Below are 57,671 nucleotides of genomic sequence, written 5' to 3'. Positions count from 1 at the left end.
GTTAAGAAAAAAAGAAATCGTAACAAATTTATTTTCATCGCTATTATTGCTCTTTCAGCTGCAGGATTTTTAGGATTTAAATATTTTACTCCTAAAAAAGAAGCTGTTTGTTTAGGCACAGATACTAAAATCTATGATACTTACAAAGATGCCGTTGTACTTATAAAGCATAAATATGGCTATTTTGCTAAAATTAATGGAAAAGAAATCCCTCTTAATGTTGAAGATGCTAAGGAAGAAACCATTTACGGAACAGGTTTTTTTGTAGATACAGAAGGAGACATGATTACCAATAGACATGTTTTACAGCCATGGAATTCAACTGAAGAAGAAAGTGAAAAAGTAAATACTAATATTCGAAATCTGCGAATGAAAATTGCTTCTATCCTTACTACCGATGTTTCTGAAGATGACTATGAAAGCTTTATTAGCAACAATTGGTCACATGCTTCAGTCTCTTATGATGAAGGTGAAGGAGACGGAGAATATGAAGAATCAGGCCAAGAAACTACTGAATCAGCAGGTGAAGAATTTGTTAGTTCTAATGAAACAGAAACAGATTCATCGCAAGTATCAACTGATATCGCAGCATCTATTCCTGTAAAAGAATATGTTTCTGCAGAAAACATTGAAGTATATGTAAAAACGGTAGACATTCAAGTTGCACTTCATAATTCTGATAGCGAATGGATTAATTGTGAAATGAAAAAAGTTTCAGACGACATCAATATTGATTTAGGTATTTTGCAAGTAGCCGATCATAAAACTCCTAAAACCGTTACCAATATTATAAGCCTTGATAATATTGTTGACAATGATACTTCTCTTGCTCCAGGGCAAAAAGCGATAATGGTGGGCTATCCAATGGGAATAGATTTGGCACAGACCAATTCTGGTATAAAAGTGCAACTTTACAATGGTCAAATAAGTAAAGAATCTGATGGCAACAAAATTCAATACAGTATAACCTCTACACATGGTGCTAGTGGTTCGCCTGTTTTTAACGAATGTGGACAACTGATTGCAGTTAATTTCAGTGGATTCGACCAAGTTCAGGGTTTCAACTTTGGAATTGTGGCTAAACATATTCAAGCACTCTAATTTGAAAAAATCCCGAAAAAAACGCTTAAATCTAATCAGGTTTTCACTTTTCCAACCAAACAAAAAATCGACTTAATTAATTATGAATAAATTTTTTAGTATCTGTGCACTACTGTTCTGCGGTGCCGCTTTTTCACAGATTCCAACTCTGGATGTCGAAAATCAGAAAAAAAATTCGGTAATCTTACAGGAGGTAAAAATTGAAACCAAAATTTTAGGAAATCTTGCTTCCACTACAGCTACTTATACATTTTACAATCCTGGCGACAGAATTTTAGAAGGAAATTTTACCCTTCCGTTGCCAGAAGGAGTAAGCGTAAGTGGTTATGCTTTGGACATTAATGGAAGCTTAAGAGATGCCGTTCCTGTTCCAAAAGAACGAGCTAAAGAAGTATTTGAAAGTATTGAAAAAAGAAATGCAGATCCAGGTATTATTGAAAAAGTAGCTGGAAACAATTTCAGAACTAGAATTTATCCAATTACAGCTAGAGGCAGCCGATTTATTAAAATTACGTACAATCAAGAATTGAAAAATTCGGCTACTGATTATCAGTACTTTTTAAGTTTTGCCAATGCTATTAACATTCCAAAATTTAATCTGAAAGTAGTAGTTAATGAAAGTTTAGCCACTCCTAAAATCACGGAAAATCCAGACGGAAGTTTTACTTTTCAGAAAAAAGGAAACCAATGGATTGCTGAGATTAATAAAGTAAATTTTACGCCAAATGAAAGTCTTAAAATAGCTATTCCAAAAGTAAACGAATCGTCGAATGTGATGCTTCAAAAAGCTTCTGACGATAAATCTTATTTTGCGGCAAGTGTTTCGATGAATTTCCCTGTAAAGGAAAAAACAAAATCTCAAAAAGTTGCCATTATTTGGGATAATTCATTTAGCGGATCAAAGAGAGAGCGTCAAAAAGAACTGGACTTTCTTAATGCTTATTTTTCAGACAACAAGAATGTTGCAGTCTCTTTTGTTCTTCTAAATAATACGCTAGAAAAAACAGAAGAATTTACTGTTTCTGGAGGAAACTGGAATGCCTTAAAAGACAGAATTCTTAATCTGAAATATGATGGTGGAACTGACTTCGGCGCTTTAAAAGAGATTTCATCAATAGACGAATATCTTTTGTTTTCTGACGGAATTTCAAATTTTGGAGATTTAACTTTAAAATTCAAAAAACCGGTTAACACTATAACAAGCACCCCAACTTCTGATTTTAATCTGCTGAAACTTTTAGCATCACAATCTGGAGGAAATTTTATTAATCTTAACGAGTTAGATACGCAATCTGCTCTAAAAACATATAAAAGGCTTCCGATTCTGTTTTTAGGCTTTAAAGAAACAAATACGCTTCAAGAGTTATTTCCAAATGTTGGAACCGCCGTAAACGAACCTGTGAATATATTCGGAATTTCATCTTCGAACTTGAGTAAACTTACTGCTGTTTTTTCAGTCGGAGACAAGAAATTTGAAGTGCCTGTAGATTTTAGTAACGCTGTACAAGTAGATAATTGGCCTCTTGCACAGTTTTGGGCGCAACGAAAAATTAATGATCTTGAACTTAATTCAACTCAAAACAGTGATGAAATTAGAAATCTGAGCGAACAGTTTGGGGTTGTAAGTAAGAACACCAGTCTTATCGTATTGGAAGATGTTAATGATTATGTGCGTTTTGGCATTACTCCTCCACAGGAATTATTACCAGAATACAACAGAATCGTTTCTCAAAACAAAAAACAAATTTTAGAAAAAAGAAGAAATCTTCTATCTAAAGCTTTTGATAAAACACGTGAACTGACAACTTGGTGGAACAGTGAATTTAAGCCTACAGAAAAAAAACAATATCCTACAATTTCTAAGCAGTCACAAAAATTGTCATCAGCAGAGGAAAGTGTTGTTAGCGATAATGCTTTATATTCTGCAGAAAGTAGAGCAAGCGATAAAAAAACAGCTACAGGTAAAATAACTTTGGTAGAGGTTGAAAGCACTCAAGAGTACATGAAAGATTTTCAATCTTTACAATCGCCGGAATTGATTTACCAGAAATATCTTGAAAATCGTCTAAAATATGAGAAACAGGTAACCTATTATTTTGATGTTTCTAAGCTCCTATTCAAAAAAGGTGACAAAGCTCTTTCTCTAAAGGTTTTAAGTACATTAGCAGAACTTGATTTAGAAAATGAAGAATTGTACAAAACGATATCTTATCTGTTGAAACAGAGAGGCAATTATGAAAAAGAATTATGGATTACTCAAAAGATTCTAGAATGGAGACCATTTGACCCTCAAAGCCACAGAGATTATGCATTGGCTTTGGTAGACAATAAAAAACCTCAAGAAGCTCTTAATATCTATAAAGGCATGCTTTATCAGGAATATACCGATGAGATTTCTATTAGAGATAATGGTATCGAAGAGATTTTGATTATGGAAATCAATAATATTTTGAGTCAAAACAAAAATGTTGATGCAAGTAAAGTAGATGATCGTCTAAAAGCAAACCTTCCAGTCGACATTCGTATTGTTATTAATTGGAATAAAGACAATACAGATATAGACCTTTGGGTTACAGATCCAAGAGGAGAAGATTGCTCTTACTCTCATAGATCTACAGAAATTGGAGGAAGATTAAGCAACGATTTCACTCAAGGTTTTGGTCCTGAGCAATTTTTACTTAAAAAAGCGATTAAAGGGAAATATAAAATTAAGACGAATTTCTTCGGCGAAAGACAGAACATTCTTTCTGGACCAACGACTGTAATGGCAGAAGTTTACCTTTATTATTCTGATGGCAGACAGGAACGTAAAATTGCTGTTTTCCAAAGTCAAAAAGAAAACAAACGCGAAAGTGACAGTAAAATTCTAATTGGAGAATTTGAATTTTAGAAATTACAAAGCTTACTAATATTCAAACCCGACAGATTTTAGAATCTGTCGGGTTTTTTATTTTTAAAACGAATATTTCTCCAATTTCTTTCCTTGAATATCCAAAACCTTTGTACTCTCTTTTGGAACATCGCCTTTTATAACTTCTTGAACAGATGGATTGGATGGATATTTTCCGCCTTTCATTTTTAGAAGATGAAATTTTCCTCCACTTTCAAATATCAAATCATAAAACTTTTCAGTTGCTGAAGAAGTTACATAAATCGGGAAATCCGTTACTGTGAAACGATTGATTACATTACCATCATTCTTTAAAATATAACCCGAGCATCCTCCGCTTCCGCAAAAATAAGGGTTGGCAAAACCAACTAAATATTCGTTTTTCTTATCATTATTTAAATCGAAAGCTTCATAATAAAAATAACGATCGTCTTTGGTCAGTGCAGGGATATCATTCTTTAATAAAACCAATAACTGTTTACGGATTAACTCTACGGCTTTATCTTCTTTTGGCGTAGCTTCACTTAAATTTGCTGTACCACCAAGTGTTTTAGATAACGTATCTTGAACAACTGTTTTTACAATATTTTTCGAATTATCTTTATTTTGACAAGAGCTTAATGCCAAAATACTCATTAGAATTAAAATCTTATTTTTCATAATCTGATATTTTAAATTCGTTATAATTTACACCAGTAATGCCGCTTTATTTTCAATATCATTTTGAGTCAGCAATGATTTTATATTGTTAAAAGTCACCAAAGCAATCTGAGTTAAAGCTTCGTTGGTAAAAAACGCCTGATGTGCTGTTACCAAAACATTTGGAAAACTCATTAAACGCTGAATTGCATCATCTTGAATAATATCTGCCGAAAGATCTCTAAAGAACAATTTTTCTTCCTGTTCGTAAACATCAATACCTAAATAACCTATTTTCCCTTCTTTCAAACCTTCAATAACAGATGACGTTTCTATTAATCCACCGCGACTGGTATTGATTATCATAACACTGTTTTTCATAAAAGAAATAGAAGTAGCATTGACAACATGTTTTGTTTGCTCATTCAGCGGACAATGAAGCGAAATAATATCACTAGATTTAAAAATCTCTTCCAAGCCGACAAAAGAAACACCGTCCTTTTTCATTTCTTCATTTTCTATAATATCATAAGCCAAGACTTTACAGCCAAAACCTGATGCTATCTTGGAGAATGCTTTTCCGATATTTCCAGTTCCAATAATTCCGATTGTTTTCCCGAATAAATCGAAACCTAATAATCCGTTTAAAGAGAAGTTCTGCTCTCGAACTCTATTATAAGCTTTATGTGTTTTTCTATTTAAAGTTAAAATCATTGCCATGGCATGTTCGGCAACTGCTTGCGGAGAATATGCGGGAACACGGCAAACTTTTATGTGGTGTTTTTTAGCTGCCTCCAAATCGACATTGTTAAATCCAGCGCAACGTAAGGCAATTATTTTTACTTTTTTTTCTGCTAATTGTTTAATAACGGTTTCATTTACAATATCATTTACAAAAACACAAACAATCTCGCACTCTTCAATTAAAGCTACAGTCTGAGGATTCAATTGTATTTCAAAGAAATTCAACTGAAAACCAAAATCTTCATTGTATTTATTGAAAAACGTTTTATCATATGGCTGAGTAGAGAAAAAGGCAATTTTTCTTGCATCTGGATTTGAGTTCATGATATTCTATTTTTTTATGTATTATTTTTAAAATTCCCTTTTGGCAGATAATACAGCCATCCAAAACCAATCAAAAATAAAATAAGCGAACCTATAAAAGCAGGAATTAAAATTTCTTTATTGTTATCTAATGCATTGTTTAAAGCAGCATACAATAACCAGATCTGAATGCTTACATTTAAGATTAAAACAAATATTAAAGTAGACAGAATAACATTCAACTTATTAGGATTTGCTTGATTTTGGCTTTTTCTAAATGTACTCATAATTTTTATTTTAAACTATTAACTTTCTTTATTTTCGAATGCTTTTACGAAAATTTTATCCCCTTTTAAAAGCACTTCTAACTGAGGCAACGCTCTCGGCGGAGGTCCAGCGATAACATCTCCCGTTAAAGCATCAAAAGAACCTTCGTGGCACGGACAATGAATTATTCCTGTTCCAGGTTTGTAATAAACGGCACAAGAAAGATGCGTACATTTTTGTTCGTAGGCTCGAAACATGCCGCTTTCTAAATGCACCAAAATATAAGGAATGGCACTTCCTTCAATCACAAAACCTCTTGTTCCGCCTAACGGAATATCTTTTACTTCACACACAAAATGTTCTCCGACAACTTCTTCGCCAGGCAACAAATACGCTTTTGCTGCGACCAAACCACTTCCTACCATTAAGCCTCCAGAAACTAGTGTAAGAAACTTGGCAAAATCACGACGGCTGACTTGTGTCGATTCCTGCTTTTTATATGGAAAATCTTTCTTCCAGTTTTCACTTAAATTATCTTCTTTAGACATGGATTTTAGATTTAGAATATTCGTAATTCGTTGCTTCCTTTTGGCATCATGATATTCACTTTTGTATTGACACGTTCTTTCCCGAAAACAAATGAATTTACAGGAGTGCTGTTTGGACGCATTTCTTCAATCTGAGCGCGAGTTCCATAAAACAGCGCGCCACTCGGGCAAACCGTTGCGCACATTGGCTTTTTACCAACGCTGGTTCTATCGTAACACATATTGCATTTCATCATCAAATCATATTCTTCCATTTTCTTTGGAACTCCAAACGGACAAGCCATTACACAATTGGAGCAGCCAATGCAGCGTTCTGTATTTGCGGTATGAACTACTCCGAATTCATCTTGCGAAATCGCATCAGCTGGACAAACATTTGCACAAACTGGATCTTCGCAATGCATACAAACCTGAACTGTGGTCTGAATGGTGACAGCACGCTCTACATAATTAACATGAATCATGGATTCCTGACCATTCGTTTCACATTCCGAACACGCCATTTCGCACGCTTTACAGCCTATGCATCTTTGTAGGTCTACAAAAAACTCTTTGTTTTTATTATAATTGGTTACATTCATAATTGTTGCTTTTTATAGATTAAACACTTGCATAAGCATCTGATTTGTCTGATGAGTTTTCGATTTCGCCCAAAGGTTCCAACTTACAAGCACAGACTTTAAATTCTGGAATTTTAGAAATCGGATCTAATGTTCCAGGCGTTAACTGATTGGCCGATTTTTTCCCCGGCCAGTGATAAGGAATAAAAACGGTATCTTTTCGAATGGTTTCTACAATATTGGCAGGAAAAATTCCTTCTCCTCTTCGGGTTGACACTTTTACTAGTTCCCTTTGCTGAATATTATATTTCTGAGCCATTTCTGGATGAATTTCCAACAAAGGTTCAGGAAATTGATCTACTAGTTTTCCTATTCTTCTAGTTTGCGTTCCGCTTAAATATTGAGAAACAACTCGACCAGTTGTTAATGTTATTGGATATTCTTCATCTGTAACCTCGCCAGGCAGTTTATAAGGAGCTGGATTAAAATGTGCTTTTCCGTCTGGTGTGGCAAATTTTTTATCTTCCCACAATCTTGGCGTTCCAAGATGATCTTCGGTTGGACATGGCCAGAAAACACCCATATTATCTTCTACTTTTTTATAGGTAATTCCGTTGTAATCAGCAGTTCCTCCTTTTGAAGCGACACGCAGTTCATTAAAAATGGCTTCACTATCTGCGTAAGTAAATCTTTCTTCTTCGCCTAATCTCTTTGCTAATTCTAATAATATTGAAGTGTCTGTTCTCGCATCGCCTGGAGGTGTTACAGCTTGACGAATTCGGATAACACGTCCTTCGGCTGAAGTTGTCGTTCCCTCCTCTTCTTCCTGCAATGAACCTGCTAAAACAATATCAGCATGACGTGCTGTTTCGTTCAAAAAGAAATCTATTGCCACATAAAACTCTAATTTTTCAAGAGCAGAACGCACATAATTATTATTCGGTAAAGACACTAACGGATTAAAACAAATCGAAATCAATCCCTTTATTTCACCACTGTGAATGGCTTCTATAATTTCATAAGCTGTAATGCCTTTATGAGGCATATCTTCTTCCTTAATATTCCAGACATCGGCAATGTATTTGCGATGATCCATATTTTCGATATCACGATTTCCGGGCAATTGATCACATTTATGACCGTGCTCTCTTCCTCCCTGTCCGTTTCCTTGCCCCGTAATGGTTCCGTAACCACAATATGGTCTTCCAATTCTTCCTGTTGCCAAAACCAGATTAATGCATCCTAATACATTATCGACACCTTTTGAGTGATGTTCGATTCCTCGTGCGTGCAGTAAAAAGCTCGTTTTTGCTTTTCCCCATAATTCAGCTGCCTCTTTAATTTTTTCTTTCGAAATTCCCGTAATCTCTTCTGCCCATTCTAAAGTATAATCCTTTACGGCATCAATTGTTTCTTGAAATCCCGAAGTATGATTATCGATAAAATCATGATCTAGCATATCATGATCTACGAGATATTTTAGCATTGCACCATATAAAGCCGAATCGGTTCCCGGTCGTACATCTAAATGGACATCAGCAGTTCTTGCCAATGGAATAACTCGCGGGTCGACTACAATTAATTTAGCGCCGCGATCTCTCGCTTTCCAGATCCAATGGGTTAATGTTGGAAACGTCTCACTAATATTCGCTCCCGCAACAATAATAACTTCAGCATATTCTAAATCCGAATAATTGTTTGAAGCTCGATCTAAACCAAATGCTTTTTTGTTTCCTGCGCCAGCACTTACCATGCAAAGACGTCCGTTATAATCTAAATTTCTTGTTTTTAAAGCTACTCTAGCAAATTTTCCTACCAAATAACTTTTTTCGTTTGTAAGCGAAACTCCAGATAACATCGAAAAAGCATGTTTGCCGTATTTTTCCTGAATTCTTTTAATTTCCGAAACGGTTTTATCCATAGCTTCATCCCAAGTAGTTTGTTCAAAACCTTTGCCTTCTACTCTTTTTATGGGGTGTAATAATCGGTCGGGATGATTGTTCTGCATATAGCGCTGAACACCTTTTGGACACAAACGGCCTTCGTTGAACGGAAATTCCATCCAAGGTTCAAAACCAACCACTTTATTGTCTTTTACAGATAATTGAATTCCGCACTGCATGCCGCAAAAACAGCAATGCGTTTTAACCGTTTTATCTGGTTCATCACGTCCTGGATATCCTTCTTTTGGCGTATAATTCAGATGCGGACCAAATGCTCCAATTATTTTTTCGGTTGATACAGGTAGTTTTGCCATGATTTTTTTTTGTTATTTTTCGGTTTCAGATTTCATATTTCATGTTTCACGTTCTGCGACGAAACTTAAAACCTGAAACTTGAAACTATAATTTTATCCAAATAAATTTCCGCCTTCGATTCTTGCTTTTAAATGCGCTTTTGCCAAACGATCTCGTTTTCCTTCGGGACTTAAATCCAGATGTGAATTTCCTTGATCGTCACTAAAGTCAAAGCCTAATTGTTTGGTTACAATTTTTAAATCATCAATATGAAGCTGAGTTGTAAAAGGTTTTCCTGTTTCTTTACAGATTGCCATTCCTTTTTTCATTCCTTCTTTTTTGTAAATGTGCGCACCAATCTGCGCAGGTCGTTGAATGATATGGAAGAACTTTCCAAACGGAATCCATATTAAAAACATTATTACCGTTACGGCATGAACCACTGCGAGAAAATCATACGCAAATCCTTTCATAAATTGATAAGAGTAAGTCAGACACAAACCTGTAACCGAGATTGCAATTAATAATAAAAGCGGTAATAAATCTCCTTCGAAAGTTTGAGTTGCAATTAATCCCGGATTGGTTAAACGTCTTCTTAAATAATAAAGTGATCCAAAAATAACTAGATAGGAAGACCAGTTTAAGGCATGGAAAGTCAAAAAAGCCATAATAGAATCCAACCTGAAATCCATTACTTTAAAACCAAAAAAGTGAGCTTCGTAAACTGAAATGGAATTTGGTGCCAAAGTAAAATGAATCCATCCAAACGTTAACGGAAAAGTAATTGCAAAAGCCGAAAAACAGCCAATTGCAATACAGAAATGAGCCAGCCATCTGTACTTTCCTCTTGGATAAATGAACTTCTGAAAAGCGATATTTTGAACTGATTCTTTTCCTAAAAACCACAAATGCGAAAATACTTTTCCTGTAAAGAGAAAATGAATTCCGCGCTTGAAATACATCCAAGTTGGCGGTCGTTGCAGCCAAACTGTATAGCGATACACGACTCCGAAAAATGCAAACAGAGTTCCGAATAAATAGGTAACTAAGGCCGCATCAAAATTCTGCAATTTTCTTGATCCATAAAAAACCAATACGACCATAAAAACCGAAGCTGCCGTTGCAATTAATAAAGCTTTCGTATTAAATGTTTTTTCTTTCATGACAGATTATTTTCGATCAATATCTTTAGCCATTTCAGGCAGTTTTTCTTTTGTCATTTTCACAATTACACGGTGCATCCAAATCAGACAGGTTAATGATAGTGCCAGAATAAAAAGCCAAGAACTCGTCCAGAATCCAGTAAATGATAATAAATACCCGAAAATAATGGGTCCGAAGAATCCACCTAAACCGCCTAAGAGTCCGACCATTCCACCAATTACACCTACTTCATTGGGAAAATAATCTGGTATATGTTTGTACACCGCGGCAGAACCAATTCCCCACGAAATTCCTATTAGAATAACCAAAACTAAATACACCCACATATTGGCTTCAAAATGAATTTGTGTAATTCCTTCTGCCAATAAATCTTTTTTCTGTATTTTTTGATTTTCTGCTACGACAACTTCCTGCCATGTTTTTTTGGATGGAAAAAATTTAGAATGCGGCTGACTTTCATCTTTCTGACTTATAGCATATTCTTTACCATCAACCACTATTTTATCTGGCGAAACCGCTGTAACAGTTCCGGCTTTACTGGCCAAGAGACCACTTCCTGAAGTAGTGATGTCCATTTTTGGAAACAATAATAAAAAGCTTAATACGACCGAAGAGCTCAAAACCCAGTACATTACCTTTCTGGCTCCGAATTTATCCGACAAAAAACCTCCAAAAGCGCGTACGACACCCGCAGGTAAACTAAAACAAGAAGTAAAGATTCCGCCTAAAACTAAAGTTGTGTGATATACATTCATAAAATTTGGCAGAAGCCATTGCGAGAAAGTCACAAACGAACCAAATACTAAGAAATAATAAGTTCCGAAACGCCAAACACGCACTCTCTTTAAGGGTTGCAATAATTGTTTTACAGTTTTAGATTGTGCTTCACTTTTTTTGTTTTTAGCGAAAATCAAAAATACAATTCCCATTAATAGCAAAGCAGAACCATAAAGTACAGGAAGCCATTTCCATCCATTTTCAGGATCGTTTTCTGAGAATGTACTCAAAAGTGAAGGCGCCAAAAAAGGTGTTATAGAAGCTCCAGCAGTGCCCATTCCAAAAATTCCTAAGGCTCTTCCCTGCCATTCTTTAGGATACCATACAGAGGTTGAAGCTACTCCTACAGCAAAACTGGTTCCTACCATTCCGAATAGAAAACTTAAAATGGCAAAAACAGTAAAAGAAGTTGCAAACGGCAAAAGAAATAACGGAATTGAAGCCAAAATCAATAACCCAGAATGTACAATTTTGCCACCAAACTTATCAGTTAAAATTCCCATTGGCAATCTCATGATTGATCCTGTAAGAACAGGAATTCCCAATAGCCAGCCAATTTGCACAACGCTCCAGTTAAAAATTTCTTTATCAACTAAAAATGTAACTAATACTCCGTTGAGGGTCCAGCATGCGAAACAGATTGCAAATGCCAAAGTATTTAAAAAAAGAATGCGGTGGGCTTGAGAAAGATCTGCCATAGAATAAAGTATTAAATTGTGTTTTTGAAATCTATTACTGAAATATGGGAATCATGGACATTGCTTTTCATAAACAACAGAAAAAGCAATAGTTTCCTAAAGTTAAAAAAAATATTCGAAGCAAGATACTTACTGTCAAATATTTAGCGTTATAATAATCTTATTTAAATTCATTCTTTAAAAAAAATGTAAATCAATCTGTTAAATAAAACACAATTTTAAAAGACTGATTAAACCAGTTTTAAATAATAAAGTCTAATCTGAAAACAATTAAAAAACTTGAATATGAAAAAATTATTTATCGCAGCTATGTTATTTGTTGGAATAGCAAGTTTTGCACAAGACATGGATCAAAAACCAGCACGTGAGCAAAGAGAAAGAATGACTCCAGAACAGCGTAATGAGAAACAGCTTCAAAAACTGACTACAGAATTAAATTTAGATGCGAGTCAGCAAGCACAGGTAAAGCAGCTTTTAGCAGATAGAAGCGAAAAAGCCGAAAAATTTAGAGAAGCTAGAAAAGAAAAAAAAGACAGTAACACAAAACCAACTGCTGAAGAAAAAGCGGCTTTCAAAAAACAAATGGAAGACGAAGTCGCAGCAAATGATGCTAAAATGAAATCGATCTTAAAACCTGATCAATACACAAAATGGAAAGCGCTGCAAGAAGAGAAAAAAGACAAAATGAAGGAAAAAATGAAAGAGCACAAAAAAGATAAAATCTAATTTGATGCATAAAAAAAGAGGCTTTAAAAGCCTCTTTTTTGTTATTTAAAATGTTTTCGAAACTTTATCGATCGCATTGATTGTAAAATCTAAATCTTCGTAAGTCAAAGCGTCTGTAATGAACCATGTTTCGTATGCAGATGGCGCAATGTAGACACCTTCCTGCAACAATCCATGGAAAAATTTCTTGAATGTTTCGTTATCTCCTTTCGCAGCAGTCTGGAAATCGGTTACCGGATTTGCATCAAAGTGAACAGAAATCATAGAACCTACTCTATTGATTGTAAAAACAACATTGTTAGCTTTTAAAACTCTATCAATTCCTGCTTCTAAATAAGCTGTTTTTTCTTCTAAACGAGTAAAAATTTCTCTGTCATTATCTAGAGCTTTCAACATGGCATATCCTGCCGCCATTGCTAACGGATTTCCAGACAATGTCCCTGCCTGATAAACTGGTCCAAGAGGCGCTAAATAATTCATAATTTCTTCACGTGCAGCAAAAGCTCCAACTGGCAATCCTCCACCGATAACTTTTCCGAAAGTCACAATATCAGCATCAATTCCATATAATTCCTGAACACCTCCGCGAGCTAAACGGAAACCTGTCATTACCTCATCAAAAATCAATAAGATTCCGTTTGCAGTACATAGTTCTCTTAAACCTTCAAGGAAACCTTTTGCAGGTGGAATACATCCCATATTTCCTGCAACTGCCTCGATTATGATAGCAGCGATTTCTCCGTTATTAGCTTCAACCAATGTTTTTACATTTTCTAAATCATTGTATTTCGCTAACAAAGTATCTTTTGCAGTTCCTTCTGTAACTCCCGGACTATTTGGAGATCCAAAAGTTACGGCACCGCTTCCTGCCTGAATCAAAAATGAATCAGAATGACCGTGGTAACAGCCTGCAAATTTTACAATTTTATCTCTTTTTGTAAATCCGCGAGCTAGACGAATTGCGCTCATACAAGCTTCTGTACCTGAATTTACAAAACGTATTTTATCAATATTTGGAACCATAGAAACAGCCAAAGCTGCAATTTCTGTCTCCAATTCTGTTGGCATTCCAAATGAAGTTCCCAGTTTTGCTTTTTCGATTACCGCATCAACAACTGGCTGATATGCATGACCTAAAACCATTGGTCCCCAAGAGTTGATATAATCTATTAATTTGTTTCCGTCTTCGTCGTATAAATAAGCACCTTTAGCACTTTTTACAAAAATCGGAGTTCCGCCAACTGCTTTAAACGCTCTAACTGGTGAATTTACTCCTCCCGGAATTACTTTTTCTGCTTCAGCAAAAAGCTGACTACTTCTTTTGTATAACATTCTTATTTTTGATATTTAAATTGTAGAGTTCATATTTATCGGCTTAAGCCTCTTATAAACTCATTAAAATATTTTCCTCAATTTATTCTTTTTGCAGACCTTGCGTATCCATGATGCGAATCAAACTCTTCTTTTAAAGCCCACCTGTTTTTACATTTGTCGCATTCATATGTTTCTTCTTTAATACTATAACAACCAGCATCTCCCTCCTGAATTTTCTCTACAAAAGTTAAAGACTTTAGAGAACAAGTTAATCCGGAATATTTTTCACATTCTTTTGGATTCCCACATTGTACAGAGTTGTCATAAAAATAAACTTCTGCAATTTCAAAATGTTCAACAGGAAAGTAATTTTGAGTCTCAAATGGAGCATATTCATTTGATACAACTTCGTTTACTTGTAACCATTTTTGAACATTTTTGTATTCAATCATTTTCCATAAACCGCCACATTTGGAGCATTTATAGATTAAAATTTTCAATTTCCCTTCTCTCAAGAAATAGGAATCTAATTCTGTTAAATATTCCTTTTGACAAGTAAGTTCTAGATTAGATCTTTTAAAGTTTTCACAATAGTTATAAATCATTGTTATTTTAGATTTAATTTATCGGCTTAAACCTTTATCTAAAACAAACTCATTGAAATATTTTTGTTCTATTTGTTCTTCTTTTGAAAGATCTTCCATTTTTTTATCTGACATTCCTACAGGCGAATGAAATCTCCATTTCCAGGTTGGCCTATATTTTATGAAAAAGTATGTTTCATAAAATTCGTCATCCTTATAAACCCCACAAAAAAGTCTGACAGTTAAAAAAACTACTACAGAGACAAAAACTATAATTAAAACCTTATTTTTCATTGATAATTATTTCACTTTCAACCTCTGTCCAATCGAAATCGCATTATCAGTCAGATTATTTTTTCTTTTTAAATCCTCAACCAATAAATTGAATTTTTTTGAAATCGAATACAAAGTATCTCCTTTTTGAACCTCATATAAATTCGGATCATATTGATTCATATTGATCTTTGGATCAGAAGCGACGTCATAAGATGATTTTTTTGGTGGAGCTGAAGTATTTATTGGCACATAATTTCTTCCTGTAACTTGACAATCATACTGATGCAGATTGTATCGCTCAATATAACTAATCAATTTATCTGGATATTTAGGATCTGTTGCATATCCGCAAGCTCTAAGCCCTTTTGCCCAAGCCTTGTAATCATCTTTTTCGTAAGTGAATAAACTGGCATATCGTTTTTTTCCAACCAAAAATAAAGCGTGATCTCTATATGATTCTGATGCCTGAGGATATTTTCTAAAACATTCCTGAGCCGAGTCATCGTCATGGCGAACACTTTCGCCCAACCAATCATTATGGCACTTTATTCCAAAATGATTATTAGCATCTACAGCCAAATCTCCTCTTCCTGCACCAGATTCCAAAATTCCCTGCGCCAAAATAATACTCGCTGGAATTCCGTAAGTTTTCATGTTTCCCATTGCAATTTCTTTGTACTGCAACACATAGTTATTAATTAAATCACTGGTAACAACTGTTTTAGATGTAGATTGAATAACCTCAGTTGTATTATTTGTAGAAGGGTAATTTTTACCGATTGGTTTAACAGGAGTATTTCTTTTTGCTGCCGCTGTTCTGCTTTGAACGGCTGCCGCTTTTTTGGTCGTCGCGATGGCAGGCTTACTAGAAGAGCAGCTTGCTAAAGCTAATATTACGAGAAGTAATACAATTTTTTTAATCATTGGTTTTGAGTATTGGTAATTTCTTCTGCTTCAACTTTATATTCATTCCGTCAATTCCCTGCAATCCGCCTGTGTGAATGAGTAAAATTTTTGAATGTGGAGGAAAATAATTTTTGCCGATTAAATCTATAACGCCAAAAACCATCTTTCCTGTATAAATTGGATCTAAGGGCACTTTTGTTTCTTCAAAAAAAGCATTCATAAATTCAATTAATTCTAAATTTATCTTGCCATAACCTCCAAAATGATAGTCAGAAACTAAATTCCAGTTATCTTTATTTGCAAAAATACGAATTTCATCGGTTAAAAAGTCACCTTTTAACGCTGGAAACCCCAAAATTTTCTGATTTGGCAGCGAATTATTAATCAATCCCGAAATCGTGCCGCCTGTTCCAACAGCACAGCAAACGTAGTTGAAAACCGCATCTTCAACTGTCAAAATCTCTTCGCAACCTTTTACGGCGAGTTCGTTTGTTCCGCCTTCAGGAATGAGATAAAAATCGCCAAATTTATCTTGCAGCTTTTGTAGAAAAGATTCTTCGTTTTTTAAACGATACTCTTCTCTTGAAACAAACTCAAACTGCATTCCGTTTTCCTGAGCAAATTTCAAGGTTGGATTTTCTTCTATTTTATTTAAAAGCTCATCGCCGCGAATAATGCCGATCGTCTTAAAACCTTGTTCCATTCCTGCATAAGCTACAGCTGCGATATGATTGGAAAAAGCGCCACCAAAAGTCAATAAAGTGTCTTTATTTTCGACTTTAGCCTGAAGCAAATTGTATTTCAGTTTTCTGAATTTATTTCCTGAAACAAACGGATGAATTAGATCTTCTCGTTTAATTGTCAACGAAATATCATTCGGAAACTGAATATTTATATTTTGATTGAAAACTGGATTCATTTTTTAAAGTTGAAAGTCGAAAGTCAAAAGTCGAAAGTGATAATTCATGTCTTGATATCTTAAAGCTTATTGTATTTCAGAAACTGAAAAAATGATCTGTTTTTCAGATAATTCAAATCATTTTCTTTGGCGTAAGCTTCTCTTTCAAAACTGATATTTCGATACGCTAATGCCCCATTTTTATATTGTATCAAACGAATTAGATATTCTAAAAAATACCAGACAAAAAACGGAATTACTAAAAGTTCTAATTGCTGTCTCAAATGAATCTTTTCATGATTAACAAAAACCTCATTTTTTTTATCAAAATTATATTTTACCAAAACAAACGGAAATACAGCCATTCCTCGATAACCTTTCGGAATTAAATATTTGGCAACAATCAGAAACATTGGCTGTAAAATTTATAAATTTGTAGCTATAAAATTGTTCGATTTCAATAAAATCATAATCAAATCTTTTTATTTTTGATTATGATTATTCGAAAAGGAACGCGAAGCAGATTTATGAAAGAGCAAAGTAATGAAAATAAATTAATCGAAGGCGAAGATTTTTACTATACGCCTGAAGGTTATAAATGCTTTACCGAAAAACATCATTTAAAACGCGGTTATTGCTGCAAAAGCGGATGCCGTCATTGTCCTTATGGGTTCGATAAAAGAACGGGCGAAATAAGAAGAAAAACGAATTAGATAATTCTAAAATCAACAATCTAAAATATTAATATGGATATCCATTCAAGAAAATTCAGGATTAAAATCCACAAGTCCTATCACAGGTCGGATATCCGCTATCCTTAGTTTTTTAATTAGAAAATGTGACAATTTGCCAATGTGACAATTTTAAAATGAGGCAATTAAAATAAATTTCAAATTTTAAATTCCAATTTCGTCGGTTAATATTTCGCTCCACTGGAGCTTTTATATTGGGGTTACTGTTTTTCTATAAATATTTCGCCTTTCCAAGGCTTTATTTTATCAGCTCCAGAGGAGCTAAATACTTATAGAACCAATTAACCATCAGTCACATTTGAGCCCCAGCGGGGCGGCATAATTAAAAAAAACAAAAATTAATCTGTTGTTAATCTAACCGCAATATCTTAGCGTCTTAGAACCTTAGCAACTTAGCATCTCTAAAAAAAAATGACTTTCAAAGAACAAATACAACAAGGAATACCTTCTATATTACCTCCAAAAAAGGACTACGATCCAGCAATTAATCATGCTCCGAAACGAAAAGAAATTCTTTCGGCAGAAGAGAAAAAACTGGCGCTTAAAAATGCTTTACGTTATTTTGATCCAAAACATCATGCCGAATTAATTCCTGAATTTTCAGAAGAATTAGAAACTTACGGACGTATTTATATGTATCGTTTTCGTCCAGATTACAGAATGTACGCAAGACCGATTGAAGAATATCCTGGGAAATCATTGCAGGCAAAAGCGATTATGCACATGATTCAAAACAATTTGGATTATGCTGTGGCGCAACATCCGCATGAATTGATTACCTATGGCGGAAACGGTGCTGTTTTCCAAAACTGGGCACAATATTTATTGACAATGCAGTATTTGTCTGAAATGACAGATGAGCAGACTTTAACGATGTATTCTGGGCACCCAATGGGATTGTTTCCTTCGCATAAAGAAGCACCAAGAGTTGTGGTAACAAACGGAATGGTTATACCAAATTACTCTAAGCCTGACGATTGGGAAAAAATGAACGCTTTAGGAGTTTCACAATACGGACAAATGACAGCGGGAAGTTACATGTACATTGGCCCGCAGGGAATTGTACATGGAACTACAATCACGGTTTTAAATGGTTTCAGAAAAATAAAACAAAATCCTGAAGGAAGTTTATTTGTAACTTCTGGTCTTGGCGGAATGTCTGGCGCACAGCCAAAAGCTGGAAATATTGCAGGTTGTATTACGGTCTGCGCCGAAGTAAATCCGAAAATTACTAAAATACGTCATGAACAGGGATGGATTAATGAAGTGGTAACTTCGACTGACGAATTAGTTGCCAGAGTAGCTTTGGCGAAAACCAATAAAGAAACTGTTTCTATCGCTTATTTAGGAAATGTTGTCGACGTTTGGGAACGTTTTGATCAAGAAAACATCAAGATTGATTTAGGTTCAGACCAGACTTCTCTTCATAATCCTTGGGCTGGAGGTTATTATCCGGTTGGAATTTCGTTTGAAGAAGCAAATGATTTAATGGCAAATAATCCCGAATTATTCAAAGAAAAAGTTCAGGAAACTTTACGTCGTCATGCAGATGCAATTAACAAACACACAGCAAAAGGAACCTACTTTTTTGATTATGGAAATGCCTTTTTACTAGAAGCTTCTCGCGCTGGTGCAGATGTAATGGCAGCAAATAATATCGATTTTAAATATCCTAGTTACGTTCAGGATATCATGGGTCCAATGTGTTTCGATTACGGGTTCGGACCTTTCCGTTGGGTTTGCACTTCAGGAAAACCAGAAGATCTATTAAAGACAGATAAAATTGCTTGTGACGTTTTAGAGAAAATGGCAGAAACCGCTCCAAATGAAATTCAGCAGCAAATGCAGGATAACATTAAATGGATTAAAGGCGCGCAAGAAAACAAATTGGTTGTAGGTTCTCAAGCTCGAATTTTATATGCCGATGCTGAAGGAAGAATTAAAATCGCTGAAGCATTCAATCAAGCAATTGCAAAAGGCGAAATTGGCGCTGTGGTTTTAGGACGCGATCATCACGACGTTTCTGGAACTGATTCGCCATATAGAGAAACGTCAAATATCTACGATGGATCCCGTTTTACTGCCGATATGGCCATTCATAATGTGATTGGAGACAGCTTTAGAGGAGCAACTTGGGTTTCTATCCATAATGGCGGCGGAGTTGGCTGGGGAGAGGTTATAAATGGTGGATTTGGTATGGTTCTTGATGGTTCTACAGAGGCCTCAAAGCGTTTAGCTTCAATGCTTTTCTGGGATGTTAACAACGGGATTTCAAGAAGAAGCTGGGCACGAAATGAAGGTGCTGTTTTTGCTATAAAAAGAGCCATGGAAGTTGAGCCATTATTGAAAGTAACTTTACCTAATCTAGTCGATGAAAGTTTGCTTTAATTAAAATTGAGAACATTAATTCTTAGAAATATGAAAACACTTAAGTTAATTCCGTTTTTGCTACTGCTGATACTTACTTCTTGCAGTACCGTGACCGTTTATTCTGATTATGACAAAACTGTCGATTTTACGCCTTATAAAACGTACGCCTACTTTAAGCCAGGAATTGACAAGGTTGAAATATCAGATTTAGATAAAAGAAGAATTTTACGCGCTATTGATGATCAAATGCAAGCTAAAGGCTTTACAAAAAGCGAAAATCCTGACTTGCTGGTAAACATTTTTACAAAATCAAGAGAACAAGTAGATGTAAACCAATTTACCGCTGGCTGGGGTTATGGCTGGGGCTGGGGTTGGAATCCTTACATGATGTATGGGGGACAAACTACAGTTTCTACTTCTACTGAAGGAACTTTATACATTGATTTAATCGATGCTAAAAAGAAAGAAATGATATGGCAAGGTGAAGGTATTGGAACTCTAACAAGAAATATCGATAAGAAAGATGAGAAAATTGCTGAGTTTGTAACTAAAATTTTAGCTCAATATCCACCAGTTAAAAAATAAGTTTTCAGTCTCTCCCGATAGCTATCGGGAGAGTTTTTTTCATAAAAACTTAAAATAATTTTTGATAACTTCAATAAATAATTAATACATTTGCCTTTCAATTAGCAAAGAAAATGACAAACTTTAACAACATTATTATCGCTATTATTAGCATTATTGCAATTCAGCAATAATGGCGAGGTGCTATATAAGTTTGTAAAATATAATTTATAAGAACCTCCCAATTGGGAGGTTTTTTATTTTTAAAAAGTTTAAGACAAATATTTTTTTGCCACAGATTTCACAGATTCACACAGATTAAAAATCATTATAATCCTTTTAATCTGTGGCAAAAAAAATTAAAAACAAAACATCATGAGTTTATTTGAAGAAGTACTTAATGCCCAAAAGCATCTCGAGAATGTAGTTGCGGCAACGCCATTGACCCAAAATTTAAATCTATCAGACGAATTTGAATCGACTATTTTATTAAAAAGAGAAGATTTGCAAATTGTTCGTTCGTATAAAATTAGAGGTGCATACAATAAGATTTCTTCGTTAAATGAAAAAGAAAAAGCAAACGGAATCGTATGTGCCAGTGCAGGAAATCACGCGCAGGGCGTCGCTTATTCCTGTAATTTACTACACATAAAAGGCAAAATTTATATGCCCAAAACAACTCCAAAACAAAAGGTAAAACAAGTTCAGTTATTCGGAAAATCGTTTGTTGAAATTGTTTTAACCGGAGATACTTTTGATGACGCTTATGCTTCTGCAACCGCAGATGCTATTAAAAATCACAAAACATTTATTCATCCTTTCGACGATGAAAAAGTAATCGCTGGGCAGGGAACTGTCGGATTAGAAATTCTTGAAAGCTTTAAAGAACCAATCGATTATGTTTTTGTTCCAATTGGCGGCGGGGGATTGGCATCGGGATTGTCTGAGGTTTTTAAACATTTAAGTCCGCATACAAAAATCATTGGTGTTGAACCAAAAGGTGCTCCTTCGATGAAAACTTCCATTGAAGAAAACAAAAACACACCTCTAAAAACTATAGACAAATTTGTAGATGGCGCAGCTGTAAAACAAGTTGGCGATAAAACTTTTGAAATCTGCCGTTATAACCTAGAAGACATTATTTTAGTTCCAGAAGGAAAAGTCTGCACTACCATTTTGAGATTATACAATGAAGAAGCAATGGTGGTTGAACCTGCGGGTGCATTGACAGTTGCTGCTTTAGATTTTTATGCAGCTAAAATTAAAGGCAAAAATGTAGTCTGTATTGTAAGCGGAAGCAATAATGACATTGAAAGAACTGCCGAAATAAAAGAACGATCTTTATTATATGAAGGTTTAATGCATTATTTTATGATTCAGTTTCCACAGCGTCCTGGAGCTTTAAAAGAATTTGTCAATAATATTTTAGGTCCAGATGATGACATCACTTACTTTCAGTTTGCAAAGAAAAACAGTCGCGAAGTTGGTTCTGTAGTTGTTGGTTTAGAATTGAAAAACAAAAATGATATTATGCCAATTAAATTGAAAATGACCGAAAATGGTTTTGAGTTTCAATACCTGAATGACAATCAAGATTTGTTTACTCAATTAATCGGATAAAATAAAAAAAGGCTGTCAGATGGGACGACAGCCTTTTAAAATCAAATCAAATTACTAATTGAATTGTGGATGTAATTATTGCTTCAAGATTTTTTTCGAATAAGAACCTTTGTTATCGGTAACTTTTACAATGTAAACCCCTTTTGGTAATCGAGAAATTTCTACTTCTGTTTGATTTCCTTTTGCAAAATTCACATTCTTCTTTAAAACCGGTTCTCCAGTGATATTGAAAACCTGCACTTCGGCATCTCCCTCATGATTAGTATCAATTTTTAAAGCATCATCCGCTTCATTTACAAAAATGGTCATATCGTTTGAACTTGTATTTTCAACTACAGCCGTTTGTGCAGCCAAAGCACTTTTTGCTGCTGAAGATTCTACTTGCACCAATTGCCATTGCTGATTTAAACCTCCTGTATAAGCCCAAACCTGAATATTGGCGCCATTTGCTGTAGAGACATTTTCAACGTCAAGCGATTTACCGCTGTTTACGTTTATAATTTTATAATAACCAGTGCCTAAACTTGTTACTGTCCATTTAAATTCGTTTGAAGATGAAAAAGTTTTCTGCTGTACTTTCAATCCATCCGCAGTTCCATTATTCTCAACCGCCAAATACATTCCTGTCGATTTTACAATAATGTAATAATTACCGCTTCCGTCAGAGACAAATTTCCATCTTTGATTACTTCCTCCTCCATTTGTAATGTCATACTGCTGAATTCTGCTTCCGCTTGTCGTAGCATTATCTGCAACATCCAAACCTTTATTACTGTTTCTTGAAATAATATTGTAATATCCAGGAAATCCTGTTGAACCAGCCGTTACAGTAATTGCGCTTGTTGCTGTTTTACCACCATCAACAGTAGTCACAGTAATTGTTGCATTTCCTGCAGCGATTGCAGAAACCAATCCGTTTGAATTTACAGTAGCAACAGATGTATTGCTAGAACTCCAGTTTACAGCTGTATTGGTGGCATTGCTAGGAGAAACTGTCGCTGTTAATTGCTGGGACTGACCCGCTGTAAGTGTTGCAGAAGTTGGACTTAGACTAACTCCCGTAACCGCAACTGGATTTGATGTTCCCCAAGTAAAAGTAACCGCAGAAGATGCTGGAACTGCATAATTAAATGCTGACGATCCTGAAACTACTTTTATCGTATTTGATGATCCGCCTGAGTTATAAATTACAAGTGCAGTTGAACTATCAGGATTTTTAAATGCAACTGAAGAAATACTTCCGCTTGTGCTTGAAGAACCAATTCGCACTGCGCCCGGTTTCACATATTTAGAAATCTGGCCAATAATATAATACGCTACATTTTTAGTATAACTTGTACTATTATTAACTGTAATAGCACCTAAACAAGTGCTGCATCCTCCAGGAGTACGAGGCCCTAAACTTGAATTGTTTGCAGCGTTCCATTCTAGAACTGTTTTAGACCAGTTATTAGTACTTCCAATCACAACGTTTTGCATGTGCCAGCCAAAATCTCCGCTAAAGCTTCCGCCCGAACCCGTGTATTGTTCTGTAAAATAAACATTTTTGTTGGTTTGAGTTTTTACTGTTGACATAGCTGAGATATTACCTAAGTACAAGTGAAATGCTGCTCCGTCAACATAAGAACTATTGTTTAAAACATCAATCGGATAGGCTGTATTATCGCAATTGTGGTCAAAAGCAATAATTTTTATGTTTCCATAGCCCGCTGCAGCCATTTGTGGCCCAAGCTGTTGATTGATAAAATTCTTTTGCTCTGTAGAATTCATCAGCATACTTGGTTCGTTGTTGGGATTTTCAGGTTCGTTTTGTGGTGTAATTGCCCAAATATTAATACCTTGTGCTTTCATAGCATCAAAATATTTTACGAAGTATTTTGCATACGCTGTATAATATTGCGTTTGCAAAGAACCTCCAACCCAAGATCCATTGGTTTTCATCCAACGCGGTGCTGACCAAGGAGTTGCCAAAATTTTAATGTTGGGATTAATCAGTAAGATTTTTTTAATAATTGGAACCAAATAAGTCAAATCAGGTCCGTTCAAACTAAAATTGTTCATGTTTGTGTCTCCTGAAGTTTCGTTATAACTGTAAGAAGAACTGCTTAAATCTGAAGCGCCAATACTAATGCGAACTACATTTGCATTTAAGCCTGTTGTCGGATTGTATAAATCATTCAATAATTGGTTTTGCTGAGTGGCAGCCATTCCAGAAATAACTTCACAGCTTCCTTCGGTAAGAGTATAACCAAATCCGTCCATAGTTTGGTAAGTTGTTCCTGCAGTTACTGTTACAGTAGAAGGATTAGTTCCAGAATTGGTTCCGAAACTTACTGTTGCCTGCTGCTGTAATAATTTAGTTTGATCTCCTGTAGTCATAAAAGGAGTTACTGTCTGAGCATTTAAGCTGTTCATGAATAAAAGCGATCCGCAACATAATAGTTTTAACGCTTTACTTACCCGATTTGTAGGTGTTTGAGTAGTTTTGTGCATTCTTTTGTAGTTTTGGTTTGATAATTAGTTTTTCATTATTTATTCAGTTTTATTTTACTAAAACAACACAATATTATGAGTATTTTTACAACATTCTCATTATTTTAACTTTACAAATACACATCAAATTAAAAAAACAGATATAACAAAAACCAATCTAATTGTTTTTCAAAATACTGAAAAACAATAATTTAAAAAACAAAAAATCATAAAAAACTTACCTGTTAAAATCGAAATAACTCATCATAAAATAAAAAATCTATACAAATCCTTACAAAATGTGATTTTATCTAGCAATTAAAGGGCATATGACAATTATCAGGAACGTAAAAGAAAGATATATTGTATTTTTGCGGTTTACTTAAAATACAATAAAATGACAGCTTTAAAAGATATATCGACAATAGAAGACATTCAGCAAATGGTTAACAGCTTTTATGCAAATGTTAGAAAGGACGATTTAATCGGGCCGATATTTAATGATAAATTACAAGACCGCTGGGAACCACATTTACAAAAAATGTACAATTTCTGGCAGACTATTCTATTTGATGTTCGCGCTTATTCTGGAACACCTTTTCCTCCACATAAACAATTACCAGTAGACAAAACCCATTTTGATCGCTGGATTGCCATTTTCAATTCGACAATCGATTCGCAATTTGCTGGTCCAATAACCGAAGAAGCCAAAATGCGTGCCACCAATATGGCTTTTATGTTCAGCCATAAAATTGAGTATTTTAGAAATGCAGAAAATGAAATGAGAAATGCAATAAAAAAATCTTAAAAAATTTCTTTCAAATAAAAAGCAGAACTTTATATTTGATAAAATGAATTAAACCCAAATCTATATTCTTTTATTTATGAAAAAAGTAATTTTCTTTATTACAATCTGTTTCTCATTTTTAAATCAATTATCGGCACAATCACAAACGTCAGCTTCTAATTTATATAAAGGAACCGTTGACGGAAAAACACCAATAACAGTTTACATTAAAACAGAAGAAAATCCTTGTACAGCCGATTTAATGTATACTTCTATGTATCGTCAGAATAAATCAAAAAACTGGATTCAGCTTAATGTTACTCAAAACAGAAAAAAAGAAAATGAATTTGTGTTAGTTGAACAAGGATTTAGTGGTGTTTTGATTTTACAAAAATTAGGAAATTCTTTTACTGGTTTATGGATTAGCCCTGATGCTAAAAAACAATTAAAAGTGGATCTTAAAGAAGCTTCGATGACTAAAAAAGAGCTTGAAAACTTCGAGAAAACAATGGAAAAAGTGAATTATGAAAATAATGATTGCTAGTAAATCATTTTATTTCCACTTTTTCAAAATCTACAAAAATGCAATAAAAATCAATTTCGAATAAAAATTTTGTGATGGATGATAAAAAAACGAGCCGTAAATTCGTAATTTTACATTTTAATCTACAACGTTTTCGAAATGAATCCAAACATTGAAACCAATCCGTTATTAGAGCGATTGCCTAAACATTTACAGCAATTTATTAAACCTCAAGATTATAGCGATTATTCTCCTATCAATCAGGCGGTTTGGCGATATGTTATGCGTAAAAATGTAGATTATCTTTCTAAAGTAGCGCATCATTCTTATCTGGAAGGCTTACGCAAAACAGGAATCGAAATTGATTCTATTCCGAGCATGTACGGCATGAACCGAATTCTAAGTGAAATTGGTTGGGCAGCGGTTGCCGTTGACGGATTTATTCCGCCAAATGCTTTTATGGAATTTCAGGCTTACAATGTTCTAGTTATTGCGTCTGATATTAGACAATTGGAACATATTGAATATACTCCTGCTCCAGACATTATTCACGAAGGTGCTGGCCACGCTCCTATTATTGCAAATCCTGAATATGCGGAATATTTGAGACGTTTTGGTGAAATTGGATGCAAAGCGATTTCCTCACACAAGGATTATCAAATGTATGAAGCAATTCGTCTGCTTTCTATTTTAAAAGAAGCCGAAGATACGCCTCAAGAAAAAATCGACGAAGCTGAAAAAGCGGTTGCCGATTTGCAAAATGATATGGGAGAATTGTCTGAAATGGCTCAAATAAGAAACCTGCATTGGTGGACTGTTGAATACGGCTTGATCGGAACGGTTGAAAACCCGAAAATATATGGCGCTGGATTGCTTTCTTCAATTGGAGAAAGTGCCCACTGTATGACCGATGATGTAAAGAAAATACCTTATGATATTTCGGCTGCAAATCAGAATTTTGATATTACGCAGTTACAGCCTCAATTATATGTGACTCCAAATTTTTCTTATTTAAGTTTAGTTCTAGAAGAATTTGCCAATAAAATGGCTTTACGAACTGGAGGCCTTTCTGGAATTCAAAAACTGATTCAATCGAATGCTTTAGGAACTATTGAATTAAGTACAGGTTTACAGATTTCGGGAGTTTTTACAAATGTTATTGAAGAAGAAGGAAAACCAGTTTATATTCAGACCACTGGAAAAACGGCTCTTTCCTACCGCGAAAAAGAATTAGTGGGTCATGGAACTTTAACACATCCACATGGTTTTGGAAGTCCGATTGGGAAACTGAAAGGTTTTAATCTAGCGATTGAAGATATGAGTCCGAAGGATTTACAGGCTTACAGTATTGTAGAAAATGAGACCGTAAAACTAGAATTTGAAGGCAATATTATTGTGCAAGGTGAAATTATCACAGGTTCTAGAAATCTTCACGGAGAAATCATTTTAATCAGTTTTAGAAATTGCACCGTTACGCATGGAGAAACCGTTTTATTTCAGCCTGAGTGGGGTAACTATGATATGGCAATTGGCAAAAAGGTGATTTCGGCATTTTCAGGTCCTGCCGATGTAAATAGTTTTGACTTAATCAATATTGTTCCTTCAACGAAAACGATCAAAGCAAAACATACTGATGAACGTGATGAATTGGAGCATTTGTATGCTTCTGTTCGTGAAATCAGAACGAATAAATCTTCTAAAAACGAATTAAAATCTGTTTTTGAAAAGCTAAAAAATAACCATTCAAACGACTGGTTATTGTCTGTTGAAATTGCTGAGCTTTTGAAGGATTCAGACGAGAAACAGCTTCTACAGGAAGTTTTGGTTTATTTGGATCAATTGAAAGAAAGACGTCCTGAAATTGCACATTTAATTTCTGGCGGATTGGATTTGATTTTTGACAGTTCTTTGCCTAATTTGCCACAAAGGCACTAAGACACGAAGTTTTTTTAATCTCGCAAAGATGCCGATTTTGTAAAAATATTAAAAAAGGCTTTAGCCAAATCCTATATTTTGGCTAAAGCCCTTTGCTTAGGTCTTTATTTTTCCTCCAGCTAAAGCAGGAGGCAATTCAAAAAATCATTTTAATCCTTTAATCTGTGACAAAAATTCTTTGCTACTCTACGTCTTTGCGAGATTCTTTTTTACAACTTTGAATTCAAATCCTTAGTCAGCTCCGTTTCAGATTCAATAGTTTTTCCGTTGTATTGCAGTTTCCAACCCATTGAATTGGTCATGATTAAAATCTTAGATAATTCGCTTATCAACCGATTTTGAGCATTGGTTTTTAGGGTCGAATTTTCGATTTTCTTAGCCAAATTTGCTTTTACCGATTTATTGATTTTATTGTAATCGTCTCCCGTAAACGGATTCAGTTTGCTTTGCTCAACATCATAAAACTGTATGTCTGGATTTATGGTGATTTCTTCTTTCGGAATATTTAAAATCGTAATGGTTTTGTTTTTTTCATCAATATCATATTTCATTTGATGCAGATCATAAGCAACCGTTACGTTTGCATTGACCACAATGAGTGCTTTTTTCTCAAAAGAAATCATGTCCATTAAATACTTCTGCTGATTTTTATAAGTGATGACTTCTGAGAAATGCCCTTCGGTAACAACCAATTTTCCAACGTTAAGAATCTGCTGCTGAATTAAATTGGTATTGTACTGAATATCTGAATCGTCTTCTTTTTTGAACTGGCAATATTTAAATCCAAGAACAATTATTAAAACGATAACTCCGACACCTATAATTCTTTTGATCAAGTTTTGCATTCCTCTAAAATATTTTAGACCAATTTACTCCTTTTTTTCTTTTTTTTCGCCACGAATTCACGAATTTTCGCTAATCCCTTTGGGTTAAAAATATGGAAGTATTTCACAAATCAAATTCGAAAAATTCGGCCTAGCTAACCAACAAATTAAAAATAATTCGTGAATTCGTGGCTAATCGATCCCTGCAAATAAATTTAAAATGGATATCCAATAGCAATATTCAAAATCAGATTATCTTTTCTCCAAGAACTGCTTCCTAGGTTAATGTCATCAATCACCCAACGTTGTCCATCTGGTAAAGCAGGATTTCGAAGCGGAATAGCTAAATCGGTTCTTAAAATCAAGAAGGATAAATCGAAACGCAAACCCGCTCCTGCTCCAACAGCTATTTCTTTCATAAAATCTTTTGAAATTTCCGCTCCTGGTTTGTTCGGATCAGCGTGTAACAACCAAATATTACCTGCATCCAAAAAAACCGCGCCTCTTACTATACTGAAAAGCTTAGCACGATATTCAGTATTAAATTCCAGTTTTAAATCGGCTGATTGATCAGGCGTATAATTATCATTTGTCGTTGGTGGAATAACATAACTTCCCGGCCCTAAAGTTCTAGCTCTAAAAGCTCGAATACTATTGGTTCCCCCTACTACAAATTGTTTAGATGCTGGAAGTGTATTCGAATTTCCATAGGCAAATCCCGCTCCAACAATCAATCTGCTGGCTAATTCGCTTTCTTTTCCCAATTTTAAATAATGCCTGAAATCGGATCTGATTTTTACATATTGGCTAAACGGAACATCAAATATGGTTTTAACCTTATTTGGATAATCAGCACCTGTGATCAAGCCAGTTAAATTTCCCGCCAAATCCAATTCACCATTAAAATAGATTGTATTCTTTTTACGTTTCTGCATGGTATTGGTATAGGTGTAATTGTACGTTGGGCCAAAAACCAGCTGTTTTTCAATTACTTTTCCTAAAGCCGCATCTTGCTCTATATCTGCCATATATTCTGGCGTTACATGGTTCGGGCTTACATAGGTCACATCAATTACATTCAATTGATGTTCTTTACGAATGTTTTCTTTCCACATATAACCAAAGGAAGTATTAAAAGAATTCAAAGCATACAGTTGCGTCCTTTTTTGATATTCGTAACGCAAAGTGGCTTTGGTTCTTGGCACATATTCGCTATTTCCTTCAATATGAAAAGGCGTTATGAATCTTGGCCAGGTTAAACTAACTTCTCCTCCCAGTTTATAAATATTCTTTCCTTTGTTTGTTCCTCCCAACTGAAAATCGGCACCACCAAAAACAGAAGCCGTAAACAATTCGGCACCCTTTAGAAAATTACGGTTGTTCCAGTTTAAATTTAATTCTGTACCGGTATAACTCGCAGAATTGGTTTTTCCAATCACTTCCACACGAATAAACTTTTTAGGCAAAAGTGTCAAGAAATAGTATGAATCTAAAGCATTCGGAATAGAATCTGAAGGCTTAAATTCGTTCTTGACAAAACTAAACGTTCCAAGATTTACAAATCGGTTTAAAGTTAAATTATGATCTTTTCGATTGTAAACATCTCCTTTTTTAAAATAAATTGTCCGATCGTAAATTCTTGGTTTAAAAGTTTCTGTCGTGTCAATTATAGTGAGATCTTTGTATTGCGTGATATTCCTTTTTCTATAAACCGCACTATCATTCGTTAGAGAATAATTCGGATACACAAAAATCTTATCAATTTTATAAGCGGTCAAAGCTTTTATAGGCGTATCATCTTTTATAACCAGTCTAATTCGTACTTCGTGATCGCCTTTACTGCTGTCTACTTTTGCCAAAATATAATCTGGATTAAAATAGAAATAGCCTTTTTCTTTTAACCTCGCATCGATTCTTTCTCTTTCTGCTTTTATCACATCCAAATCATATGGTTTTCCAACTTTAAGGAGACTTCTTCTATGACTTTTTGCTATAATTTTTGACATTTTTAAAGAATCATCTGGAAACGTAACGCTTTTTATTATGTATTGTTTTCTAGGCGTAACCGTATATTCGGCCGTCACTCTTTTATTTCGCACAGTCGAATCGGCACTGACACGGGTTTTAAAATAACCTCTGTTTTCTGTAAAATTTCGTAAAACCGACGCATTATAATCTAAATCAACTTGACTGAAAAGTACTGGCGGTTCTCCAACTTTATTGCGTAACCAGTATCTTGTTCCTTTATCTTTTTTAGGTTCGCCGGCAAGATTATAAATCAATAATTTAGGACGAAGCCCAAAGATTTGTTTATTGGGCTTTGGGCGCAATAAACCTTCTAATTCTGTTTCCAACACTTTTCGATCTTTCTTTTTCATGATCGAATCTTTGATGGTTACAGAACCTCCTGTATAAAGCAGATCGCCTTCTGGAAGGTATTTTGTATTACTGCATCCTACAGCAAAAAATACCGAAAGAAGTACGAAACACTTTAAATATATATTGATATAATTACGTTTTTTGCTCATTTCCCTTAATCTCTTTTTCGTCTTCGTTGTCTTGCAGTTTTTGTTTTTCTTTTTCTTCTTTCTTTTTTTGCTTTTCTTTTTCTTTACGGATTTTCTCTTCTCTTATCAATTCTTTTTCTGCTTCTGTACGATGAAATAGTTCTCTAAATTTATTGTAGCTCATTGTAATAACAAATGCAACTCCAGTCTCAATAACCTGCCCTTCAACCGCAACCTGATATTGATTTTTGCGATAAGCTCGAACCATATATCGGCCATCTTTTGTTAATTGATAATCTAGAGCCACATCGCCCGCAATATTGGTGCTATCTTCATTGGCACGTTCTTGTCCTTCAACACCAAAACTGCTTCCAACAGTAATTTTTAATCGATCATCCAACAGTTTTTTAGAAACTTCAACATTTAGATCGGTTCTGTTCTGCATGGTTCCAGTGGTGTAATCTTCTGTAGATTCCAAATCGAAATTGACCTCAAATCCTTCAACAAGATCCCCTGCTAGATTATTCAATTGCTGCGAAAGTATTTTACTCACACTCTGTCTTGCAAAAGATTCTGCACTTACGCCACCACTTTCGCTTGCAAACGGATTTTCGCCCACAAATCTGTTCAATAATAAAAGAGCAAAAACTTGTTTGTTGAGTTCTGCTGGATCTTGCTCTAATTGTTTCAGTTTTGCCCGTGTCATATCTACAACATTTGAAGCAACATTATAATTCCCTTCAGGAAGTACAATTCCAAACGAGATTTCTGGTTTCAGCAATTCTCCATTCATTTTCAATAAAGTCTGAAAAGGGAGCTTTTGCTTATAGGTATTTTGTACCGCTTGAGTTTCTCCTTTTATCTGATTTCCTAACAAATCAATTGGCGCTGTGTTTACTTTATAAATAGCTGTAATATTTAAAGTTGCCATTGTCGGCTCTCCATTCCAAGTGATATAACTTCCTTTCTGAATATCAAATTTTCTTTTGATTCCGTTGAAATTCATTTCGTAAGCACCATCCGAAAATTCATATTTCCCTGTTAAAGTTGTTTTTCCAGACTGATCTATTCCACCGACTAATTCTGCTTCACCTTTTAAGTTCAAGTAATCGCCATTAGATTTGTCAATCAGCAAAGTTAATTCTGCTTCCTTATTGATTGAAATGGCCACATTTACATCCATTCCTTTCAATTCTGACTGATTCAGTTTGTTCTGCATATTAACCGTTTGTTTCAAGTACATATTGTCTTCATCAACAAATTCTACAATTCCTTCTCGATCAGCAATTGAAGGATCTGACTGTGGCATAACAACAGTAAACTTAGTTTCTTTATTGATTTTAAGCGTTCCGTCAACAACTGGACTATCCAAATTTCCTTTAATATTCAGTTTTGTATCTAAGAATAGATCTCCATAGAACAAATCGTTGTCTTTGGCTTTAGAATGAATGGCTCTAAAATCATCAGCTTCAACCAACAAATTGAAATTGTATTTGACAAAATCTGGAGATTGAATGGTTCCATTTACAAACAATTCGTTGTCATTTTCGTCAAAAAGAGAGAATTTATCAAATGAAATGGTTCCATCATTAAAAGTGATTTTTTCGTTTTTGGTTTTAAAGTACGAATTCAATTGTGTCACTCTAAAACCAGCATCATTAAAAATCAATTCTCCATTAACTTTTGGAGCCGAAGTATTTCCTGTCAATTTAAAATTTCCTGATAAAAACCCTTGCCCTTCAGTAATATTCCCCATACTGAAACCTTGAATACTTTTAACATTCAATTTATTAATCACTACATCAAAATCAAAATTTCCATTATCTAACAAATAATCTCCCGTAAGTTTTAAGTCATTTCCTTCGTCACTCAAGGCTACATTTGCAGCAAGCGTATTGGCAGTTTTATTATCTACTTTTATTTCTAAATCACCAACTTTTGAGCCTTTAAAACTAAAATCATCAATTTTTAGATCTGAAGTAAAAGTTGGGTTTGTCATCACATTTTCAACCAACGCATTTCCGTTTATCAGACCTTGCATTAGCAGTTCATCCTTTTTAACCATATTCATAATGGTTTCGATTTTGAAGTTTACAAAATCGACTTGCAACGGCGCATTGTCTTGTGTTCCTTGAGATTGAATTTTTAATTCGTTTCCGTTATTACTCAAATTGAATTTATTGACATAAAGTCGTTTTTCACCAAACTCAATCGCATTTTCTGGATCGACATTCCACTTATCATAATTTAAAATAAAGCTGTCTGCATCGAGTTTTACAATATTTTTAGAATCTTCTGCTTTAAATTCGCCTGCAATAAAATATTGCTGCTTTTGTTTTGCATCTTGAACTTCAAGCGCATAAGTCAGAATATTATTCTGCACATTTCCAGACAGACTTGTAAACGGAATTTTCAAAGAACCGCTTTCGATTGTTGCAACAGAAACTAAATATTCTAGCGCATTTTCTTTGGCTTCTATATTAATTTTTCCGTCAGAAATTGTGTTGCCACCATAAACAATTCTCGGAATCATTCCTTTTACTGTCAAAGAATCTGTCCGATTATTATAATTTCCTTTTATTGTAAAAGGTTCTAATCCAGTTAATTTTGGCAATAATTTAAAAAGTACTGGATCATTATCGACTTTAAGCATAAAAGCCAATCTTTGTTCGTCTGATTCTGCGTTGACTTTTGGATTTTTAAGATCAATATATTTCGACAATGATTTTTGAAGTGAGTTTGCCAAAGTCGTCAATTTGTATTTTCCGGTTACTTCGGCTTTTAAAAACTGTGACGAAATTTTAATCGAATTGCTATCTTTATCTGCAAAAGCCAAAACACGAATCGAATCTAAAACTATTGGTTCTGCATCTTGCAAAATCTGAATATTCGACAAAAACACTTTTCCGTTTAAGAAATCTGGATTGCTGTTGGTTATATCGGCATCAACATTTCCTCGAAGTTTCATCGGACCTGCATGCAAATTGAGTTTGTCTAAATCGGCTATATCTAAATTCAGTTTTAATTTTACAGTTGGATATTTATCTTTTGTATCTCCGCTTGCCGTTAAATCGAAATTCAGATTTGGATCTTTCATTCCCGATTGCACAGCAAAAGAACCGTTTTCGATATTTCCTTTTAAAGCCAAGTCTTTATAAGTGTATCTATTAAAAACCGCCTTCTGCACCAAACCATCAATCGCCGCATTTGCCGTTTTCGGATCTAAACCAGTTCCTTTGACTTTCGCTTTAAGCGTAATTTTTCCGATAGAATCGTTTTTAATTAAACGGCCTAAATCGAAATCCAGAAGATAAACCTGGGCATCGTATTTTTCTCTTTTTTTAATACGCTGATCGAACAAAGCATCAACTTTTGCATTTCCGAAACTGCTATTTAAAGACAGATTGGTTTTGAAATTCTGAACCGATCCTTTAAATTTTCCCTGTAAACTTAGTTGTGAAGGAATTTGAATATTCTTCGGAATTGTTCCCGCTGGCACAAACATATTAATGTCTTTTGCCGTGCTTGAAATCTTTTTAATATTCAAATCATAATATGCTTTTTGGGCATCAGGCAATCCTGCAATTTTTCCCGAAAGAGAAACTTTTGTAGAACCAATTCCGCTCATTTCAAATTTTGAAATATTTAGATCTTTTACTTTTCCGCTAACACGGCTATCCACATACAAAATCGCATTTGGATTACTTTTAAACGGATTTGTATTTTGAAGATCGGGAACAAACAATAAAATATCTTTGAAGCCAATTTTAGATTGTTTCAAATTGGCATCAATAGCCAGATTTCCTAAATCTTTCTGAAGTGACTCTAACGATTTATATTCGGCTTTAACTTTATCTTGAACAAGAGTCTGTGGTGTTTTTAAATACAGATTATCCAGCGAAGCATTTTTGGGTCCGTAAAAGAAATCGGTTTTAAAAGCCTGAATCTGTAACCCACTTTTTTCGTTTACGGTAAGTGTTTTTATATTCCCCGAAATCGTATCATTTCCATAATAGAGTTTCTCAGCTTTAAAATTGAATTTGCTCAAATCTAAATGCGCGTAATCAATTCCTTTTGTTTTTGGTTTTGACTGCATATCATCAAACTTGAAGGCAATATTTTCAATATTAACTTTATTAAGTTTAGCCTTCCAACCCGCTTGTTTTATGGCTGTTGTGTCTAAATTTGGAGTTTCAATCTGCTTGTCTTTTGCTCCTAATCTTAGATTTCCGTTTAGATTTTTTAATTCGAAAGTATCAAAATCCAAAAGCTGTTTATTTAGGTCTATTTCGTTTACTGCTAAGTTTAAATTTCCTAAACGAATGCCTGAATTGAGTTTAGAATCTTTGTTATCGTATAAAATATCAATTTTAGATAAAGTGATTTTTTCTAAAGCCAATTTGAAATCTGGCCTTTTCGAAATCGTATCAACAGTTTTAACCGAAACCTCTGCAATTTTCTCCACGACATCTTGATCTAAAACAACTTTCAAACCGTTCAGATTGATACTCGGAATATTAAAATCCATTTTATCTAGATCGAACTTTTTGAATTTGGTATCAAAATGCGTCAGGTTTACGCGAATGTCGTTCTTGGAAAAATCATCTTTAAAATTGAATTTAACCTGATCAAGATTTACTTTGACAACCGAAATTTTAAAGGGTTTAGCATTTGGATCTTCTACTTCTGGTTCTTTTGATTCGAATGCTTTTAAGATATAATCAAAATTGAAAACGCCATTTTTATCTCTAGAAATATTGGCTTTTACGTTTTCCAATGAAACCGAATTAATTTCGAGTTCACTGCTCACCAATTTAAAAAGATCCACATCGACCTCTAATCGTTTACCTGCCAACAAAGTATCTTTTTTTTGGTCTTCAAAATAAAAACCTTCCAGAACTACATCTTTAGGAAATTTAATTAGAATTTTATCTAGAGAAACTTTGGTTTTGATCTTACCTTCAAGATAAGTAATTGCTTTGTCTTTAACGAAATTCTGAACCGACGGAACCTGAATTAAGATTATTAAAAGCAATAATAACACAATCACAGAAACCACGCACCACATTAGGATACGAAGTGTTTTTTTAAGAAAATAAACAGGTTTCTTATTCATACGTCAATAAAATCGGATTAGATTAAAATTGCTTCTGAAAAAGCAAGGTTGCACATTTTACAAAAATGTAAAATTTAAACCTTAACAATTTACATAATTCTGAGCAATTATTCTAAAATTTTATTGTTGTTTTGCCACGAAGGCACAGAGGCTCGAAGTTTTTCTAAAATTTTATATGCGGAAGTTTTTCACTTAGGGTTTCTATTTTCTGCTGTAATTTTGCTAAGAACTTTTGATGCTGTTCTGATTCTGGATTAAAACTTGTATGACGCAAACTTTTTTGGATTTCGTCTACTTCTTTCATAACAGAAATACTTTCTTCTGAAACATAATTTTCGCTAAAAAGCTTCCAGATGTAATCTATCGCAATCTGATTCGGATGTAACATATCTTCGTTGTAAAAACGATAATCACGAAGTTCGTCCATCATGATTTCGTAGGAAGGGAAGTAGTCAAAAGTTGAAAGTCGAAAGTCAAAAGTCTTATGCAATGCTGTAAATAAATGTGACTTACTTAACTGATTTTCCACAAAGCCATCTTTTATATGGCGAACCGGGGAAATAGTGAAAATGAAATTTATATTAGGATTTAAAGCCTGAACAGCTTCAATTGTGTTTTGAATACTTTTTTGAATTATTTCGACCGATAGTAATTCTTTAGAAAATTGTTTCTGAGGCACTTTATGGCAATTGGCTACAATTTGATCTTTATCGAGATTTCTGTAAATCCATGAAGTTCCAAAAGTGACAATAATATGCGTGGCTTCTTTAAGCTGTTTATGCGTTTCTGTTACTGCTTTATTTAGCGTTTCTAATAATTCCTGACGATCAGAGTTGCTTAAATCTGAATGAACTTCAAAACTATGCCAACGCTCATTATAAAAGAAAACATCTTTTTCTTCAAACCATTCTTGTTTCAAAACTCTATCAAATAATTTTTCGATAGAAACGGGATTAAAAATAATTCCAAACGGATTGGTCTCATTCTGAAATTTAAAATAGTCAAATTTCTCAGACATGTTCTCAGCAAAACAAGAACCTATAGAAAGTATTTTCGAATCGTAATTGATCGGATTATTACTTTTTGAAACGGGTATTTGAGTTCTGAATTGCATGATTTCTAATTTAAACACGAATTTCATCAATTTTAAGCAATAAAAAAACCAAATACAAAAGTATTTGGTTTCTATAATTATAGTAATGCTTTTAATTAATAAGTATACTCATTAGATTCAGCAGCTGTAATTCCGTCTCTTTTGAAATTAGTAATTTTTGAAGGGAAATTATTTGCATCATATAAGATTTCGCTTTTGTATACATTTGGTGTTTGATTTGAATAAGATGCTGTATACTTAACAACATTGTTCACCGAGCTATACACAGAACCTTCACCTTCACTATGATCTATTAGCAAATTGAATCCTGCAATGTTTTTGTATGGATTGTTTTTATTGTCATATTCATATTGAGCTGTAAATACAGTACCTGTTTCTGAATCTGTTTGTACACTTTTAACTAGATTTCCGTTTGCAAAAGTTAACACTTCAGAATAAACACTTTTTTTCTCTATAGTACCATTTATATTGTAGCGCTCTCTTTTTACTGTTCCATCTGCGTTATGCGTAAATACTATTCTGCTGTTGTATTCACCATTAGGAAATGCTGTAGAAAAACCTTCTGCATAAACATACTCTGTAAGTTTTCCGTTTGTATATTTATACGTTGTTATGTCGCTAATAATATCTTTACCGCTTTCAGTATCATAATTAGTTTCTTTTACCACAAGGTTACCATCGTAAGTATAATCAGTTCTTCCTGTTTCATCTTTCATGCTTACAATTTTAGTACCATTGTAAGTTGCTACATAAGTAGAATTTTCTGAAGGATATCCTACACTAGAATATTTAATTGTTTTTGGCAAAATAACATTTCCTTCTTGATTATCATCACTTGAACAAGATGTTAAGACTAGTGCTAAAGCACCAAAAAAGCATAAAATTTTTTTCATTTTGATTTGGTTAAAATTCTTAATGGTGCAAACGTACTATAACCAAATATTAAAACCTTACGGGAATCCACATCAAAGTACAATTTACAATTAAGATAATTCTTAAAACACTAGTATTAAACAATATAAAAAACCTACTTAATGAGTTTTTTTTCTAAAAAACCAAGTATTTCAAAAAAAATTTACGCTTTTATGCATTATTTAATTTTCACTAAAAAAATTGAAACACATAAAAAACTTTTAAAACTCCATAGACAACTTTATCAGTAAAAAAATACATTTTTAATAACAGAAATGAACTTCACAAACTAAAACAATTCCTTACTTTTGCATCTTCCATTTTTTTTAAATCTTATATGAAATTACTATATACCTACATTATCAGACACAAAATGCTTTTGTTTTTTGCTTTGATAATGGCTACTATCAACATTTGTTTCAGTTTGTCAGACTCTGTAATTACAGGAAAATTAATGCAAGACTGTGGTGTCGGTCTGGCAAAATACAAAGGAAACGAAATCGGATTTATAAAATCTTTAGCTTTCTGGCTTGGTCTTTCGCTTGGTGCAGCCATGATTTCTCGAATTACCAAAAATTTCCAAGATTATTTTACCAATGTGGTTATTCAGCGTACTGGTGCGCAAATGTATACTGACGGTATCAAAAAATCTCTTGATCTTCCTTATGCAGAATTTGAAGATCAGCGAAGTGGTGAAACTTTAAGCAAATTGACAAAAGTTAGAATCGATTCAGAAAAACTCATTACACTTTCTATCTCTTTAATTTTTCAGACTATTATCGGTTTTATATTCGTAATCGTATATGTTGCAAGAATTGATTTTAGAATTTCGATTATCTTTTTAATTACAGCGCCAATTATTGCTTTGGTGAGTTTGTATCTAGGAAAAAAAATCAAAATTGTTTCTCGAAAAATTGTGAATCAAACCAATGCGTTGGCAGGTTCTACAACCGAAAGTTTGCGAAACATCGAGTTAGTAAAAAGTCTTGGTTTGACGTATCAAGAAGAAAAGCGTTTAAACTTAAATACGTTTAAAATTCTTCAATTAGAATTACAGAAAATCAGATTCATTAGAAGTTTAAGTTTCATCCAAGGAACAACGGTTCATTTCCTAAGAACTTGTGTGGTTTTTGCATTGTATTATTTCTTGTTTGGAGGAAAAATTATTGTTGGAGATTTATTGACAATGGTCTTTTTTACCTTCTTTATTTTTGGTCCTTTACAAGAATTAGGAAACTTTATTATTGCTTTAAATGAGACTAAAGTTTCGATGGAAAATTTCAAAAACTTATTGAATGCTCCAAAAGAATTCCGTCCAAAATCCCCAAAACATATTGGCGCAATTCAGAAACTGCTTTTCGAAAATGTAAGTTTTCAGCATAAAACAGCCAAATTTAAGGCGGTTGAGAACATTAATTTCGAAATTAAACAAGGCCAGACCGTTGCCTTTGTTGGTCCATCTGGATCTGGAAAAACGACTTTAGTAAAATTATTAGTTGGATTATATACCCCAGAAGAAGGTCAGGTTTTGTATAATGATATTGATTCTACCGAAATTGATTTATTAGACTTAAGAAAACAACTTGGTTTCGTTACCCAAGACGCTCAATTATTCTCAGGAACAATTCGCGAGAACTTGTTATTTGTTAAGCCAAATGCAACCGATGAAGATTTATACGACGCTCTAAAACGTGCAAGTTGCGATAAATTACTTAGACGTGCAGAAGATGGTTTAAACACCACAATTGGTGAAGGCGGAATTAAAGTTTCTGGTGGAGAGAAACAGCGTCTATCTATAGCGAGAGCTATTCTTAGAAATCCGAATTTATTGATTTTTGATGAAGCTACTTCCGCTTTAGACTCTATTACTGAAGAAGAAATTAATGATACTATTCGAAATATATCAGATAAAAATAGAATTACGGTTTTAATTGCGCATCGTTTATCAACTGTGATGCATGCTGATAGAATTTTTGTTCTAGAACAAGGCAAAATCATTGAGCAAGGCAAACATGAAGATTTGATCGTGGAGAAAGGATTGTATTATGCAATGTGGCGCCAGCAGATTGGGGAGCGAAAATAGTTTTTTAAAAGGTTTTGAGGTGCTAAGATACTAAGGTTCTAAGTTCTTTCTTTTTTGAATAGCGTCCAGCTTTAGCTGGATGTATATAATAAATTAAAACTAAAGGGCTTTAGCCAAACGTAATAGTTTGGCTAAAGCCCTTTTCTAATTCTTACCTTTTTCATCCAGCTAAAGCTGGACGCTATTGAATCTATGTTAAACACAAAACGCGACAGGTTTTAAAAACCTGTCGCGTTTGTTGTTAATTATAAAAACTTAGTCCCTTAGTATCTTAGAACCTTAGCATCTTTATTACTTCACGAAATCAACCGCCTTAGCTAAAGCTTCCCCAATTCCATCAACATTTTTACCTCCTGCAGTCGCGAAGAAAGGCTGTCCTCCTCCTCCACCTTGGATGTATTTACCTAATTCGCGAACAACTTGTCCTGCGTTTAGGTTTTTGGCTGCTACGATTTCTTTAGAAATGTAACACGTTAACATTGGTTTTCCTTCGTGAGCTGTAGCGAAAACTACAAATAAATTATTATAAGAACCACCCAATTCGTAAGCTAAATCTTTAGCTCCTTCTGGATTTAAGTCTACCTGTTTTGCTAAAAATTGAACGCCATTGATTTCTTGCAATTCTTTAGCCAAATCAGCTTTCATATTTTTAGCTTTATCTTTTAATAAAGCTTCCAATTGTTTTTTCAACTGAGCATTTTCGTCTTGTAATGCCAAGATTGATTTTACTGGATCTTGAGCATTTTTAAGAGCTTCTTTAATTTCACTTAAAGAAACCGCTTGCGATTCAAAATATTCTTTTGCTGCTTCACTAGTAATTGCTTCAATCCTTCTGATTCCAGCTGCAACTGCACCTTCTGAAACAATTTTAAAGTGCCAGATATCAGATGTATTAGCAACGTGAGTTCCTCCACATAATTCAACAGAATCTCCAAATTTAATGGTACGAACTAAATCTCCGTATTTCTCTCCAAATAAAGCAATTGCACCATCTTCAAGTGCCTGCTCTTTCGGAATAGCTCTTTTTTCGATTAATGGCAAACTCTCACGAATCCTTGCATTTACGAAATTTTCTACTTCAATCAATTCTTCATCAGTTACTTTAGCGAAGTGAGAAAAGTCAAAGCGCAATGAAGCATTTCTTACCATCGAACCTTTTTGCTCAATATGAGTTCCTAAAATCTTACGTAAAGCTTGGTGCAACAAGTGCGTAGCCGAGTGATTTGAGGAAGTTTTAGCTCTCTGATTTGCATCAACAACAGCACTAAAAGTACCTGTAAGGTTTTCTGGTAACGATTTTGCTAAATGTATCGTTTGGTTATTTTCTTTTTTCGTATCGATAATGTAAACGATATCACCGTTTTGAGCTTCTAAATATCCTTTATCTCCAGTTTGTCCTCCACTTTCTCCATAAAATGGGGTAGCATTGAAAACTAATTGGAAAATCTCACCATCTTTTGCACTTTCAACTCTACGGTATTTAGTAATTTTTACTTGCTGAGATAATCTGTCATATCCTACAAATTCCTGAATATCATCTTCTACAAGCACATTCCAGTCACCAGCAGTTACTTTAGACGCTGCACGAGATCTTTCTTTTTGCAATTGCAATTGTTCCTGGAATCCTTCTTCGTCCAATTTATATCCTCTTTCAGAAAGAATCAAAGCGGTTAAATCAATCGGGAATCCATAAGTATCATACAATTCAAATGCTTTTTTACCATCAACAGTATCTCCGTTGTTATTTAAAATTACAGCATCTAAAAGAATCAATCCCTGATCTAAAGTTTTTAGGAATGAGTTTTCTTCTTCACGAATTACATTAGAACAAAGTGCTTTCTGCGTTCTGATTTCTGGGAAAGAATCTCCCATCTGCTCGCTTAAAGTTTCAACCAATTTATAGATAAATGGTTCTTTCGTATTTAAGAAAGTAAATCCGTAACGGATAGCACGACGTAAAATTCTACGAATTACATATCCTGCACCTGTGTTAGATGGCAATTGTCCGTCAGCGATAGCAAAAGCTACAGCACGAACGTGATCTGCAACTACACGAATCGCGATATTCATTTTATTTTGTTCTTCACTAATGCCTGTTACATCATTAGTTGTATATTTTGCGCCTGTAATTGTTTCGATTTCTCTAATTAAGGGCATGAAAACATCAGTATCATAGTTTGATGTTTTTCCTTGTAATGCCATACACAAACGCTCAAATCCCATTCCCGTATCTACGTGTTGTGCAGGAAGTTTTTCTAACGAACCATCAGCTTTACGGTTGAATTCCATGAATACGTTGTTCCAGATTTCAACTACTTGCGGGTGATCATTATTTACTTCTTCTTTACCTGGTTTTAAAGCTTTTTCTTCTTCAGAACGTAAATCAACGTGAATTTCAGAACAAGGTCCGCATGGTCCTTGATCTCCCATTTCCCAGAAATTATCTTTTTTATTTCCAAGAATAATTCTGTCCTCATCGATTAATGTTTTCCAGATATCCCAAGCTTCTTGATCAAACGGAACGTTATCTTCTTTACTTCCTTCAAAAACAGAAACATAAAGATTCTCTTTTGGAATTTTATAAACTTCTGTCAATAGTTCCCAAGCCCAGTTGATTGCTTCTTTTTTAAAGTAATCACCAAAAGACCAGTTTCCTAACATTTCGAACATTGTATGGTGGTACGTGTCAATACCTACTTCTTCAAGATCGTTGTGTTTTCCTGAAACACGAAGACATTTTTGTGTATCGGCTATTCTTGGACTTTTTGGAGTTCCGTTTCCTAAGAAAAATTCTTTAAACTGGGCCATCCCCGAGTTATTGAACATTAGGGTTGGGTCGTCTTTAAGAACAATAGGAGCTGAAGGAACAATAGTATGCCCTTTACTCTCAAAAAAATCTAAAAATTGTTTACGTACGTCTTGTGATTTCATATTTAAATTAGAAAAATGTGTCAATTTAATGTGTCAATTTGATAACTAGATGATTAGCTAATTTATTCATTTGATGATACGTTAAGTTTTTTATAATGAAATTAAAAAACTTATATTTTAAACAATAAATTGCCTATTTTGCGCATTATCTAATGATAAAATAGCCCCAATATCTAATCATTAATCCTGGTAAAAAAAGTATCGAATAACTGAAACATTTAGCAGTTTTATTCGACTAACCTATTTTACAAGGTGCAAAAATAGCGTATTTTAAAATATGGCGAAAGTAAAATATTATTACGACCCAGAAAATCTGGCTTATACAAAAATAAAAACCAGAAAAAGAATAAAAATAGGTTACGCATTACTGTTTTTACTGGCATCGGCACTGTTTGGTTTTTTAGTTTTTGTTCTTTTAATTAACACCCCTTATTTCGAAACTCCAAAAGATCGTTTACAGGCACGCGAAATTGAAAATTTAAAACTTCAGTATTCTATTTTAAATAAAAAACTGGACGAAATTGATGATGCCGCAGAGGCATTAGAAGAACGTGACAATAATATTTATCGCGTATATTTTAACAAAGCTGAAATTCCAGATTCGATTCGAAAAGCTGGTTTTAGAAGTTCTGACAAATACAAAGCTCTAGAAGGATATAACAATTCTCAATTGGTTTTAAATGCAACAAAAAGAGTGGACAAACTATCGAAGCAGTTGGCAATTCAGTCTAAATCTTTAGATGAGATTTTAAAATTAGCTGGAGCTAAAGAAAATTTATTATTAGCCATTCCTGCCATTCAGCCAGTTCGAAATGAAAATTTGAAACGTGTCGCGTCAGGTTTTGGTTATCGCATTGACCCTTTCACGAAAGTGAGAAAAATGCATAACGGAATGGATTTCACGGCCAATACAGGAGCTCCAATTTACGCAACAGGAGATGGCGTTGTAGAAAGAGCTGACAACACTGCGTCTGGATATGGGAACCATATTGTGATCAGGCATGGTTTTGGATATGAAAGCCTGTATGCCCATTTAAGCAAATACAACTGTCGTCCGGGGCAAAGAGTAAAACGTGGTGATGTGATTGGATATGTTGGAAGCACAGGAAGATCTGAAGGTCCGCATTGTCACTACGAAGTGCATAAAGACGGAAAAGTAGTGAATCCGCTGAATTTTTATTATGGAAATATTTCGGCTGTCGAATATGTGGCAATTTCACAAATGGCAAATCAAGAAAATCAATCATTAGATTAATAGTACAAAAAATACTATTTTTGAAATAAAAATAGAAAAAAACGAACCATGCATATTGAACTTTCTAAAGACAAAAGATATTACAGTATTGGCGAAGTAGCCAAAGCTTTTAATGTCAATGCCTCTTTGATACGATTTTGGGACAGCGAATTTGATATTCTAAAACCTAAAAAAAATGCAAAAGGAAACAGGATGTTCACTCCCGAAGATATTACCAATCTTCAATTAATCTATCATTTAGTAAAAGAAAGAGGTTTTACGCTTGAAGGCGCGAAAATACACTTAAAAGAGGGTCAGAAGAAAACGTTAGATAAATTCGAAATAATACGTAAATTAGAGTCGATAAAAACGCAGCTGAACGACATTAAAAACGAATTGTAATTAAAAATAGAAATAAACTTAAATCAAAACAAATATGAAAAAGTGGTTAATCCCTGTAGGAATTATTGTAGCACTTATTGCTATTATCGCATTTTGGTCGATTGGTATTAAAAATACTGCTTTGCAACACAGTCAGGCTGTAAATAAAGAATGGGGAAATGTTCAAACGGCTTACCAAAGACGTAATGATCTTATCGGGAATTTAGTAAACACTGTAAAAGGTGCCGCTGACTTTGAAAAAGGAACTTTAACAGCAGTAATCGAAGCTCGTGCAAAAGCTACTTCGGTAACAATTGATCCTAGTAATGTAACTCCAGAACAATTAGCAGCATTCAATCAAGCTCAAAGTGGCGTAAGTTCATCATTATCAAGATTATTGGTTTCTGTTGAGCAATATCCAACTTTAAAAGCAAACGAAAACTTCTTGAAACTGCAAGACGAATTGGCAAGTACTGAAAACCAGATTTTAACAGCTAGAACTCGTTTTAACGAAGCGGTACAAGTTTACAACGGTTATATCTTGTCTATTCCTAACAAATGGTTCTTGAGCGAATACAAAGAAAAACCATACTTTGAAGCATCTACTGGAGCTGATAAACCAGTTGAAGTAAAATTCTAAAGATTTAATATTTTTGATTAACGATTTTAGATTTCAGATATAATCTGCAATCTAAAATCTACGATCTAAACTCTAAAATAATTTCCATGTCAAAAGTAGAAGATTTTTTAACCAAAGAAGAAGAACACGAAATTGTTGAAGCTATTCGCATGGCCGAAAATAATACTTCTGGCGAAATTAGAGTACATATAGAAAAAACAACTTCTAAAGTCCATTTTGATAGGGCTTTAGAAGTTTTTCATGAATTGCGAATGGATGAAACTAAATTGAAAAATGGTGTATTGCTCTATTTTGCAGTTGAAGACAAAAATTTTGTGATTTGCGGCGATAAAGGAATTAATGATGTCGTATCCAACGATTTTTGGGATTGCACTAAAGACATCATGGTAAACCATTTTAAAGCCGGCAATTTTAAACAAGGAATTGTTGACGGCATCTTAAATGCTGGAGAACAGCTCAAAAAATATTTTCCTTCTCAGGAAGATGATGTCAACGAATTATCTAACGAAATCTCAAAAGGATAAATAATGAAAAATTTCCAAATTAAAATCTCAAATTCTAATAGAATTTTTCAGATTACTCTTTTGTTTATCGCATTATTTATCAGCAATACTATTTTTGCGCAATTTGAGATTCCGCCAAAACCTAGTTTTCAGACTTCTGTTTACGATTATGCCAACATTTTAAGCTCTACTGAAAAAGCCCAATTAGAAGAAAAACTAATTCGCTACTCCGATTCGACTACCACTCAAATTGTAATTATTACGATTGAAAGTTTAAAAGGAGAAGATGTAAGTCAGTTAGCTACAAAATGGGGACAAACTTGGGGAATTGGAGGAACCAAAGAAGATGATAATGGAGTGGTAATCCTTTTGGCCAAAAACGAAAAAAAGATTGCAATTAATCCTGGATACGGACTTGAAGATCGTTTGACGGCGGGAATTGGAGGAACAATCATCAGAAATATTATCATCCCTGAGTTTAAAGCAGGAAGTTTCTACAACGGCCTTGATAAAGGAACTGATGCTATTATTGATGTTTTTAAAGGAAAATTTAAAGGCGAACGAAAACAAGCAAAAGGACAAGATTTCCCTTTTCTACCATTTATCGTAATTGTTGTAATTGTTTTAATTTTACTTTCTCGAAATAAAAGAGGCGGAGGAGGAAATTCTGGTAACAATGGCGGTGGTGGTCCTAGTCTGCTTGACGCTATTATTTTAAGTAATCTTGGAAGAAGCAGTGGCGGATTTGGAGGTTTCGGCGGAGGATCATCTGGTGGTGGTTTCGGCGGAGGCGGAGGTTTCGGCGGCGGATTTGGCGGTGGAGGTTTCTCTGGCGGAGGATCTAGCGGAGGCTGGTAATTTATTCTGGTTCTAATTTTCTTTGTTTCAAGTTTCAAGTTTAGGTTTCAATCTTAAAAAATCATACATTTACATTTTACAATTTATTAATAGATGTTATCACATAAAGCAAAATACGCCCTTAAGGCCTTACTTTATTTAGCAGAACAAGACGAAAATCACATTTCTAGAACGGTAGAAATTGCTGATGGCGCTAACATTCCTAAAAAGTTTTTAGAACAGATTCTTTTAGATCTAAAACGAGGACGTTTTGTGAGCAGTAAGCAAGGAAAATTTGGCGGATATTATCTGATAAAATCTAAAAATGACATTACGCTGGCAGAAATTCACCGATTATTTGACGGTGCAATTGCACTTTTGCCATGTGCTTCTTTAAATTTTTACGAGCCTTGTTCTGATTGTAAAACCGAGTCTGAATGCAGTCTGCGTCACGGTTTGATGCTAATTAGAGATAAAACTTTGAAGGCTATGGAAGGCATCACAATCGCTTCATTGGTAAAAAAATAAAAAAATATTTTCTAAAGTCTAGTAAATCGATAGAATTAATTATATATTTGCCAAAAATAATTAACTAATCATTTACAAAATTTTAACTCATGAAAGTACATTCTAGTAAATCAGGTGGACAAAATCTTTTGCAAAAAAAACATAATTATAATTTCACAACCCTGAATGCTGTTTCATCTATGATGTGTATGTGTTGGTAAAAAAAATTTAATTTTAAATTCTACTAATCACATATACTTAATATAAAAATGAAAACATCTATAAAAAATATCTTTACAATACTTGCCGTTTTAACGTTCTCAATCTCATTTGCTCAAAAAATTGAAGGGGTTGTAACTACAGATCAAAATATTCCTTTAGAAGCAGCCAATGTGGTAATTAAAGGAACAACTTTTAGCGCTATTACAGATTCTGAAGGGCGCTTTGCAATAGAATCACAGGGAAAATTACCTGTTACACTTTTAGTTCAATATATTGGCTACAATACTGCCGAACTTGAAATTACTTCTATCCCAGCTTCGCCAATATTGGTTACTTTACGTGAAGAAAACAAACTTGTCGAAGTAGTTGTTTCCTCTAGAAGAAGAATTGAAAAAGTACAAGATGTGCCAATTGCCGTTTCTGTTGTTACAGGAAAACAAGCTGAAGCAGCTGGAGCGTTTAATGTAAACCGTATCAAAGAATTGGTTCCTTCTGTACAATTGTATTCTTCTAACCCTAGAAATACCGGAATCAACATTAGAAGCTTAGGTTCTCCATTCGGACTTACAAATGACGGTATCGACCCTGGAGTTGGTTTCTATGTAGATGGTGTTTACTATGCACGTCCTGCAGCTACTACTTTAGATTTTATCGATGTAGAACAAATTGAGGTATTACGTGGTCCGCAAGGTTCTTTATTTGGAAAAAACACAACTTCTGGAGCTTTCAATATTACATCTCGCAAACCAAGTTTTACAACTGGTGCCGATTTTGAATTGAGTTATGGTAATTATGCTTTTTTACAAGCTAAAGCCTCTATCACAGGAGCATTAGGAAAAAAAGTTGCAGGTCGTTTATCTTTCTCAGGAACACAACGTGACGGTTTAATTGACAATATCGTAACAGGAAGACCAACGAACACTTTGAACAATCAAGGTTTTAGAGGGCAATTATTATGGACTCCTACTGAAAACACAAACATTACTTTTGCAGGAGATCTTACAACACAGCGTCCTGACGGATATGCGCAGGTTGTTGCTGGTGTTGCTCCTACTCAGAGAGCTGCATACCGTCAGTTTGATGCTATTATTAAAGATTTAAATTACCAATTGCCAAGTTTAAATGCTTTTGATCGTAAAATAGATCATGATACTCCTTGGCGTTCTGGACAAGATTTAGGAGGAGTTTCATTAAACATTGATACAAAAATTGGAGGCGGAACCCTTACTTCTACAACAGCTTGGCGTTTCTGGAATTGGGATCCATCAAATGATAGAGATTTTACAGGATTACAAGTTTTAGCTAAATCTCAGAATCCAACAAGACAAACTCAGATTACACAAGAGGTTCGTTATGCTGGACAATTGACATCAAAAATTAGTGGTGTTGGTGGAGTATTCTTTATTGATCAAACTTCTCAGACAGATGGTACTGAAGAGTCTGGAAATGCACAATGGAGATTTTCTCAAAGTACAACGAGTCCGTTGTGGAAAACTCCAGGTCTTTTTGAAGGCTACGGAATTAAAACTGATGCAAGAATTAGAGCTTCTAGTGCCGCAGTATTCGGACAGCTTGATTGGGCTATTACAGAGAGATTCCATATTTTACCAGGCTTGAGATATAATTTTGATAAAAAAGATGCAAGTTATTCTCGTAAAACTTACGGAGGTCTTCAAACTACAGATCCTGCCTTATTGGCTTTAAAAAAATCGGTTTACTCAGATCAAGCATTTGATTCTAATACAGACAATACAGATTTTTCTGGAAACTTAACGCTTACGTATAAAGCATCTGATAAAATCAATGTTTATGCAACTTACGCAAAAAGCTATAAGCCTGTTGGAGTTAACGTAGCTGGACTTCCAACAAATGCAGCTGGACAACCAATGACAGAACTTGCAGTGGTTAAGCCAGAAAAAGTAAATCATTATGAGGTTGGAGTTAAAACTTCTCCGTTCAAAAACTCAATTTTCAACTTAACATTCTTTAATACTGATATCAAAGATTTCCAAACTAACGTTCAAGCAGCTGAATTGGGTGTAAACCGTGGTTATCTTGCGAATGCAGATAAAGTGCGTGTAAGGGGTGCAGAATTGGATGCAAGTTTTGTCATTAGCTCACACTTAACTATTAATGGTGCTGCAACTTATACAGATGGTAAATATGTGAAATTTACAAATGCGCCACTTCCATTAGAAGAAACTGGAGCGCCAGTTGCCTTCAAAGATGTTTCGGGAACTGAGTTGCCAGGTGCTTCAAGATGGGCTGGTTCTCTTGGAGGTGAACTTTCAGACAATGCAAGATTCTTTGGTAATGCTGGAAAAATCTTCTTTGCTGCTGATGGATATGCCCGTTCTGAATTTTCTTCAAGCCCTTCGGCTTCAAAATATTTAGTAGTACAAGGTTATGCAATCTTTAATGCTCGTTTAGGTTTCCGCGCTTCGCAAGGTTTATCTATTCAGATTTGGGGAAGAAACCTTTTAAATAAAGATTACTATGAGCAATTATTGCCTGCAGGTGGTAACTCAGGACAATATGCTGGAGTTCTTGGTGATCAAAGAACTTACGGAGTTACATTTAAGTACTCGCTGTAAGGTGGTTAGTTAGTTTTAGTATTAAGAAGGGATACATTTTTGAATGTGTCCCTTTTTTATTTCACAAAAAAAACTTCAAAACAAATTTTAAAATAGAAAGAAATAAGATCATTTGTATAAATTCGCAGCCTGAATTTATAGTTTTTGAACAAATCTTTTCGATTATTTTTTATCACCATCTTTGTGTGCCAAGTAATTACAGGGCAAAACCAAAGAAATATCGACCAGCAGACTTTGACCTGGATTCGATACTATAATATTTTTCCATTATCCGAAAAATGGGCTCTCCATTCTGAATTTGATAATCGAAGCTTTGTAAATCCTGTTCACGAAAATCTTTTTGTTATAAGATCTCAAGCTCGTTACAGAGCAACTAAAATGGTAGATTTGGGTGCTGGATTTGCTTTTTTTAGTGTCAATACTCAGAATCCAAACATTGATCCTGATTTTTCTATTCCCGAATATCGTGCACAGCAAGATGTTACTTTAATAAATGATATTGCCAAAATAACTTTTCATAATCGTTTTCAGCTCGAAGAGCGCTTCATTCAAAAAGCAGACAAAAACGGACTTTTAGATGAATTCTCATTTGCTTACAGATTCAGATACCGATTACAATCAATGTTTACTCTTTGGGAAAAAGAAGGAAGAAGCATAAAAGGAACCATTTCTGATGAAGTCTTATTCAATTTCGGAAAAGACAACCGAAGAAATACTTTCGATCAAAACCGTTTTTACGTTGCTTTGCGTTATCATTTCAATCCAAATCTTGGTTTAGAATTGGGTTATTTAAAGAACTTTCAAAGACGAGCAAGCGGTGTAGATTTCTACGATCGCGATATTATCAGATTTACGGTTTATCATAGGATTAATCGGAAAAAGTTATGAGTTATGAGTTATGAGTTATGAGTTATGAGTTATACAAAAAATGCCTATCAAATTAAATTTGACAGGCATTTTTTGCAACCTTTGAACCTTTGCTCCTTAGAACCTTAGCATCTTAGAACCTAAAAATCAAGATCCCCTCTGTCTCCTTCCTCCTTTTTTGCTTTCGGCGAAATTTCCAATTTTATAAGCTAAAGAAAACATTACATAACGTTTTAAAACTGTATTTTCTTCATCTCGTATCGAAGTTGGCGAAATAGTTCTTGTTGCACTTTGATTCTGATTTAAAACATCATACACTTTCACTTTAGCATATAATTTTTTATCTAGAAATCCGTACGATAAACTCGTATTCCAAAGAAAGAAATCCTTCTTGAAATCGTCTGAGATATTAGAATTATAAGTGTATCCGAAATCATTTCCGAAGATTAAATTGGCTGGCCAATAAGAAGTTGTCTGCAAATTAATTCTGTGAATCACGTTTGAAGTCGCATCTCTTGAATAGTTTTCATATCGAGTTTCGTTGTATGATAAACTATAAGATGGCGCAATCGAAAGCACTTCTCCGTAATCATAAGAAGCATAAACACTTGGCGTTACTACAACCGATTTGGCATAATACATAACAGCATTTGTAAACCCTTTGTCAAAATTATAATTACCGCTTAAACGCAAACCGTATCTTAAGGTATGTGCATCTTTTTTAATTTGCTGATTCCAGTTTCCTCCAAGTGAAGCCGAATACGTTCCTGAAATATTTACATAAGTCGTATTTCTTTTTCCGCTATCGTCATAAATCGAAGTAGAAACAATATCATTATTATAATAATCTCCTTTAAGAAATAAACTATAGCCAGAGCGCGTTCTAAAATCAAAGTTTTTAAAATCGATACCTGCAGTGTTTTTTTCAATCGGATTTAGATTTGGATTTCCTATTACACTATTCAATGGATTGTTCAAATCTGCAACTGGCATTAATTGCGTTGCCGACGGAAGCGCATTAGAATAATCATATTTGAAAGTTAAGTTTTTAGAGCGGTTGAATTTGTATCGAAGCTGTGCTGTTCCGTAAGGCAGCATATATCTTTTATTCAAATCTGTAGCTTGATTTAAATAAAAAGAATGATTATCAAACTCCACAATTGATGTTCTCGAATTCACATTCAGCGTAAATTTACTTTTCTGCCAAGTAATACCCACTTTTGGCGTAATCGAATTTTGCTTCGATGTGGTATAATTCGTCAACGATAAGTTTAAATCTGAATATTCCTGCGAAGCATCATCAAAATTAAATGTCTTTTGATCGTTCATCGAACTTTGCCAATCAAAATCGGTTCCAAAACGTAATCTTAGCGAATCTGTTACAGGCTCTGTATATTCTAAGTCAAGCGAATAAGCATCACTTTTTGATGTATTTTTTGCATTCTGATTTCTTTCGTCGTTTGGTTTATTGTCCTGATAAAAAATAGTCTCCGAAATATTGATTCCGTTTGAATCATTTTTAGTGTTATTGTTATTAAAAACTACACTTAAATTTCGCGATTGCTTTTTAAAAGTTTTGTTGAAATTAATACTGTTAGCGAAACTCGTATTAGAACTTTCAGTATGTGATGTTGCCGTACTTTCGTTCAATGCATCACCATTTTCATTTTCAGAGGAAGTCGAGGACGAAGAATTGCTATTTGATTCTGATAAATTCAATTTAGGAGCAAAAACAATCTGCATAGTAGGATTGATTTTGTATTCTAACTCAAAATTAACTTTGTTCCCTGTATTTTCATTTCTAGTTTTAGAATCTGCTTCAGTTAAAATATTTCCTGTCGGTAAAAAACTAAGCTGATTCGATTTGCTTTCGTTTTTAGTCACCGCGTTTGTAAAATTGTAGCTGCTCATGAACTCCAAATCTTTTGTCCAGTCATCAGAATAATTAATTCCCGCAAGAGTAGACTGCGTAATTCCTTTTCCTCCACTGCCAGCGCCTTGACTGCCACCTTTTGCATTTCTTCCGCCTCCCATATTATCAAAAACCTCATCCATAGCAAATCCGGTTGAGTTAATATTATTGGCCGAAGCTAATACACTTATTTTCTGTTTGTTTTTGAAAAAGTTCATCATTAAACTGCTTTCATAGCGTTCATCCGAACCATATCCGCCTAGAACTTTACCGAAGTAGCCTTTATTTTTCTTTTCGTCAATTGTGATATTTATGCTCGAATAATCTGAAGTCGATTCTTGCTTAGCCAGCTCTTCTTTTTTGGTTTTAAAATCAGAAACTTGAACTTTTTTAATAATATCAGCCGGAAGGTTTTTAATGGCAATAGCTCCATCTTTGTCAAAAAATGCTTTGCCGTTGACTAAAACCTGATTGACTTCTCGCCCATTTACCGTAATTTTTCCTGTATTATCGACATCAAAGCCGGGCAATTGCTTCAATAAAGTCTCCACATTTGCATCTGGGCGAACTTTATAAGAACCAGCATTAAATTCAAGAGTGTCTTTTTTAATGGTAATTGGCGGTGCTTCACTTTTAATTACCACTTCATTTAAAACATTGGCATTTTCAAGCATGTACAATTTACCAAAGTCTTTACTTTCTGTAAGTCCTTTTTGTTCTTCAAAATAAGCTTGGTATCCCGTATAATTTACTTTTAAGAAAACCGGCTTATCATACTTTTTAGTATTGATAATAAAATTTCCGTTTTTATCTGTTGTAGCATATTCAATAATAGTTGAATCTTTTACTGCTGTAAAATAAACGGTGGCGAGTTCTAACGGAAGCTGCGAGTTGATATCAACCACAGTTCCTTTAATAACGATATTGTTTTGGGCATTTGCCGAATATGCAAAGGCTAAAAACAATAGTAATGAATAAATTCTGGTCATAAAATTAGGTTAGTTAGATCAATAAGACTTAAAAAAACGCAAAAGGTTTAATTGTATTTTTTACATTTATTCAAATATAATGCCAATAAAAAATTGATCCTTTAATTATCTAGACACCAAACATAAAAAAATCCCCTATTCGAGGGGATTCTTTTTTTATTTTTCTCTGATGTAAATATCGATCGGAACTCCTGCAAAATCCCATTTCTCTCGAATTTTATTTTCTAAATATCTTTTATACGGTTCTTTTACATATTGAGGCATATTAGCAAAAAATACAAACTGAGGTGTTTGCGTTGGCAATTGCATACAATATTTAATCTTTACATATTTTCCTTTTGTTGCTGGTGGCGGATACGCTTCAATTACTTTCAACATATACTCGTTGAATTTTGAAGTTGCAATTCTTTGTTTTCTGTTTTCGTAAACTTGAACTGTTGCTTCCAATGCTTTTAATAAACGTTGTTTCGTTAAAGCAGAAACGAATAAAATTGGCACATCTGTAAAAGGCATCAATTCTTTTTTGATTTTCTCTTCGTAATCACGCGTAGACATGGTGTCTTTTTCTACTAAGTCCCATTTGTTTACCAAGATTACAACACCTTTACGGTTTTTCTCTGCCAACCAAAAAATACTTTGATCCTGGCCTTCAAATCCACGTGTTGCATCAATGACTAAGATACAGATATCAGCGTGTTCAATTGCACGTACAGAACGCATTACAGAATAAAACTCTAAATCTTCTTTTACTTTTGCTTTACGACGAATTCCTGCAGTGTCAACCAAATTAAATTCGAAACCAAAACGGTCAAATTTTGTATCAATAGCATCACGAGTTGTTCCTGCAATATCGGTTACAATATAACGGTCTTTACCAATTAAGGCGTTGATAAAACTAGATTTTCCTGCGTTCGGACGTCCTACAACTGCAAAACGTGGTAAATCTTCTTTAACCTCAACCTCTGGTTTTTCTGGGAAAGCCTCGATTAAAGCATCTAATAAATCTCCTGTTCCGCTTCCTGAAATACTTGCAAATGTGAAATAATCTCCTAAACCAAGATTATAAAACTCAACTGCATCTTTTTCACGCATTGCATTATCTACTTTGTTTACAGCCAATAAAACTGGTTTTGTTACTTTACGAAGCAATTTTGCAACAGTTTCATCCATTGGCGTAATTCCTTCTTCAACATCAACCACAAAAATAATAACATCGGCTTCGTCGATAGCAAGTTCTACTTGTTTACGGATTTCGCCTTCAAATACGTCATCGCTTCCGCGTACGTATCCACCGGTATCAATGACAGAAAACTCTTTTCCGTTCCACTCGCTTTTACCATAGTTTCTATCACGGGTAACCCCAGATACTGAATCTACAATAGCTTCTCTTCTTTGTATCAGCCTATTAAAAAGGGTAGATTTCCCCACATTAGGTCTTCCTACTATCGCAACAATGTTATTACTCATTTTATTGAATTTTAGATTTTAGACTTTAGATCTCAGATTCTTAGCTTCTTAAAAACCTAATCACTTGTAATCCAAAATGCCTTATTTAAATTTTTTGCAAAGGTAGTTAAAAAAAGTTGCTGAGACGCTAAGTTTCTTAGTACCTAAGTTTTTATTATTTTCTGTTTCAAGTTTCAGGTTTCAAGTGCCAAGTTTTATACCTGTCGTTTAACTTGAAACCTGAAACTTGAAACAATTATAAACTATTGATTATATCCGAAACGTTTCAGCATATTAGCATTACTTCTCCAGTTTTTGTTCACTTTTACGTAAAGTTCGATGTGAATTTGTTTTCCAAAGAATTTCTCTAAATCAGCACGGGCATCGGTTCCTACTTTTTTCAACGCTGCACCTTTATGTCCAATGATGATTCCTTTTTGTGTATCGCGTTCAACCATAATTACTGAGCGGATTCGGATAATAGAATCGGTTTCATGAAATTCTTCTGTTACGATTTCAACTGCATACGGAATCTCTTTTGCATAATTCAATAAGATTTTCTCACGAATGGTTTCGTTCACAAAGAAACGCTCTGGCTTGTCTGTTAATTGGTCTTTTGGATAATAAGGTGGTGATTCTGGCAATAATTCGATAATCCTTCCGAAGACCTCAGGAACGTTGAAGTTCTGCAATGCCGAAATTGGAAAAATTTCTGCATTTGGCACTTTCTCTTTCCAGAAAGTAACTTGCTGTTCTAATTGTTCTTGGTTTGAATTGTCAATTTTATTTAAAAGTAATAAAACCGGAATCTTAGCATGAATGATTTTCTTGAAGAAGTCTTCGTCTTTCAGGTCCTGCTCGCCTATTTCGACCATGTAGATTAAAATGTCAGCATCTTCAAAAGCCGATTTTACGAAGTTCATCATCGATTCCTGCATTTCATACGCTGGCTTGATGATTCCAGGAGTATCAGACAAAACCAATTGAAAGTCTTCTCCGTTTACAATTCCAAGAATTCTATGACGTGTAGTTTGTGCTTTTGATGTAATGATCGACAATCGTTCTCCAACGAAAGCGTTCATCAATGTTGATTTTCCAACATTTGGATTTCCGATAATATTTACGAAACCTGCTTTATGTGACATTTTTTGCTTTATTTATTTTGCAAAGGTAGTCATATCAACTCAATACAGAAAATAAAACATTTTTTAAAGTTTTCGTTGGATTTCTCAAAAATCGGCGTATCTTTGCACCCGAAACATCGCGGGATAGAGCAGTAGGCAGCTCGTCGGGCTCATAACCCGAAGGTCACAGGTTCGAGTCCTGTTCCCGCTACACAGACAAAAAGCTTCAGAGAAATCTGGAGCTTTTTTTTGTTTAAATACGATCTTTAATAGAAATAAGTAATTTTTGATTTAGATTGCCAGTGCGAAGTCAGGAGACATTCGCACTGCATTTCATTAGAACTCTTCGGAGAGCAGGGGTTTTATTTTTTAATATTCAAATTTCCTTTTACTCTAATGAAACTTACTCTTTCTTTCGTTTTCAAATTAATTGCATAAATAGTATCCGGAGTAATTTTTACAATTTTTTTATTGCCTCCCATAAAACTTAAAATCGAATCTTTTGTTATACTCCATTTATTATCATTTTGAATGTCAGTAAACAATCGTCTTTCATTTTTTTCTTTATTAAAAGAATATTTTAAAACATTCCCCTGTTTGTCAAAACTGAAAGTAAATCCGTAATACTCAGCTCTATCTCTAGGCCATTCATAATTCCAATATTGGATAGAATCTTTACAGATTAAATATTCTAATTCTTTTTGCTTATTTGTACAACCAATCGAGATAAGTAGGCTTAAAATAATTACCTTTTTCATGTTTCTGTATATTTATATTTATTCTTCTGGAAAAGTTAAAGTCTTCAAATGAATAGGATGAGACCCATCTGGTAATTGAACGCTGATACCATTCCCATCAAATTTTGATAAAAGCTGAACTCCATTTTTAGCATTAAGTTTATTAAATTTACCTACTTGAGTTTTAAAATCCTCAAAACTTATCTCTTCTTTCAAATAGGCATTATACATTCTGTTTGCAAAACCTGTAGCTACTGTATATTTATTATCATCGCTTGTGCTATTAAAATCGTCTGTTTGTGACTGCCCTAAATATACATTTGCATGTCTCACAAAGGTGTAATTATTACGGTTTGTTTCTCCCTTGTGCCCAAAATCAGGATTACCTTCATGATCAAGCATACTTCCTAAATCTCTGTAATCATCATATGTTCCTTTCCTTAATTGCTTAGTATTTGTCCAAATGGTATTTGCCCTGTTAGTATATGCACCTGTATTTTCCTCATCCATATTTCTAACTCCATAATACCCTCCGT

Annotated in this window: 45 protein-coding genes and 1 tRNA gene (2 of these 46 only partly in view); 20 read left to right on the top strand and 26 right to left on the bottom strand. The window is 34.2% G+C overall.

Translation table 11 applies throughout. The features are described from left to right. Both AC5ZCW_RS15480 and AC5ZCW_RS15475 read left to right on the top strand, forming a co-directional pair. On the top strand, positions 1-1,101 hold the 3' portion of the coding sequence (locus AC5ZCW_RS15480; RefSeq protein WP_496120760.1) for a S1 family peptidase. 45 nt of this gene lie to the left of the window's left edge; the window shows 1,101 of its 1,146 coding nt (coding positions 46-1,146); its start codon lies off the left edge, out of view; the stop codon is at positions 1,099-1,101. A gap of 82 nt (positions 1,102-1,183) precedes the next feature. Further along, positions 1,184-3,991 carry a DUF2135 domain-containing protein gene (locus AC5ZCW_RS15475; RefSeq protein WP_496120759.1) on the top strand — a complete coding sequence of 936 codons (2,808 nt, stop codon included), beginning with the start codon at positions 1,184-1,186 and terminating at the stop codon, positions 3,989-3,991. A 63-nt stretch (positions 3,992-4,054) separates the two neighbouring features. On the opposite strand, the gene AC5ZCW_RS15470 is transcribed toward AC5ZCW_RS15475, so the two are convergent. The 8 genes from AC5ZCW_RS15470 to AC5ZCW_RS15435 all read right to left on the bottom strand — a co-directional run bounded on the left by AC5ZCW_RS15470 (position 4,055) and on the right by AC5ZCW_RS15435 (position 11,928). Beyond that, complete coding sequence (locus tag AC5ZCW_RS15470; RefSeq protein ID WP_496120758.1) at positions 4,055-4,651, bottom strand: hypothetical protein; 597 nt, start codon at positions 4,649-4,651, stop codon at positions 4,055-4,057. Between the two features lie 27 nt (positions 4,652-4,678). Next, positions 4,679-5,698 carry a 2-hydroxyacid dehydrogenase gene (locus AC5ZCW_RS15465; protein ID WP_496120757.1) on the bottom strand — a complete coding sequence of 340 codons (1,020 nt, stop codon included), beginning with the start codon at positions 5,696-5,698 and terminating at the stop codon, positions 4,679-4,681. 14 nt (positions 5,699-5,712) lie between these two features. Beyond that, positions 5,713-5,964, bottom strand: a complete 252-nt coding sequence (locus AC5ZCW_RS15460; RefSeq protein WP_177210660.1) for a DUF6755 family protein — start codon at positions 5,962-5,964, stop codon at positions 5,713-5,715. 18 nt (positions 5,965-5,982) lie between these two features. Further along, positions 5,983-6,492, bottom strand: a complete 510-nt coding sequence (locus tag AC5ZCW_RS15455) for a QcrA and Rieske domain-containing protein (protein WP_343542755.1) — start codon at positions 6,490-6,492, stop codon at positions 5,983-5,985. 11 nt (positions 6,493-6,503) lie between these two features. Beyond that, entirely contained in the window at positions 6,504-7,073 is a 570-nt protein-coding gene (locus AC5ZCW_RS15450; protein WP_496120756.1) for a 4Fe-4S dicluster domain-containing protein, read from the bottom strand. A gap of 19 nt (positions 7,074-7,092) precedes the next feature. Continuing rightward, the gene (locus AC5ZCW_RS15445) at positions 7,093-9,309 is read right to left on the bottom strand and encodes a molybdopterin oxidoreductase family protein (RefSeq protein WP_496120755.1); all 2,217 of its coding nucleotides are present in this window, start codon (positions 9,307-9,309) and stop codon (positions 7,093-7,095) included. Positions 9,310-9,402: 93 nt separating this feature from the next. After that, positions 9,403-10,452: an MFS transporter gene (locus tag AC5ZCW_RS15440; protein ID WP_281631366.1), complete on the bottom strand. Its 1,050-nt coding sequence runs from the start codon at positions 10,450-10,452 to the stop codon at positions 9,403-9,405. Between the two features lie 6 nt (positions 10,453-10,458). Continuing rightward, complete coding sequence (locus tag AC5ZCW_RS15435; RefSeq protein ID WP_496120754.1) at positions 10,459-11,928, bottom strand: MFS transporter; 1,470 nt, start codon at positions 11,926-11,928, stop codon at positions 10,459-10,461. 285 nt (positions 11,929-12,213) lie between these two features. On the opposite strand from AC5ZCW_RS15435, the gene AC5ZCW_RS15430 reads away from it, so the two are divergent. Then, the gene (locus AC5ZCW_RS15430) at positions 12,214-12,654 is read left to right on the top strand and encodes a DUF4890 domain-containing protein (protein WP_343542762.1); all 441 of its coding nucleotides are present in this window, start codon (positions 12,214-12,216) and stop codon (positions 12,652-12,654) included. A gap of 45 nt (positions 12,655-12,699) precedes the next feature. Here AC5ZCW_RS15430 and hemL read toward each other — a convergent pair whose 3' ends face one another. The 6 genes from hemL to AC5ZCW_RS15400 all read right to left on the bottom strand — a co-directional run bounded on the left by hemL (position 12,700) and on the right by AC5ZCW_RS15400 (position 17,045). After that, positions 12,700-13,986 carry a glutamate-1-semialdehyde 2,1-aminomutase gene (gene hemL, locus AC5ZCW_RS15425; RefSeq protein ID WP_496120753.1) on the bottom strand — a complete coding sequence of 429 codons (1,287 nt, stop codon included), beginning with the start codon at positions 13,984-13,986 and terminating at the stop codon, positions 12,700-12,702. 77 nt (positions 13,987-14,063) lie between these two features. Further along, positions 14,064-14,573, bottom strand: coding sequence for a hypothetical protein (locus tag AC5ZCW_RS15420; protein WP_496120752.1), 510 nt, complete (start codon positions 14,571-14,573; stop codon positions 14,064-14,066). 18 nt (positions 14,574-14,591) lie between these two features. Then, the gene (locus AC5ZCW_RS15415) at positions 14,592-14,846 is read right to left on the bottom strand and encodes a hypothetical protein (RefSeq protein ID WP_496120751.1); all 255 of its coding nucleotides are present in this window, start codon (positions 14,844-14,846) and stop codon (positions 14,592-14,594) included. Between the two features lie 6 nt (positions 14,847-14,852). Continuing rightward, positions 14,853-15,752 carry a glucosaminidase domain-containing protein gene (locus tag AC5ZCW_RS15410; protein ID WP_343542768.1) on the bottom strand — a complete coding sequence of 300 codons (900 nt, stop codon included), beginning with the start codon at positions 15,750-15,752 and terminating at the stop codon, positions 14,853-14,855. After that, positions 15,745-16,653, bottom strand: a complete 909-nt coding sequence (locus tag AC5ZCW_RS15405; protein WP_496120750.1) for a 1-aminocyclopropane-1-carboxylate deaminase/D-cysteine desulfhydrase — start codon at positions 16,651-16,653, stop codon at positions 15,745-15,747. The genes AC5ZCW_RS15410 and AC5ZCW_RS15405 overlap by 8 nt, the downstream gene beginning before the upstream one ends. 59 nt (positions 16,654-16,712) lie before the next feature. Then, positions 16,713-17,045 (bottom strand): hypothetical protein, encoded by a 333-nt coding sequence (locus tag AC5ZCW_RS15400; protein WP_496120749.1) that lies wholly within the window; start codon positions 17,043-17,045, stop codon positions 16,713-16,715. A 114-nt stretch (positions 17,046-17,159) separates the two neighbouring features. On the opposite strand from AC5ZCW_RS15400, the gene AC5ZCW_RS15395 reads away from it, so the two are divergent. The 4 genes from AC5ZCW_RS15395 to ilvA all read left to right on the top strand — a co-directional run bounded on the left by AC5ZCW_RS15395 (position 17,160) and on the right by ilvA (position 21,938). Continuing rightward, positions 17,160-17,345, top strand: coding sequence for a C1orf53 family protein (locus AC5ZCW_RS15395; RefSeq protein WP_111377387.1), 186 nt, complete (start codon positions 17,160-17,162; stop codon positions 17,343-17,345). 450 nt (positions 17,346-17,795) lie between these two features. Next, positions 17,796-19,772, top strand: a complete 1,977-nt coding sequence (gene hutU / locus AC5ZCW_RS15390; RefSeq protein ID WP_496120748.1) for a urocanate hydratase — start codon at positions 17,796-17,798, stop codon at positions 19,770-19,772. Between the two features lie 30 nt (positions 19,773-19,802). After that, the gene (locus AC5ZCW_RS15385; RefSeq protein ID WP_496120747.1) at positions 19,803-20,339 is read left to right on the top strand and encodes a DUF4136 domain-containing protein; all 537 of its coding nucleotides are present in this window, start codon (positions 19,803-19,805) and stop codon (positions 20,337-20,339) included. A gap of 354 nt (positions 20,340-20,693) precedes the next feature. Next, positions 20,694-21,938, top strand: coding sequence for a threonine ammonia-lyase IlvA (gene ilvA / locus AC5ZCW_RS15380; protein WP_496120746.1), 1,245 nt, complete (start codon positions 20,694-20,696; stop codon positions 21,936-21,938). Between the two features lie 75 nt (positions 21,939-22,013). Here the strand turns inward: ilvA and AC5ZCW_RS15375 are convergent, their stop codons facing one another. Beyond that, positions 22,014-24,431, bottom strand: a complete 2,418-nt coding sequence (locus tag AC5ZCW_RS15375; protein ID WP_496120745.1) for an RICIN domain-containing protein — start codon at positions 24,429-24,431, stop codon at positions 22,014-22,016. A gap of 376 nt (positions 24,432-24,807) precedes the next feature. On the opposite strand from AC5ZCW_RS15375, the gene AC5ZCW_RS15370 reads away from it, so the two are divergent. From AC5ZCW_RS15370 to AC5ZCW_RS15360, 3 genes are all read left to right on the top strand, one after another. After that, on the top strand, positions 24,808-25,218 hold the full coding sequence (locus AC5ZCW_RS15370; RefSeq protein ID WP_129746285.1) for a group III truncated hemoglobin: 411 nt from the start codon (positions 24,808-24,810) through the stop codon (positions 25,216-25,218). Positions 25,219-25,294: 76 nt separating this feature from the next. After that, positions 25,295-25,741: a hypothetical protein gene (locus tag AC5ZCW_RS15365; RefSeq protein ID WP_281631357.1), complete on the top strand. Its 447-nt coding sequence runs from the start codon at positions 25,295-25,297 to the stop codon at positions 25,739-25,741. A 138-nt stretch (positions 25,742-25,879) separates the two neighbouring features. Next, entirely contained in the window at positions 25,880-27,655 is a 1,776-nt protein-coding gene (locus tag AC5ZCW_RS15360) for an aromatic amino acid hydroxylase (RefSeq protein WP_343542780.1), read from the top strand. A 209-nt stretch (positions 27,656-27,864) separates the two neighbouring features. On the opposite strand, the gene AC5ZCW_RS15355 is transcribed toward AC5ZCW_RS15360, so the two are convergent. The 5 genes from AC5ZCW_RS15355 to AC5ZCW_RS15335 all read right to left on the bottom strand — a co-directional run bounded on the left by AC5ZCW_RS15355 (position 27,865) and on the right by AC5ZCW_RS15335 (position 38,109). After that, positions 27,865-28,500 carry a DUF4230 domain-containing protein gene (locus AC5ZCW_RS15355; protein ID WP_343542781.1) on the bottom strand — a complete coding sequence of 212 codons (636 nt, stop codon included), beginning with the start codon at positions 28,498-28,500 and terminating at the stop codon, positions 27,865-27,867. A gap of 194 nt (positions 28,501-28,694) precedes the next feature. Beyond that, positions 28,695-31,007, bottom strand: coding sequence for a translocation and assembly module lipoprotein TamL (gene tamL / locus AC5ZCW_RS15350; RefSeq protein ID WP_496120744.1), 2,313 nt, complete (start codon positions 31,005-31,007; stop codon positions 28,695-28,697). Then, positions 30,991-36,102 (bottom strand): translocation/assembly module TamB domain-containing protein, encoded by a 5,112-nt coding sequence (locus AC5ZCW_RS15345; protein WP_496120743.1) that lies wholly within the window; start codon positions 36,100-36,102, stop codon positions 30,991-30,993. The genes tamL and AC5ZCW_RS15345 overlap by 17 nt, the downstream gene beginning before the upstream one ends. A 163-nt stretch (positions 36,103-36,265) precedes the next feature. Beyond that, entirely contained in the window at positions 36,266-37,216 is a 951-nt protein-coding gene (locus AC5ZCW_RS15340) for a GSCFA domain-containing protein (protein ID WP_496120742.1), read from the bottom strand. Positions 37,217-37,311: 95 nt separating this feature from the next. Then, a complete protein-coding gene (locus AC5ZCW_RS15335; RefSeq protein WP_496120741.1) occupies positions 37,312-38,109 on the bottom strand; it encodes a hypothetical protein in 798 nt (265 codons plus the stop codon). Positions 38,110-38,465: 356 nt separating this feature from the next. Between AC5ZCW_RS15335 and AC5ZCW_RS15330 the strand changes: the two genes are divergently transcribed. Beyond that, a complete protein-coding gene (locus tag AC5ZCW_RS15330; protein WP_343542790.1) occupies positions 38,466-40,211 on the top strand; it encodes an ABC transporter ATP-binding protein in 1,746 nt (581 codons plus the stop codon). Positions 40,212-40,502: 291 nt separating this feature from the next. On the opposite strand, the gene alaS is transcribed toward AC5ZCW_RS15330, so the two are convergent. Beyond that, positions 40,503-43,142, bottom strand: a complete 2,640-nt coding sequence (gene alaS / locus AC5ZCW_RS15325; protein WP_496120740.1) for an alanine--tRNA ligase — start codon at positions 43,140-43,142, stop codon at positions 40,503-40,505. 277 nt (positions 43,143-43,419) lie between these two features. On the opposite strand from alaS, the gene AC5ZCW_RS15320 reads away from it, so the two are divergent. The 8 genes from AC5ZCW_RS15320 (at position 43,420) to AC5ZCW_RS15285 (ending at position 50,948) form a co-directional block, all read left to right on the top strand. Beyond that, on the top strand, positions 43,420-44,397 hold the full coding sequence (locus tag AC5ZCW_RS15320) for a M23 family metallopeptidase (protein WP_281631348.1): 978 nt from the start codon (positions 43,420-43,422) through the stop codon (positions 44,395-44,397). Between the two features lie 48 nt (positions 44,398-44,445). Beyond that, positions 44,446-44,778, top strand: coding sequence for a MerR family transcriptional regulator (locus tag AC5ZCW_RS15315; protein ID WP_091492704.1), 333 nt, complete (start codon positions 44,446-44,448; stop codon positions 44,776-44,778). A 34-nt stretch (positions 44,779-44,812) separates the two neighbouring features. Continuing rightward, complete coding sequence (locus AC5ZCW_RS15310) at positions 44,813-45,397, top strand: LemA family protein (protein ID WP_111364205.1); 585 nt, start codon at positions 44,813-44,815, stop codon at positions 45,395-45,397. A gap of 86 nt (positions 45,398-45,483) precedes the next feature. After that, entirely contained in the window at positions 45,484-45,921 is a 438-nt protein-coding gene (locus tag AC5ZCW_RS15305; protein WP_281631347.1) for a TPM domain-containing protein, read from the top strand. Between the two features lie 3 nt (positions 45,922-45,924). Continuing rightward, positions 45,925-46,758, top strand: coding sequence for a TPM domain-containing protein (locus tag AC5ZCW_RS15300; protein WP_343542797.1), 834 nt, complete (start codon positions 45,925-45,927; stop codon positions 46,756-46,758). 93 nt (positions 46,759-46,851) lie between these two features. Next, positions 46,852-47,265 carry an RrF2 family transcriptional regulator gene (locus AC5ZCW_RS15295; RefSeq protein ID WP_012023964.1) on the top strand — a complete coding sequence of 138 codons (414 nt, stop codon included), beginning with the start codon at positions 46,852-46,854 and terminating at the stop codon, positions 47,263-47,265. Positions 47,266-47,513: 248 nt separating this feature from the next. After that, a complete protein-coding gene (locus AC5ZCW_RS15290; protein ID WP_496120739.1) occupies positions 47,514-50,060 on the top strand; it encodes a TonB-dependent receptor in 2,547 nt (848 codons plus the stop codon). 144 nt (positions 50,061-50,204) lie between these two features. Then, complete coding sequence (locus AC5ZCW_RS15285) at positions 50,205-50,948, top strand: DUF2490 domain-containing protein (protein ID WP_496120738.1); 744 nt, start codon at positions 50,205-50,207, stop codon at positions 50,946-50,948. Between the two features lie 126 nt (positions 50,949-51,074). Here AC5ZCW_RS15285 and AC5ZCW_RS15280 read toward each other — a convergent pair whose 3' ends face one another. From AC5ZCW_RS15280 to era, 3 genes are all read right to left on the bottom strand, one after another. Further along, complete coding sequence (locus tag AC5ZCW_RS15280; protein ID WP_343542804.1) at positions 51,075-53,828, bottom strand: outer membrane beta-barrel protein; 2,754 nt, start codon at positions 53,826-53,828, stop codon at positions 51,075-51,077. A gap of 156 nt (positions 53,829-53,984) precedes the next feature. After that, positions 53,985-55,295, bottom strand: a complete 1,311-nt coding sequence (der, locus tag AC5ZCW_RS15275; RefSeq protein ID WP_496120737.1) for a ribosome biogenesis GTPase Der — start codon at positions 55,293-55,295, stop codon at positions 53,985-53,987. Positions 55,296-55,537: 242 nt separating this feature from the next. Beyond that, positions 55,538-56,419: a GTPase Era gene (era, locus tag AC5ZCW_RS15270; protein WP_177210694.1), complete on the bottom strand. Its 882-nt coding sequence runs from the start codon at positions 56,417-56,419 to the stop codon at positions 55,538-55,540. A gap of 117 nt (positions 56,420-56,536) precedes the next feature. Here era and AC5ZCW_RS15265 point away from each other — a divergent pair. Next, positions 56,537-56,609 (top strand) — tRNA-Met (locus tag AC5ZCW_RS15265). Between the two features lie 151 nt (positions 56,610-56,760). Here AC5ZCW_RS15265 and AC5ZCW_RS15260 read toward each other — a convergent pair. Further along, complete coding sequence (locus tag AC5ZCW_RS15260; RefSeq protein ID WP_496120736.1) at positions 56,761-57,156, bottom strand: hypothetical protein; 396 nt, start codon at positions 57,154-57,156, stop codon at positions 56,761-56,763. A gap of 18 nt (positions 57,157-57,174) precedes the next feature. Next, on the bottom strand, positions 57,175-57,671 hold the 3' portion of the coding sequence (locus AC5ZCW_RS15255; protein ID WP_281631307.1) for an RHS repeat-associated core domain-containing protein. It continues 418 nt past the right edge of the window; only the last 497 of its 915 coding nucleotides appear in the window; its start codon lies off the right edge, out of view — the gene reads right to left on this strand; its stop codon occupies positions 57,175-57,177.

This window comes from Flavobacterium sp. PLA-DH12, assembly GCF_059511845.1.
The sequence above is the reverse complement of the archived record's forward strand: the minus strand, read 5'-3'. Positions and strand labels throughout refer to the sequence as shown.

What these genes read in the sequence shown, in the direction of transcription:
- AC5ZCW_RS15475 (WP_496120759.1), top strand. Translation starts at nt 1,184, where the DNA reads ATGAATAAATTTTTTAGTATCTGTGCACTACTGTTCTGCGGTGCCGCT.
- AC5ZCW_RS15470 (WP_496120758.1), bottom strand. Translation starts at nt 4,651, where the DNA reads ATGAAAAATAAGATTTTAATTCTAATGAGTATTTTGGCATTAAGCTCT.
- AC5ZCW_RS15465 (WP_496120757.1), bottom strand. Translation starts at nt 5,698, where the DNA reads ATGAACTCAAATCCAGATGCAAGAAAAATTGCCTTTTTCTCTACTCAG.
- AC5ZCW_RS15460 (WP_177210660.1), bottom strand. Translation starts at nt 5,964, where the DNA reads ATGAGTACATTTAGAAAAAGCCAAAATCAAGCAAATCCTAATAAGTTG.
- AC5ZCW_RS15455 (WP_343542755.1), bottom strand. Translation starts at nt 6,492, where the DNA reads ATGTCTAAAGAAGATAATTTAAGTGAAAACTGGAAGAAAGATTTTCCA.
- AC5ZCW_RS15450 (WP_496120756.1), bottom strand. Translation starts at nt 7,073, where the DNA reads ATGAATGTAACCAATTATAATAAAAACAAAGAGTTTTTTGTAGACCTA.
- AC5ZCW_RS15445 (WP_496120755.1), bottom strand. Translation starts at nt 9,309, where the DNA reads ATGGCAAAACTACCTGTATCAACCGAAAAAATAATTGGAGCATTTGGT.
- AC5ZCW_RS15440 (WP_281631366.1), bottom strand. Translation starts at nt 10,452, where the DNA reads ATGAAAGAAAAAACATTTAATACGAAAGCTTTATTAATTGCAACGGCA.
- AC5ZCW_RS15435 (WP_496120754.1), bottom strand. Translation starts at nt 11,928, where the DNA reads ATGGCAGATCTTTCTCAAGCCCACCGCATTCTTTTTTTAAATACTTTG.
- AC5ZCW_RS15430 (WP_343542762.1), top strand. Translation starts at nt 12,214, where the DNA reads ATGAAAAAATTATTTATCGCAGCTATGTTATTTGTTGGAATAGCAAGT.
- hemL (WP_496120753.1), bottom strand. Translation starts at nt 13,986, where the DNA reads ATGTTATACAAAAGAAGTAGTCAGCTTTTTGCTGAAGCAGAAAAAGTA.
- AC5ZCW_RS15420 (WP_496120752.1), bottom strand. Translation starts at nt 14,573, where the DNA reads ATGATTTATAACTATTGTGAAAACTTTAAAAGATCTAATCTAGAACTT.
- AC5ZCW_RS15415 (WP_496120751.1), bottom strand. Translation starts at nt 14,846, where the DNA reads ATGAAAAATAAGGTTTTAATTATAGTTTTTGTCTCTGTAGTAGTTTTT.
- AC5ZCW_RS15410 (WP_343542768.1), bottom strand. Translation starts at nt 15,752, where the DNA reads ATGATTAAAAAAATTGTATTACTTCTCGTAATATTAGCTTTAGCAAGC.
- AC5ZCW_RS15405 (WP_496120750.1), bottom strand. Translation starts at nt 16,653, where the DNA reads ATGAATCCAGTTTTCAATCAAAATATAAATATTCAGTTTCCGAATGAT.
- AC5ZCW_RS15400 (WP_496120749.1), bottom strand. Translation starts at nt 17,045, where the DNA reads ATGTTTCTGATTGTTGCCAAATATTTAATTCCGAAAGGTTATCGAGGA.
- AC5ZCW_RS15395 (WP_111377387.1), top strand. Translation starts at nt 17,160, where the DNA reads ATGAAAGAGCAAAGTAATGAAAATAAATTAATCGAAGGCGAAGATTTT.
- hutU (WP_496120748.1), top strand. Translation starts at nt 17,796, where the DNA reads ATGACTTTCAAAGAACAAATACAACAAGGAATACCTTCTATATTACCT.
- AC5ZCW_RS15385 (WP_496120747.1), top strand. Translation starts at nt 19,803, where the DNA reads ATGAAAACACTTAAGTTAATTCCGTTTTTGCTACTGCTGATACTTACT.
- ilvA (WP_496120746.1), top strand. Translation starts at nt 20,694, where the DNA reads ATGAGTTTATTTGAAGAAGTACTTAATGCCCAAAAGCATCTCGAGAAT.
- AC5ZCW_RS15375 (WP_496120745.1), bottom strand. Translation starts at nt 24,431, where the DNA reads ATGCACAAAACTACTCAAACACCTACAAATCGGGTAAGTAAAGCGTTA.
- AC5ZCW_RS15370 (WP_129746285.1), top strand. Translation starts at nt 24,808, where the DNA reads ATGACAGCTTTAAAAGATATATCGACAATAGAAGACATTCAGCAAATG.
- AC5ZCW_RS15365 (WP_281631357.1), top strand. Translation starts at nt 25,295, where the DNA reads ATGAAAAAAGTAATTTTCTTTATTACAATCTGTTTCTCATTTTTAAAT.
- AC5ZCW_RS15360 (WP_343542780.1), top strand. Translation starts at nt 25,880, where the DNA reads ATGAATCCAAACATTGAAACCAATCCGTTATTAGAGCGATTGCCTAAA.
- AC5ZCW_RS15355 (WP_343542781.1), bottom strand. Translation starts at nt 28,500, where the DNA reads ATGCAAAACTTGATCAAAAGAATTATAGGTGTCGGAGTTATCGTTTTA.
- tamL (WP_496120744.1), bottom strand. Translation starts at nt 31,007, where the DNA reads ATGAGCAAAAAACGTAATTATATCAATATATATTTAAAGTGTTTCGTA.
- AC5ZCW_RS15345 (WP_496120743.1), bottom strand. Translation starts at nt 36,102, where the DNA reads ATGAATAAGAAACCTGTTTATTTTCTTAAAAAAACACTTCGTATCCTA.
- AC5ZCW_RS15340 (WP_496120742.1), bottom strand. Translation starts at nt 37,216, where the DNA reads ATGCAATTCAGAACTCAAATACCCGTTTCAAAAAGTAATAATCCGATC.
- AC5ZCW_RS15335 (WP_496120741.1), bottom strand. Translation starts at nt 38,109, where the DNA reads ATGAAAAAAATTTTATGCTTTTTTGGTGCTTTAGCACTAGTCTTAACA.
- AC5ZCW_RS15330 (WP_343542790.1), top strand. Translation starts at nt 38,466, where the DNA reads ATGAAATTACTATATACCTACATTATCAGACACAAAATGCTTTTGTTT.
- alaS (WP_496120740.1), bottom strand. Translation starts at nt 43,142, where the DNA reads ATGAAATCACAAGACGTACGTAAACAATTTTTAGATTTTTTTGAGAGT.
- AC5ZCW_RS15320 (WP_281631348.1), top strand. Translation starts at nt 43,420, where the DNA reads ATGGCGAAAGTAAAATATTATTACGACCCAGAAAATCTGGCTTATACA.
- AC5ZCW_RS15315 (WP_091492704.1), top strand. Translation starts at nt 44,446, where the DNA reads ATGCATATTGAACTTTCTAAAGACAAAAGATATTACAGTATTGGCGAA.
- AC5ZCW_RS15310 (WP_111364205.1), top strand. Translation starts at nt 44,813, where the DNA reads ATGAAAAAGTGGTTAATCCCTGTAGGAATTATTGTAGCACTTATTGCT.
- AC5ZCW_RS15305 (WP_281631347.1), top strand. Translation starts at nt 45,484, where the DNA reads ATGTCAAAAGTAGAAGATTTTTTAACCAAAGAAGAAGAACACGAAATT.
- AC5ZCW_RS15300 (WP_343542797.1), top strand. Translation starts at nt 45,925, where the DNA reads ATGAAAAATTTCCAAATTAAAATCTCAAATTCTAATAGAATTTTTCAG.
- AC5ZCW_RS15295 (WP_012023964.1), top strand. Translation starts at nt 46,852, where the DNA reads ATGTTATCACATAAAGCAAAATACGCCCTTAAGGCCTTACTTTATTTA.
- AC5ZCW_RS15290 (WP_496120739.1), top strand. Translation starts at nt 47,514, where the DNA reads ATGAAAACATCTATAAAAAATATCTTTACAATACTTGCCGTTTTAACG.
- AC5ZCW_RS15280 (WP_343542804.1), bottom strand. Translation starts at nt 53,828, where the DNA reads ATGACCAGAATTTATTCATTACTATTGTTTTTAGCCTTTGCATATTCG.
- der (WP_496120737.1), bottom strand. Translation starts at nt 55,295, where the DNA reads ATGAGTAATAACATTGTTGCGATAGTAGGAAGACCTAATGTGGGGAAA.
- era (WP_177210694.1), bottom strand. Translation starts at nt 56,419, where the DNA reads ATGTCACATAAAGCAGGTTTCGTAAATATTATCGGAAATCCAAATGTT.
- AC5ZCW_RS15260 (WP_496120736.1), bottom strand. Translation starts at nt 57,156, where the DNA reads ATGAAAAAGGTAATTATTTTAAGCCTACTTATCTCGATTGGTTGTACA.